Genomic DNA, 57,671 nt, shown 5'->3' on the forward strand with positions numbered 1-57,671 from the left:
AAAGATTTATTTTTTATAAGTTTTCTAACATTAATCATCCCTTATAAATCCTTCCTTTATTGACCATGCTACAATTCAGCTCTTTTTAAAGCATCAGCCATACTAATTTTTAAAATATGCTATCTTTCTCTACCAATATCCTCCCCATGAAAAAAAGCTACTTCTCCTTAATTCTATTTCTCCTATTAATTCAACACACTTTTGCTCAGTTGACTAGGGATGAAATCATTAAAGAGTCCAACAAAGAGTTGAGATCATCGCTATTGAAATTTAAGGAGTATCTGAGTATCCCAAACAACGGATCCCTTCCTTCAGATATTCAGGCGAATCTAGCTTGGTGCAAAGAAGCTTTGGAAAGTAGAGGGTTTAAAACTCAAGAATTGAAATCCGGTAGGGTGCCACATCTATTTGCAGCAGGCGAAATGGATCCAAAAAAGAAAACCATTTTGGTGTACATGCAGATCGATGGCCAGCCTGTTGATTCAAGCTCTTGGGATCAGGAAAGCCCATATATCCCAGCTTTAAAGATGGAAGAAGGAGATTCTTGGGAAGAAATCAATTGGAATTTTTTAGAAGGTCCCATTGATCCAGAATGGAAAATATTTGCCAGATCAGCCTCAGACTCCAAAGGTCCGACAATGACATTTTTAACAGCCTTAGATATACTGAGACGAACTGGAAATACTCCTTCTGTGAATCTAAAGTTTATCTTGGATTTTCAAGAGGAGTTGAGCTCTCCCGAATTAGCTGATGTAGTTTCCCAAAACAAACAATTATTCAAAGCCGATGGTATTCTCATCATGGATGGCACTCGCCACATCTCCAATTTGCCCAATTTGACATTTGGGGCTAGAGGAATCGCTACAGCTACGATCAAAGTCTTTGGAGCTAAAAACGACCTTCATTCAGGGCAATATGGAAATTTTGCACCCAACCCAGTTTTCTCTCTTTCAAAACTATTGGCAGCAATGAAAGATGATCAAGGAAAAGTCCTTATACCAGGATTCTATGATGGTATAGAACTTACAGAAGCAGATATCCAAGCAATGAAAGAAGTTCCTGAAGATTTGGAAACCATCAAAAATGAATTGGGTTTTGCAGAATCGGAAAAAGTAGGAAACACGCTTCAGGAAGCCTTACAATATCCATCATTGAATGTTCGCGGACTCCAGGCAGCTTGGGTTGGAGAAGAAGTGAGAACTTTAATTCCTTCGGAAGCCATTGCAGAAATCGATATGAGGTTAGTAAAAGAAACTCCTGCAGAAAGGCAAATAGCTCTACTCAGAAAGTTTATTGTCGATCAAGGCTATCATCTGGTTGACGGGAAACCGACAGCAACAGATAGACAAAATTATCCTAAACTGGCATCTTTTGATTTTAGGATAGGATCAGCACCCTTTAGGTCAGAGATAGATTCCCCATTTGGAGATTGGCTCAAAGAGGGAATGAATTATATCTTTGATGAGAACTTCATTAATACCAGAACCACAGGAGGCTCACAGCCAATGGCTCCTTTTATCAATAGTTTAGGTGTACCGGCTGTATCAGTTAGAATTCCCAATCCTGACAACAGCATTCACGCACCCAATGAAAACATACGAATCGGAAATTACCTTGAAGGTATTCAAACCTGTTTGGCCCTAATGAGTATTCCTTTTAAATAAATAAAGTAGAATAAAAATCAACCTATGCAGATTCCAAGTTTGGCGGAGATCAAAAAAGAATTGAGCCATTTAAACGAACAAGAGCTGAAAGACCTGATTGTAGATTTAAGTAAATTCAGTAGGGATAATAAAGCCTATTTGTTCTTTAAATTATATGGCAGGGATTCACCAGGCTTATACCTACAAATGGTTCAGGAAGAATTGGAAACTGAATTTGACTTAGCAAGAGCCGACCATTCTTATTATGCGAAGAAGTCCATCCAGAAAATTCGTAGGAAAATGAACAAACTCCTTAAACTCAGTAAGCATAAACCTGATCAAGTTGAAGGATTGTTGTTTTTCTGCGAGCAAATGAAAGAGCATGGGTTTTTGGAACATGACAATCGGGTTATTGATAATTTATACCAAGTGCAATTAAATAAAGTGCAAAAATTGATTAGCACTTTGCATGAAGATTTGCAATTTGATTACGAAGGCAGGGTTGAGGAGTTAGCCTAAGCTTGAAGTATACCTTAGGCAAATATTTACTACTTAAGATCAAATAAACTCATGATTCAGCACAAAAACATACTCCTTTTGTTCCTTTTAGGATTGGTTTATTTCAATTCATATTCCCAGGTTAAAAATTTGGGGAAAGCGGATTTTGAGGATTGGAAAAATGATCGAATTGAAGAAGTCACATCTGAAAATGGATGGCTTAATCTTTCTGGTTTATTTTGGCTTAATAATGAATTAAAATTCTTAAACACCCTCAATCAAGAGCTCATTTTAGAGACTCAATCTAGGAATGAAAACCTTGGTTATTTTGAGTGGAATGCTGATTCTGTATGGTTTATTCCCAATTCAAGGACGAGGGAAAAATTCAATTTACCTTCGAAAATTCTCCAATTTCCAGAGGAAAGCTATGGTAGTAATGCATTGAAAATTCCTCCTTGGAAATGGTCCATAATTGAAAGAGATGAATCTTTTGGAGTTAGAACCCGAAATTTGAACCACCCTTCGATTTCAAAGTTTAATGGAATCCCTGCCTATGGATACCAAGAAAATTGGTCGATAGAAGCCCAATTCATTCCAAAATTCAATGAATCGATCTTGATAAAAAATGTAGTGGGGCAAGAATATGAGGTGAATGTAATGGGGCATATTTTATTCCAATATGAAGGTCAAGATCATGAGCTTTTGGCTTTTGAGGAAGAGGGTAAACTTTGGGTGATTTTTTCAGATCTAACAAATGAAAAGGAAACCTATCCTTCAGGTAGATATATGTATGTCGGTTTTCCTGATAGAACCGGCAAACTTAATCTGGATTTTAACTATGCCTACAATCCACCCTGTGCATTTACAAAATTTGCAACTTGTCCTATTCCCCCAAAAGAAAACAGATTGGATTTTGCAATACCAGCAGGAGAGAAGTGGCCCAAGGATTTGGGGTATTAATCAAAACTTGTTTTAATTAATTTTTAACAGAAAACTCTATCGTTGAAATTGCTTCTTCGGATTCCTTTGATTGATTGTTTTCTAAATCAATCTCAAAAAGTCGATTCAAGTTATTGCCAGCCAAATCCTCTAAGCGAGTTTCGATTTCCACTTTATAACTTCCAGCCTTCCATCTTTCAGTAGGTAAAAATCTAATCCTGTTTTCGTGGCTAGCAAGTTCCCATGTTCCGGGAATCTCTAAATTCTCTTCACTTTTTATAATAAAAACCTCTTGTAATAATGCATAATCCAAAGGCTCTAAAAAATTCATTTGAAACGCATCCTTGGTCTCAGCTTTAGGTACCTCTAATTCCCAATTTGATGGAGTGGGAGATACGCTATCCCGATCAGTGACTGTATAAGCTTTTATGAAGTCTGAAGACATAGCTAAACCATTTTTGCTTTTCCAACCCTCTGTAACAATCAGTTTATAATTTTGATTTTTTTCCAAAGGAGCTCCCATTTCTAAATTGGGAATTAAATCTCTTTTAATCCTCCCCGGATCCAACCATACCGTCAATTGTGTTCCTGTTTGATCCCATAATTCAGGTTGAAGGTTTAAAAAGACAGCAGGTACTGTATCTTGATCGGCGTCCAGAAGTTTTATATAATTTAATGCCACTCCCTCTTTCATGGGTTGAGAAAATTTCAAATAGACTTTAAGTAGGTTTTCTGGAACAGTATCCTGGCTTGGGAAAACTGATTCCACCACAGGGATCATTTCCACATCGTCCAGAGTTGGAATAGAAATCTCTTTGACAACTTTACCTTTTACCAGTATTTCATAGGTTAAGCCCCTAGTAAATGGAATAATAGGCTTAAATACTTTGACTTCATTTTGTGTTTTTAATTCACCAAAAATTGAAACCCTCTCAGTATCCTGAACTAACCGAATTTCTAAATCCTTTGCTTCAAGTAGATCTGGAATTTTGATTCCTATCGCTTTTTGATCATCCCATAAAACAGCATAATCTATCTCGTTATTTTCCGAGCAGGAAACCAAGAGTATTGAAACAAAAAAAATCAGATTATGAATGAAACATAACCTGATTTTAAAAAAATAAACAATCATTATCTCAGTAAATATTCAGCTTTATCTGTACTCCATAAATCTAGTGATCCATTGGATTTCCTTTGAAGAATTATCATGGTTCCATCATCCATTTTATCTAATTGCTGCACATTTGTTAAGGGCATAGAAACAAAGTCAACTCCCTCAGTTGCAAAGTTATCTGGAACTGGCTCAGTAAGTGAACCTTCAAAGCTTTCTATATCTTCAAAATTAACTCTGAAAACTGGTCTATTGGAATTTGCCATCACCAGGTAGGACTTACCATCTTTTTCAACATTCAATATATCCAAAGGCTGATTTCCACTACCCATTTCTGCAATCGTTCTTCCTTTGATATGCTTCCCAGCAGTCAAATCGTCCATCGGGAATAAAACTAAAGGTGTACATGTATAACTAGCCACCAAGTATTCCTTACCATTGATTTCAGCAGTAGTAAACGTCTTGATTGGGGAAGTAGTCTCGTACCTTCCATGAGCAGCATGAAAGATCTCTAAAGATGCAAAATCCTGATCATCTGTGAATGGAAAAGGGATACTTCGGAACGTGGAACTGAATTCTTGATTGGATAGACCACTAACCAATAATTTTCCATTGGAATAACCCAAGTCAGAAATTGAAGAAACTCTCAATGAGCGACCTCTTCCATCTTTGGCATCTTCCGCAGGTGAATTATTGAGTTCAACAGAAGCAAATTCAACATCCTCTAAAGAAACAGGCATCATTTGATCTCCTTCTAACTTTAACAAAACTGGAGTTCCATCTGCAGCTTGGACAGCCATATAAACTTTCTTGGAAGTAGGGTTTACTGCAATATCCAAAATGGAGATGTTATCCACTGTGGTACCCATGCGATCCGCTAACTTTTTATCGATCCCTTTTAAATCAATGCTTTCTATGTCTTTGGTATATTCATTATCCTTGGTGTTGATTGCAAAAACTGAGGCACTTTTGGAATCTCCAAGAAAAAGAACTCCCTCTGGGCCAAAAGCCAAAGAGGTAATGGACTTGATTTCGGGTGTGCCTTTGGCCATACCATAAGGCAGCTCAACCGAACGAAAAGTAAATGCCAAAATGGATGTCATCAGTAGACAAATACCTATAAGCAGACTTTTATTTTTCATGATTAATTTGGTTTAAATATCTGAGGATTATTAAGTTAATCAATTATTGTCAAACTAGGTAAGAACTCGTAATGTTTCCAAGGCAATCATCTACATCTTAGAATAAGAAATAATTATTTTTCTCAGTGATTCTTCCACCAAGCTTTATTCTCCCTAGGTCTATCAAGTGTGATCAATTCACCTATCATGGGAGTGATATAGTCTATTTCCCTTCTTTCTGCCGATTCTATAAATTTTTCCACAGGTTCGGTCCAAGAATGTTGCGCCAAAGAAAATCCAGCCCAATGAACAGGCATAATTTGCTTGGCTTGGCCATCCATGGCTGCTTGAACACTTTCATCTGGAAATAAGTGAATTAACCTCCAGTTTTCATTGTATTGTCCACATTCCATCCAGGCAAAATCAAAAGGACCTAAACGCTTTCCTACTTCTTCAAAATGCTCCCCATATCCACCATCTCCGCTAAACCAGATATTTTCATTATTTGTTTTAAATGCCCAGCCACCCCACATGGATTTTGCTCTGTCTGTCAGCCCTCTACCAGAAAAATGTCTCGTAGGTGTATAGGTTATTTGAATATTATTCAAATCTTCACTTTTCCACCAATTAAACTCAGTTATCAGATCAGAATCAATACCCCATTTGACAAGATGACGAGCTACGCCCATTCCTACATAATATTGTTTCACTTTTCCTTTTAGCTTGAGAATACTATCCAAGTCTAAGTGGTCATAATGATCATGGGTCATCAAAAGCAAATCAATTTCAGGGAACTCATCGATAAGAGATAAAGTATCTTGGCTAAATCGTTTTGTGGAAAAAGGAGCTATAGGAGAGGCATTAGGTCCAAGCATGGGATCAATAAGAATGGTCTTATTATTCAATCGCAGGAGAATTGCGGAATGTCCATACCAAATGAATTTCGCCTTCTCAGAGGGTTTCAAAAACTCCTTTTTATCAAATCCAATGACTGGAATAGGCTTTTTAGACTCCCTGCCTTCCTTCTCACAAAACTGCTTGTATAAAAATTTAGGAAGGGCTTGAAAGCTAAAATCCATACTTGTAGGCTCTAGGTTGAGAAACTTTTCACCATCCCAGTTTTCAATTTCTTTATATTTTTCAATATCACTTTTGGTGATCTTACCACCGAACTGCTTTCTCATTCCATTGATATATTAAAAACTTCACCTCCTCATCAGAAAAAAGAGGACTAAATACCTAACTCAAACTGAATAAACATGCCATGAGTTTCAAACTTCTTTTTTCTAAGAATAAGGTAAAAGGTACTGCATTTGGAACCAATCTTTAGATAATTGAATGACAGATGGTTATATGATGTTTTGAAAAATTCAATTAAATTAAGCTTAAATTTTTTAATCAAATAGTTCTTTCATAAACCTTAATGCTCTTTTAAATATGACTGGCCTGACTGTTTTAGATGTATTCATAAGTTTGGTTTTCATTTACTTGCTATACAGCCTTTTTGCCATGACAGTGATAGAATTTATCACTTCCTCTTTTGGCTCCAGGTCAAAAAATTTACAAACAGGAATTGACCGGCTATTGGCAGATGATAACCAATCCAGTAAGTGGAATCACACATTTCTTAACCTATTTTATTCATTCTCCACCAATGCATTCACACAGTTTTTCTATAAACACCCTTCCATCAAATATTTAGGTCATAAAGGGATCAATACCAAGCCTTCCTACATTTCGGCAAATAGGTTTAGTAGCACGCTTGTAGATATTTTGAAGAAAGGATATCATGAGGAATCGACAGATAATATCTCAGCTTCTTTGGGGCAAATATTACCTTTTGATTTATCAGAGTTGGAGGCTAGAATCGATCAGTTAAAAGCTGATTTGAAGGATCTCAAATCAAAACCAAGTAGCAGTTCTTTTGAAATAGAAGCCACTCAGGAAGAACTTGATTTTTTAAAAAATGACCTTCAAAAGAGATTGCAAAGATTTGGAGAGTCTTTTCATGAAGACTTGAACATAGGTCCAGATACAAAATATCAATTAAGTTCTCTGTGGAATAAATCAGAAAATGACATTGAAAAATTTCAAAGCCTTATCAACCATTGGTTTGAAGAGCAAATGGATAGAATTTCGGGTTGGTATAAAAGAAAAGTCACTTTCCTGACCTTCTTAGTAGGTTTTATAATTGCGGCATTGTTTAATGTAGACACCATTCACCTGGTAAAGGATTTGTCTCAGAATGAAACCATGAGAACACTTTTAGTGGATAGTGCGCAGGAATTTATTGCTAATAATCCGGATGGAATCACCGAAAACATGACTTCCGAACAGAGAGATTATATCAGTTCAGTAAAGAAGGAAATGGATCAATATACTTCTGTATTAAGCAATAATAAAGAAGACAATTTTCCAGCAATTTTAGGTTGGCTTATTTCTGCATTTGCATTTTCATTAGGCGCACCATTTTGGTTTGACTTGTTGAATAAACTGATGAAAGTTCGCCCTTCCATTCAGATACCTGCAAATAATCCAGAAAAGAAGGGTTCTGAAGATGTAATCACTAAAGCAATTGGGTGATGGAAACGTATCGAGGTATTGCCACAACACTGATGAATTCGAGAATTGATTATCCTTCTGTAAATGCAAGGAAAGGAGTCCTTTTGAACGCAGGTTCTGAAATCGAAATATCACATGCTATTAAAGGGGAAATGTACCGATCTACCGATATTTGGTATGTTTTGACGAACCACACATTTGTTTGGAGTGGAACCATTCATACACCTCAATCGGTCCCTTTTATTGAAAAAAAGCTTTTGATTACGGCCGATGATATTGGGATCGTTCAGGAGATTGATGAAGGAGCAAAAATGGCTTTATATAACAAGTGGATTAACTCAGTAGCCATTTTGGTCAATGGAAAAACTGAATCCAATTTAACTGAGCTTTATGAATTCCTGAAAAACAACTGCAGCAAAAGCTCTGATATTCCACTAATTGATACAACCCATTTAGGTTTACATTTTACCATGACTTCGGGAGAACCAGTAGCAAACCCCGCGGATGTAGGATTACTTTTGGATGATAAGGGCTGTTTCAAAAAATTCACAAAATTCAATAAAGACTATGAAGCAGATCAATATGTCCACCAAATCATCCTAGAGTTTCAAGCTCAGTATGATAAATTTAAAAGTGTTTTTAAGAGAGAACCCGATCATTTGACCTCTCATCATGATGTTCTCACTTTCAACCGACCTCTTTTTCATTTTATGAACGAATGGTCCGATAAAAGAAATATTCCTATCAGGAATCATAAATTTTTACCATCCGGAAAGAGATTTTGGTATGACACTTTGGTTTTGAGAAATGTAGACCTCCCAAGCATATCAAGAATGAATGACTGGAAAAATGATTTTGGAACAAAAGCTTATGGACCTGAACATACGTTCGTTGCACATTACGGACCTCTTCCACCTTTGGCAGTAGTTGATTATAACAAACAGGTCAGGAAGAAAAAGAAAATACTCAAGGAAGGAATATTGGATTTTTTACTGAGCAAAGATCAAGTCAGAGAAATAGTAATTCACCTGATTAAGTCTGAAAATAGAAGACAAAGAGACTTGATCAAAGAGCATCAATCATTGCTTGATTTATATTCTGGCATAGACATAAAATATTTTGATGGGAGAGTGGCAGAATACTTATCACTCAAAAACAATAACCCTATTAAATTAAGTCCTTGGATTGCCTTTTTACCTTGTTCTCAACAAGCTGTTACTTAGAACTACTCAATTAACTACAGTCATTTAGACTTTCAAAGACAAAGGCAATCATTCCCGATTGCCTTTATTTTTTGTCAATTCATAAATGGCTCCGGACCTAAGTTCGTAATCCAGAGAGTTAATAAACGAGTCAATTTCTCCTAAGTGAAACTCAATCTCATACCTGATTTTGGCCAAGCCACGGTAATAGTCCAACCAAAAAGGATCAAAATCATCTATACCATACAAATTGGACCAAGCAAGAAAATCCGGTTCCTCCACATAATCTTCCAATGACCTCAAGCAAAGGTATATACATATCAGTTGATTAGATTCTTCAAAATCATTGTATTCATCCTCAATGAATATTTCCCAACTACCTGAACTTGAGTGAAACATCACTTGCAATAGTGACTCCTTTGACCCCAAAAGCTCCACACGAATCGAATGATCTTTTTGGTATTTTTTTAATTTCGCTATTTCAGAAAAACTCTGTTTCATCTGTCAAAAAAAAGAGGCTGTCTCAAAAGTCTCAAATTTGTCTGCCTAAGCACTGGAGCGACAAAAGTCGCGCAAATCGAAGGCCTTTTTGAACGAAATGACCGACATTTCGATTTCGAGACTCTCGTCTCTCAAGTGCTCAATGTGACAAAAACCAATTATGAGACAGCCTCTTCATTCCTTATTATTTACTTCTTATCAATGGATATTTTCTGTGGCAGTGTTTCATTTAATTTCTTCAATTCTGAATTTAGAATTTCATCAAGTTTGGATAGATGGCCTTCCAACTCAGCCGAAAGCTCCTCAAAAACCACATAAGCTGCATCAGTGGGTTTTGCCTGCCCACTTTCTACGCTTCTTTGAAGAGATGCCAGTCTGTTGTTTAATTTAATCGGAAAGTTTAATGGATCTTGTCCAGATTGATTTTTAACCTGATAGAGATCCTCTTCAATGACTTTCATTTTACCCAAAATCTCATCAATTTGAGATTTTACTTTTGAATTGGCTTCAATTTCTCCAGCCTGCTCTCGAATATCCCGAATTAAAATCACTGCCTCATTTGCTGCAGAAACTTTGTCTCTGATCTGGATTGCCAAATCAAATTGTTCTTGCAGATCTTCTGCTGTCACACCTTCTAAATTGGGGTCCATCTCTAATGTAAAAGAAGTACTTTCCTCTACACCTGCAGTTTTCAAAGTCACTTGATAATCTCCAATTGGTGCCATGGGACCTCTTTGGGGTCTACCTGACCAGATAATCATTCCATCAAAAACTGTAGCTCCAGGGTATCTCATATCCCATGTGAAGGTGTTTAAGCCTTTCTCTACACCCGGCACATTTCTTCCTTTCTTATCTTTCTTGCCTGTATAGGTATTGATTAGGTTCCCTGCATCATCTTTAATTTCTATTACGACAGAATCAGCCTCCGTAGGCAAATAATACTGAATAGCCGCATTGTATACACCTCTAATTGGATCTGCTGGTTCGAATAATTTCACTTCATTATTGGAGTTTACTTCCACAGCTTCACGGAGCGGCCCGATATCATCCAATATCCAAAATCCTCTTCCATGTGATCCTAAGACCACATCATCATTTTTCAAAACCAAATCCCTGATGGGAGTATCAGGCAAATTCAATTGAAGAGATTGCCAATAGTCTCCATCATTGAAAGAGACATAGACCCCATGTTCGGTTGCCAAATACAAAAGTCCTGGCTTTTCTAAATCTTCACGAATGGCTCTTGCAAAATGTCCATCTTCAATTCCATCAATGATTTTAGTCCAAGTTTTTCCAAAATCCTTGGTTTTAAAAACATAAGGCTGCCTATCATCTACTTGGTACCGATTGGCTGCCAAATACAAAGTACCAGGAGCAAATTTACCCTCATCAATAATACTCACTCTAGAGAATTTTGGAAGTTCTGGAGGTGTAATATCTTCCCAATTTTGACCTCCGTCCCGGGTGATATGTACCATTCCATCATCAGAACCCGCCCAAATGGTATTCACATCATGCATGGAAGGAGCAAGGGCAAATACCGTTGCATAGATTTCAGGACCGTTCATATCCATTGTGATTACGCCACCGGTTTTACCCAGTGTCTCTGGATCGGCATAGGTCAAGTCTGGACTTATCTTTTCCCAAGTCTGTCCATCATTGGTGGTCTTCCAGACATGCTGGGAGGTCGTGTACATAATCGATGGGTCTAATGGAGAGAACATGATAGGAAATGTCCATTGCCATCTTTCTGGAAGGGCAGAAGCAGGCTCACCAGAAAAGAACCTAGGATATACTTGAATATCTCTGTATTGCCCAGTTTTACGGTTATATCTAGTTAAAAGAGCACCTTGTGAACCTGCATAAAATACGTCTGGGTCTGTTGGGCTTTGTGTAATCCAACCACTTTCTCCACCACCCACGGCATAATGGTATCCATGTCCAGGACCTCTGCCCAATTTATGATTCCAACCTTCAGAAGGCATCGCCAAAGTAGAGTTATCCTGCTGCGCACCTGCCACATGGTAGGGTACATCCGAAGTAGTCATGACATGGTAAAATTGGGAGGTTGGATAATCTTCTTCCGTCCAGGTTTTTCCTCCATTGATACTGACTACGCCACCACCATCATTAGAGGAAATCATTCGCATAGGGTCATTAGGATCAATCCATAAATCATGATTATCCCCATGAGGAACCCTGATTTCTACATCAAATGTCTCTCCACCATCAGTGGATTTCCAAAAGTCAACATTCAATCCATAAACAGTATTTTCGTCGATCGGATCAGCATAAATTCTAGAATAGTAAAAAGCTCTCTGTCGGAGCTTCCTTTCATCATTTACTTTCTTCCAGGTTTTTCCAGCATCATCTGACCGGAAAACACCACCTTCATTGGCTTCCACAATTGCCCAAACTCGGTTAGGGTTGGCAGGGGAGACCGTCACCCCAATTTTACCTATAGGGCCTTCAGGCATTCCTGGGTTAGATGTTAAATCAGTCCAGGTATCTCCACCATCAGTGGATTTCCATAACTTAGAATCAGGTCCACCTCCCCACATTTTCCAAGCTTTTCGGTACACTTGCCAAGTAGAAGCATATAGCACCTCTGGATTAGTCCTATCAATGATCAAATCAGCAGCTCCAGCTTTGTCACTTACATAAAGTACCTTTTCCCAATTGTTTCCGCCATCGGTAGAACGAAAGACGCCTCTTTCTTCATTTTCACCATAGGGATGTCCCAAAGCAGCAACATACACGACATCTGGATTTGTTGGGTGAATTCTAATTCTCGAAATAGCTTGTGTTTCCTTTAACCCTAGATCTCTCCATGTTTCACCTCCATCCGTAGACTTATAAACTCCGTCTCCTTGGGTGATACTACCTCTTAATTGAGTTTCTCCACCTCCTATGTAAACCACATCTGGATTGGTTTCAGCTACTGCAACCGCACCAATACTGGAGGAGGTGATTTTCCCATCAGTTACAGGAAACCATTCATTTCCTCCATCGGTAGTCTTCCACAGACCTCCACCAGTTGCTCCAAAATAATATTCATTCTTCCTTCCGGGACTTCCGGCCGAACCCAAAGATCTCCCACCACGATCAGGACCTATATTTCTCCATTCGTAGCTACTATAAAAAGTTGGGTCAACAGGTGATTTTTGTTCTTGAGCATAGGTTTCATGCCCAGTAAATGCAATTCCCAGGCATATAATCAATGCCCGAATCGATCGGTAATTATAATTCATAAGTTTAGTTGATGGTTTTATTGATTATAATTTACAAAAAGAAAAGACAGTGTTTAGAAGTCTTTTTTAGACGGTCAGTGAAATCAAGCTTTCACTTTGGTGAAATCTCTCCTCACAATCAGATTTTTTAATTTGAAATAAGGTTAAAAGTATTTGGGAGTAAAAAATGACTAAATAATTAATTTCACTTTTATAAATTACCTACTGAAAATCAGTTAATTATCTCACAAAAAATTTCTAAACATCTAAATTTTAAGGATTTAAACCATTATATTAAGCTAACTTTTAAATCAATTTTTTATCCCTAAATCTATTTCAAGATGTTTTCAAACTATTTTCAAAAGAGGGGGATGGCAGTTATTTGCTTTTTCTCTTCAGCAATTATTTTCAATTCTTGCACATCTTCAACCAATGAAAGTTCCGATACCGGAAACGAATTAAAAGAGACGGTCAATAACAATTTTCCTGATTTTGGGAAAATGATCAGCCCCGAAGAATTTCAAAGTAAATATCCCGGAAAAAAAGTGTTTAAACTAAGTCAAGATTATCCATTGACTTTGCCAGATGATTCTGAATTACCCGAATTTCTGAACATTCCATTTGATGAGGATGAACACTGGATGGAATACATCAATGCTGTTCGAGACTATTCTTTCGAAGGGATGATTGAGGTTGACTTTGTAGCTCAAAAAAGTAAAGTGAGAAACTGGTACCATATGCCTTGGATGCACTGGGGACCGCAAGGTTCAGAAGGCTTTCATGGACTCGCAAAAGAAGCAGAAATTGGACCTTATCAATTAGGGCCTAATCAAACGGAAGAACACCAAACCTATGCACTTGGTTTTTACAATGAATTTGCTGGGTATACACTAGCGCAAATGTGGAAAGATGGAGATAATCCAGATCCCTATGCAACCCAAGAACCTAATGGTTTTCCTGTAGGCACCGTAATCTTCAAATTACTCTTTACTGACGCTGATGAAAGTGAAGTAGATTATTTAGTCAATCCCATGACTTGGGACGCTTATATCACTCCCAGTTGGAATAATGGATTGGATACAGGAAGAATTATTAAACCTATGCATCTGATACAGATGGATATCATGGTTAGGGATCCTAGAGCAGATAAATATGGTACTGGTTGGGTTTTTGGAACCTTCTGTTATAACGGAAAACTCAATGATGGAAAAGAAGGCTCCATGCGAGCAGAAAATTTGGTTCCCGTAGGAATACAATTTGGAAATGATCCTCAGGATACCACCAATTTCATCAATCCTTATCCAGTGACACGGACAATTATTAATCCGAATCTAAAGCAGACTAAAATCAACCCAGACTCTACAAAATTACCTCCACAGCATCTTGGTTGGGGAGGAAGATTAGATGGGCCTGTGGATTTAAATACATCTTCTTGTATGTCTTGTCATGCAACTGCAGAATTCCCTCAGGTGGCTCCATTAGTTCCAAAAGAGGCATTTATTGGAGATACAAATGCTCTGGGTCAATTAACAAAACTTACTGACACCCAAGCTGAGGAGTTCAAAAGATATTTTGAAAACCTTAGGTGTGCGACTTCTTATGATGAGACTGCTACCTCCTGTGACTTTTCACTACAAGTGTCTTTGGCTTTAGGCTATTTCACAGAATGGAAAGATGAGAACGTCGCTGGATATTGGGAAAGTGAATATGATCGAATTCCAATAGAAATGCATCGAGATGGAACCTTAAAAGTAGATTCAAATGAACTCCCAAAGCCATGAGCCAATACTTATCAGATCAAACGGAAAGACTTCAAAAAAACATCAAGCATATTGTCGTTTTAATGCTGGAAAATCGCTCTTTTGACAACCTATTGGGTTGGCTTTACTACGATCAAAAGCCTAACAATAATCAAGAATTTGAAGGTTTGAATTATGGGCTTTGGAATCCACTTAACAATATTGACTCGGATGGGATTCCCTTCATCGAAAAAGTTGGGATTGAGCAAAATGGTGAAAAGAAATACAGTTATGGAAAGGAAGTTCCCAATCCAGAAAACTTTTGTCTACCATGTCCAGACCCGGGAGAAGGGTTTAAAGATACCAACCACCAGCTTTTCAGCCATTATAATGTAGCTCAGGAATATCCGCCTGACCCTGTCAACATGGGCTTTGTTCAAAATTATCAGAATGCCATGCTTTATGGGACTTATAGTTTTGGAAGTCAGCCTTCCAACCCTAGAGATATAATGAAGTGCTATACTCCAGCTCAGACCCCAATTCTTTCTGGTTTGGCCAAAGGATTTGCAGTTTGTGATCATTACCACTGCTCTATACCTAGTCAGACTTTACCGAATAGAAGTTTTGTTCATGCAGCTACTTCTGGAGGAAATGTAAATAATACTCCCAATGCCGATTGTAGTAGCAAAACGATTTATCAGCAAATTCAGGAAGCTATTGATACACAAAATAGGACAGATTTAAGTTGGGGGATTTTTGGAAATAACCTGATGTCAACTTCCGAAAAGAAAAAAGAGGAAGATAAATTAGGAGAGTTTGGAAAGGATTATTTTTCTCTTACCCGTCTTTGTATGACAGGCTTACATGACCCTAAGTTCGATTCGAATTTTGATTCCTTGGATAGCTTTTTCCAAAAATGTCAAAAGGGCACAATCCCCAGTTATTCATTTTTAGAACCAACTTATGGAGGAGAAGGTCAAAATGATCAGCATCCACCTACAGATATACGCACTGGAGAGAAACTGATAGCTGATGTTTATAATGCTGTCAAAAATTCTAAAGTCTTTGAAAATACCCTACTTATTGTCACTTATGATGAGCATGGAGGCTGTTACGACCATGTTCCACCACCAGGAGAAGCTGTAAATCCAGATCCTAATAATACGCCTGGTCAAGATGGGTTTCTATTCAATCGCTTTGGGGTAAGAGTTCCCTGCGTATTGATCAACCCCTACATATCAGAAGGATTGATCGCCAGACCCAGCGGATATGTTCCCTACGATCATACCTCAATCATTAAAACGGTTCAGGAATGCTTCCAGCTTGATGGAAATCTCACAGAGCGGGATAAAGCAGCACCAAGTCTTTCCGGGGTTTTAACTGAATCAGTTCCAAGAACAACTTTTCCTGATCTCACGCCTTTGTCCTGTGACACCAAAGTGGACGTGGATCATGTGAATGACCTTCACCGAGTCATGGCGAAGACCGTGGAGAAACTTACGGGTACCAAAAAGCCTGATCAAGAAAAAACTTTAACCTACCTACAAAAGAACTTTAATAAACTTTTTATCAAAAAACCCGCAAAGTCATCCTAAGAGATGAGTTGCTTTTTAAAAAACATACCATGAACAATTCTGTTTCATTTTTCTTAAATGGAGAAGAGGTAACTATTCAAAACCCTTCTCCAAACCTTCTATTGCTTGATTATTTGCGTTCTGATCAAGTAGGCCTTACCGGAGCCAAAAAAGGCTGTGGTCAAGGCGGCTGCGGAGCTTGCACAGTAATTTTATCCACATGGAATGAAAAATCTCAAAAAGCTGAACACAAGTCAATAAATTCTTGTCTTCGTCCAGTTTGTGCCCTAGGAGGGATGACCATTACCACAGTAGAAGGTACAGGAGGCATCAAGAAACCGGAAAATAAACACTTAACTTTTACACCTTCCGCATCTAGAGGAGCAGCTCCTATTAGTTCAATCGTCAAAGCTCCTCCAGCTTGGAATGAGGCAAAAGCTGCTTTATCCGAATCAATTGAAAAGAGGCATAAGAAGCAAAAGTCCCTTTTAAAATCCAGTTTGAATAGCTCGATGAAGGTCATGCACCTTACGGAAGAAGAAAATCATGAAATCCAGGAAGGAATTAATCCAGTAGCTCATCGATTAGCAATCAATAATGGAACCCAATGTGGCTATTGTACGGTAGGTTTTGTCATGAATATGTCTGCTTTTCTAAGCGAAAATCCTTGTCCTACCAAACAACAAATCGAGGATATTTTTGATGGAAATATCTGTCGATGTACAGGTTACCGATCTATTTTGACTGGTATGAAAACTTTTGCCTCAGACTGGAGCAAGGAGGATGAAATACATCGAATGAAATGTATAACTGAGGATAAATGTGATCAGGTAATGGTCCATAATGCCATCAATATTCCATTTCCAAAGGCTGCAAAAATGGCTTTGCCTCCTGTTTCTATCCTAAATACGGAACAAAAATGGCTAAGTCCAGAAACCTTGGATGAACTGAAAAGTATTTTAAGGAAAAACCCTCCTGAAACTACCCGAATTGTCTTTGGAAACACTTCATTTGGTATTTACGCAGAGGAATTTCCCTCCTTCAAATTATTTGTTGACATTAAATTAATTCCTGATTTATATGGAATCAGGAAAACTGAAAATGGTCTTGAAGTAGGAGCATCTACCACCTATTCAGAATTATTAAATTTCTTGGACAAAGAAATTTCGGAAGAACATCTTTCCCCTACATCCAACTTAGGGATTCTTCAATTTATGTGTCATCGTACTGCGGGAATGATCGTAAGAAATGCAGCTTCTCTCGCAGGGAACACCATGTTGGTGTTAAAGCACTTAATGACTGGAGCTCCATTCCCTTCAGATTTATTTACAGCTTTAGATGGTATTGATGCAGAGATTAAGTTGCTCAGGATTAAATCAGGGAAAATTACTCAAATCAAAATTTCTGATTTGGTCAATCAGTTGCTGAAGTCGCCGGAAATGGCTTTTGACCTGGTTATTTTAAGTTATTATCTACCTTATGGAGATAAGCACGCTGTAGCTCTTGCACAAAAAGTTGCCATAAGAGAAGTCAATTCACACTCCATAGTGAACAGTTCCACTAAAATCGAGCTTTGTAATCATCTGGAAATTTCCAATGCTTCTATTGTCTTTGGTGGAATAGCACCGGTTGCATGGCATGCCACGAAAACAGAGCAATGGTTAAAAGGAAAAATGATCAGTTTAGAACTTTTGCCCAAATTGACTGAGATCCTCCGTAAGGAAGTAAAAAAAGAATTGAACTTCTGGGAAAAGCAGGGGAGAATGATTGGTTTACCTTCAGAGGGATTTACTGATGACTACAAAGTCAATCTTGCTATTTCATTTATTTATAAAGCCATTATTCGCACACTTGTTGAAAAAGAGAAAAAATCAGTACCAAAAGAAATCCAATCGGCAGGCCAAATCAATTGGGGAAACTGGGGTTTAAGTAACGGTATACAAAAATATGTAAATCAAAGCTTTAAAGACCCTGTATCTCAACCTTACATCAAGTTAATGGCATTCCATCAAGCGATGGGACAAGTACATTATACGCATGAAATAGAATTACCACCTATCGGGAAAAATGCTGCGTTTATTCAATCCAGCAAATCCCTAGCAAGCTATTATTTCATACATCCTGAAAGTAAAAAGCGGATTCAAATTGAAGAGCTTGAGGAGATTTTGACATCAAAATTTAAAGCTTTCTTCAAGCTCATTACCTACAAAGACATTCCAAAAGGTGGTTTGAATTTTCAGGGAATGGGGGCGGATCAACCCATTTTCGCAGTTGATAATATCCTTTATCCGGGACAGGTCATTGCTATGGTCATTGCCAATACGGAGCAGGATGCTATTGAAATAGGAGAATATGGATCGAAATACTGTGTAGGATATGATAAAGTTCAATGGGATCCTAAGCAAAAACCTTCTAAAGACCAGAAGTGGGAGGAACCCATTATTTCAATAGATGACGCAATCAAAATGGGAAGTATTTTTCCTGATTGTCCCAAAACAGCTCCTTTTGTTTCTCATATATGGAAAATTACTCGTCCAGGAACGGAGCTTTATTGGGCAAATCTAAAAAAAGACCCATTAGACAAAAAACCGAAATATCGGGAAGAAATTATTGATGGGGCCAAATGTAATGTCATAGAAAACACTCAAATCTGTGGTGAGCAGGTTCATTTTTACATGGAAACACAATCCTGTGTGGCTTTCCCAGAGGATGACGATATGATTTTAGTGCATCCTTCCTCCCAAAGTCCCATGGAAATGCACCAAACTGTAGCAAGTTCTTTGGCTTTCGAACAGAACAAGGTCAATGTGTCCATCCGGCAATTAGGAGGTGGATACGGGGGCAAAACGGAACAAACAAAATTCGTTGTCGGTCCTGTGGTAGTAGCTGCAAATTCCCTTAAGCGTCCTATCAGGTTAGCGATGAAACGGGAACATGATACTGCGATGATAGGAAAGAGGCATGGCTACTATGGCCAATATCAAATCGCAGTAGATCAGGGCAAATTAAGACCTGAAGACCGAGGTATCATTAGAGGCTTATATTTCAAAATTTGGGCAGATGGAGGAGCATTTTATGATTGCTCATACATTGTCAGCAATTGTGTACAACTAAGAATAGACAATGCCTACAAAGTCAAGAATTTTGAAAGCCAATTAGATGTCTGCAGAACGAATAAAGCTCCCAATACAGCCATGCGAGCTTTTGGAGATATTCAGGGAAAACTTATTTCAGAGAATGCCATAGATGACGCAGCATTTTCTATCGGAATGGATCCTGTAGAACTGAGAAGGAAAAACATGTACGTTAGAGGAGATGTCACTCCATTTGGTCAAGCACTTTCCTATTGCTACATGCGGGATGTATGGAATTATGTAGAGGAGAAAAGTAATTATAAAGCAAAGCTAAAAGAGGTCAATGCTTTCAATAAAGCCAATAAATGGAAAAAGAGAGGCATTTACATGGTTCCTGTCAAATATGGATCAGGATATAATCTGGTGATGATTGAACAAGCAGCAGCTATCGTTTCAGTTTATTCAGGAGACGGCAGTGTCTCTATTAATCAAGGTGGAGTTGATATGGGGCAAGGGATGGTGACCAAAATTGAGCAGATAGCTTCTTATGTTTTGAACATCCCGATGGAAATTATCCAAATTCATAGTCCCGATACCAAAGTCATCCCTAACCCAACAAGCACAGGAGGCTCCACAGGTACAGCCTATAATGGGGAAGCCGTGAAGCAAGCCTGCGAAAAAATGCGCACCAGAATGACAGAGTTTGGATATAAACTACTAAAAGATCAAGGTGAAGAATGGTGTAAAATGCAGGGGATTGACTTCTGGAACTATGGGAAGGAAGGTTGGGCTGCTAAAATCCAGAGGGGGCAAGATGAACATCCAAAATTGATATGGCAAAACTTAGTCGCTTTAGCTTATCAATATCGAGTAGATTTAATTTCCTCCTTCACCGCCCCAATTCCTGGAGGAACTACTCCAATACCAGCTATGACTTTCAAAAGCACCAAGGAAAACAAGGCGATTCCAGGGATTGAATTAGCTGATGTACAATCTACAGCTGGAGCGGTAGACTCCTTTGTTGGATTTACATTTTCTGCAGCATGCTCTGAAGTAGAGGTGGATATACTTACTGGAGAGGTGAAAATCCTCAAATCCGACATTGTTTTTGATATGGGTTGGAGTTTAAATCCTGCTATCGATATTGGACAAGTAGAAGGAGCGTTTGTCCAAGGCGTGGGTTATGTCTTAACAGAAAAGCTTGTTTTTGAACCTGAAGGAGAAGAAAAAGGAAGGTTAAATACGCTCAATACCTGGACCTATAAGCCACCGGCAATAACCACTATTCCTTTGGAGATGAATACACATTTGTACCCAAGAAATTTATCTAGTGAAGTTCCTGAGAATCCTAATGGTCTTTTCTCTTCCAAGGAAGTTGGAGAACCACCTTTGGTGTTGGCTACAAGTGTTTTCTTTGCTATTAAATCAGCCATTCGAGCTTCTCGATTAGAAAGAGGACTTTCGGGTTACTTTAAACTAGATGCCCCTGCCACAGTTCAGGAAGTCAGCAGGGTATTGGAAGTAAGTGAAAAAGATTATTCCTCTTAAATAACCTGTATTCAAAAATTAAAGATGCCGTCTCACTGCTCTTTTTTGTCAAATTGAGTTTCTATGCAAGTGTTTTGAATCTAAGTGCTCGATTTGATAAATACAGGCTTTTTAGATAGGCTTTTTTAGTATGTAGGCCAAAAATCTACTTCAATTTCGAATAACTCATAAGATATAGCGCTTGATAGGCTTTTTTTGGGCTTTGTGTAAAAGATAATTGAATAGCCATTCTTTTAGCTTAAATTTCAAAAAACCATCAACATCACCTTATGAGAAAATCAATCATTGCTTCATTAGCAGTTCTTATTGCTTGCAGCCCAAACCCAGAGGCAGAGAAGGAGGTTCCAAGAAGACAATTTATCAAAGTAGATGAGATCGACTCATCCATTAAGCCAGGAGATGACTTCTTTATGCATGTCAATGGGACCTGGTATGATACAGTAAAAATTGCCGATGATCAAGCAGGTGTAGGATCCTATTCCTTTCTGAATATTCCCCAAAAACAATTGCTTGAAAATATTCTTACTGAGGTTTCATCAACAGAACATCCTAAAGGAAGCATTGAGCAAAAAGTAGGAGATTTTTATGCTTCAGGTATGGATACCACAGCAATCAATTCCCGTGGTTTTACTCCTGTACAGCCCATTTTAGATCAAATTGAGGCTATTTCGGACTTGAATAGTATGAAGGAATTTATTGCTTCTGAATTGAAGTCAAACAACCAAACATTGATCGGTTTAGGTATTTCTCCTGATGATGAAAACAGCAGTATCAATATCGTTCACCTAAGACAAACCGGCCTCGGATTACCCGATAGAGATTACTATTTCAAATCTGATTCTTCCACTTTAGGAATTCAAAATGCTTACAAAACATATATCGCAACTTTATTTGAACTGACAGGAAGTAGTTCAGGAGAAGCTGCACAGGCTTCTGAGGATGTATATGCCATTGAAAAAGCATTGGCGGAATCACATAAAACCCGAATCGAAAGACGGGTAGTAAAAGAGAATTACCATAAGTTGGCCGTTTCCGATTTAGAGAAAAAGCAACCAAATCTTGGGATTGAATCAATTTTGGGAGATTTAGGATTAGATGCTGATTCACTGGACGTTCGGCAACCAGCATATTATGAAAAGTTAAATAACCTACTGGCTTCAGTTTCATTAGCAGACTGGAAAACTTACCTGAAAGCACATACACTTTCCACCTATGCAAGCTACCTAAGCACACCATTCGAAAATGCTTCCTTTGAGTATAGTAAAGTAGTTTCTGGGCAGTCCAAGCAATTAACACGTGCCCAACAAATAGTACAGCAAGTTGATAGGCAATTAGGCTTTGATTTAGGCCAATTGTATGTCAAAAGGTATTTCAATGAAGATGCTAAGCAAAGAGTACATGACTTAGTCAACAACCTTCAAAAAGCGTTTGAGCAACGAATAGATAAATTGGACTGGATGAGTGACAGTACCAAGGCACAAGCGAAAGAGAAGCTTTACGCGATCAATAAGAAGATTGGTTATCCTGATGAATGGAGGGAATACCCTGTCAGTATTGATAGGGGAAAATTCTTTGAAAATGTCTTGGCTTTGAGAAAAGATGCAAGTCGATACCAGCTAGAAAAATTTGGTAAAGAGCCAAATAGAGAGGAGTGGGGGACCACCCCAAGTACGGTAACAGCCTATTACAATCCTTCTTTAAATGAAATTGTATTCCCGGCAGGGATTCTTCAATACCCCTATTTTGACCTCTATGCAGATGATGCAGTCAACTATGGTGGAATAGGAATGGTGATTGGACATGAGTTAACCCATGCCTTTGATGATCAAGGTGCACAATATGACAAGGATGGAAATGTTAAAAATTGGTGGACCGATGAAGATTATGATAAGTTCAAGGCTAAAACTCAGCAATTGATCGAACGATATGACAGCTTCACTGTTTTAGATTCTGTTCATATCAAAGGTGCTATGACGATTGGAGAAAATACCGCAGACAATGGAGGAATATACATTGCTTATGATGCTTTTAAACTCACCGAACAAGGTCAAGATAGTACCCTAATAGATGGCTACACACCAGATCAACGCTTCTGCCTTTCTATAGCCAATATTTGGAGAGTAAAGGTCAGAGATGAGTTTTTGAGAACTTATGTTAATACCAACTCTCATTCACCGGCAATGTGGAGAGTGAATGGTCCATTGATGAATTTTGAACCATTTTATGCGGCATTCCCGATTGAAGCGGGTGATAAAAACTTTAAGCCAAAAGAAGAAAGAATAAAAATCTGGTAATCTTATCTAAGGTTTAAACCAGAGAATTTAAAAGCCGAATCCAATTCATTTTGGGTTCGGTTTTTTTGATTTGTATAGTTAAATCTTCTTCAATTTTTTTTGATTACTCCTGTATTATTCAATAAAATTCTTTTGTGATAGAACTGACTTTTCTTTTCTTGTCAAACATAAATTTTTCCTCTTATGAAACCCATTTATTACCTGTCCTTAGCCATTCTCCTGCTATTTGGTACTTTGTTACCCCAACTAACAAATGCTCAAACAGACTGGCTTTTGGATAATTCATCCTATAAGTCAACCATCAATAAAAATGGGGATCAGATAGAACTCTCAAATGGTTTAATCAAGCGAGTAATTAAGGTTTCTCCAAATGCTGCTACTATACGTTTAGATAATCTTTATAGCGGAGAATCCTTTTTAAGAGGGGTGAAACCTGAAGCAGAGGTGACCATCAATGGAGTAAATTATGAAGTAGGGGGATTGAAAGGTCAACCCAACTATGCATTCCTAAAAGAGGAATGGGTCGATAAGCTAGAAAATTCTCCTTCAGCCATGCAATACATAGGCTATGAAATCATGGAAATTCAAACTCCATTTGAGTGGGCTAAAGTTAGATATGGCGATAAAAATGCCCCTTGGCCTCCAAAGGGGGTTCACTTACGATTGGATTTTAAATTACCAGAACCTAGCCAAATGCTAGCCTCCGATACACCCCTACCAAGTTTCCTTGGAAGAAATAAAATATACTCGACTGATTTCAATGAATTGGATCCAACTTGGACTATCCAAGCTTCCAAATCTCATCCAAGATCATCTTTTCAAAATGAGGGTAAAATTGGAGAAATCTATACACCTGAAAACAGTTCTGTTTTCATCGAAAGAGACTTTGATCCTAATTCTAAAATTATTGAAGCTTCGATTTATACCGGAACTGATAAAGCAAAAGAATTTGGACCGGGAATCACTTTGGTTTGGCCTGAAAAAACCATCAAATTTTTCCTAAGACCTGGTGGAAATGAGTATGACGATGGAGTTCCGATGTTTGGACTTTGGGATGGAGAAAAGCAAATTAAAGCAGCGGGAGGAAGGCAGGAGCTGGATTTATCCACCCCATGGACTCTTAGATTTAGAATCACAGAATCTGCTGTTTATTGTGAAGCAAAACCATGGAATGGAGGAGAATGGCAAACCATCGAGGAGTTACCAGCATTTTCCAGTATGCCCGAAAAAATACGAGTTGGGAAAAGCAATGAAGAAGGAAATTTCCAAGATCATGAGAAAGTAGGTGATTTGGTACGATTACAAATTCGTGACTTTTCCATATATGGAGAGATCGACCCCGAAGTTAAATTGGACTTGGAACCTGAAGATGTTACAGTTTCCGTACACTATGAGTTGTACGATGGAATTCCGGTCATGGGCAAATGGCTGACTGTTCAGAACAACAGTGATAAAACGATAACCATTGGTGATTTTACTTCCGAAATAATAGCTGCTGTAGAATATGAATCCAAAGTAGAGAAGCGTGAAAAAACTGTGTTTCAAAAGCCTAACATCCATGTGGAGACTGATTTTGCTTTTTCGAGTATGTCAGCCGATGATGCCAATGCCCATGTGGTGAATTGGGAAGGGGATCCAGAATACTTTACACAAGTAAACTACCTTAGAGAGACACCTACACTACTCAAAGTGAGTCCTGAGTATGGCCCAGACCAATCCATTGAACCCGGAGAAGAATTTAAAACCTTCCGGACATTTGTTTTACCCCATGACAGTTATGAACGGGAGCGAAAAGGTTTGGCAGTTCGAAAAATGTACAAAACTCTGGCTCCTTGGACTACGGAAAACCCATTGATGATGCATGCTCGATTTGCTGATTGGGAACGTGTCAAAATAGCCATTGATCAAGCAGCTGAAGTTGGCTTTGAGATGGTAATCTTAACATTTGGTTCTGGCTTTAATATAGAAGATGATAGCGAGGAATATATAGCCGAAATGAAGCGGTATGCCGATTATGCGAAAAGCAAAGGAATAGAGATTGGCGGATATTCTTTGTTAGCTTCAAGAAGTATTGATGCAGAAAATAATGTAGTCATGCCTGAAGGAAAAAAGCCAACCTTTGGGAATTCACCCTGCCTAGCCAGTGAATGGGGACAAGACTATTTTAAAAAGCTGTATAATTTTTACGAAGAAACAGGCTTTACTCTATTAGAGCATGATGGATCTTACCCAGGAGATATTTGTATTTCCGAAAATCACCCAGGACACAAAGGTCTAGCAGATAGCCGTTGGAATCAATACCAGATGATTTCAGGATTTTACCAATGGTCTAGAGGAAAGGGAATCTACCTCAATATTCCTGACTATTACTTCATGACAGGAGGCAGTAAAATAGCCATGGGATATCGAGAGGTAAACTGGAGTCTACCAAGAAACGAGCAGTTGGTACACGCGAGACAAAATATCTATGATGGAACTTGGGAAAAGACTTCCACCATGGGCTGGATGTTTGTTCCACTGACCGAATACCATGGAGGGGGAGAAGCAGCCACCATTGAGCCTCTAAATGAGCATTTGGCGCATTATGAAATGATGATGGCTAGCAATTTAGGAGCAGGCGTTCAAGCTTGTTACCGTGGTCCAAGACTTTTTGATACCGAAGAAACCAAAATCATGGTAAAAGGAATGGTAGATTGGTACAAAACACATCGAGAAGTACTGGAAGGGGATATTATTCACTTAAAAAGAGCTACCGGAAATGATCTGGATTATTGGTTGAATGTAAACCCAGGTGGAAAGGAAAAAGGAATGTTGGTGGTATATAATCCAACAGATCACGCCATCACCAAAACCATTAAAGTTCCACTTTATTATACAGGACTAACAGATCAAACGAAAGCAATATTGAGTAATGGGGCAGCTTTGGATTTACAACTTGCCAGAGATTATTCAGTGGAGATTGAGGTTTCTGTTCCAGCCAATGGAGATGCTTGGGTCTTGTTTAAGTAAAGAATACATCAATCCAGGATCGATATTATTAGCACAAGTCTCTAGCTTGTGCTTTTTTATTGATTTTGTTATTGCTTTCATCCAAAAAGTTGGGCAATATAGAAAAGGGTCCAAGTCTTGAGACTTGAACCAAAAAAGGTGACAGTTGCTGGAAAGAGCGATAGCTGGGTGCTATTTCAATAAATTAATGAGGAAGAAATCGCAGCTTAGTCTAACCTTCCTAGGCAGAATTGCATGGATTTCAAAGAGAATTTGATACTTTCATTTAAGCAGCCTAGCCATGAGTTCCTTTTTGAAAGAATCATTTTTTCAATTGAGCAAAAGAGAAAAGCTTTATGCCATATTGGCCATCAGCCTTTTCTTTTGCTTTTTTATGCTCTTTTTTCAGCCATTTGGCGTTAATAATTACGATCCAAAAGAATCTATTACTCCTGGATTTGCTTTGGCAATTTTTTCCATGGGGCTCTACCTTGGGTTACTTTTAGTTATTAATGAGTTTTTAATTTTTCCTTTGATTTTCAAAGGAGGTATTCTTCGTTGGCAGATTTTGATGTGGTTGATCTGGTCTATCATTTACATAGCTTCAGCCTTATTTTTATTTTATAATATTCTTGGAGAATGGCACGATTTCAGGCTTTCCAGTTGGCTGGACTTTATCCTCAATTTTGGAGCGTTGGCTATTATACCTTTGACAGCAATATTTCTATATGGTAGAATGAGGCATGTGGAGCAGCTTACAGAAACAGCTGAGGATTATCATTCAGATATGAATACCATTATTCATTTTCCTTCTGATAATCAAAGTAACCTTCACTCTTATTCGCTTGAAAATATTCTGTACCTAGAATCAGAAGATAATTACGTGGCAATACATTTTATCCATCAGGGCACCTTTTCCAAAACGTTGATCCGAAGTACATTAAAAAAGATTGACGACCTAAACTTGCATCCGGAATTAGTAAGATGTCATCGGTCTTTTATAGTGAATTTGGGTCATTTAGCAAAATATGATGGAAATAAACAACAAGGAGTGATAATCCTTCAGCATGGTTTAACCCCCATTCCTGTTTCAAAATCTTATGCTTCAAATCTAGTTTCTCGGCTTCGATAATTCATTTATCCCAAATACTTGATTTTTACCCCAAATGCTTAAAAACTAGTAACGAGTGAAAGGTTTTCATGCTCATAGTGTTAAACAAAATCACAACACTATGAAAAATCTTATTGCTTACCGTACACCAAACGTCTGGACCAATGTCCTTTCGTTTTTCATTTCTCTCACCTTTATGATTGTTTGGCTTCCTTTTATCCGATCTCTATTTGATGGAAGTTCTTACATATGGGGAACAGAATATTTTGGACTTAGAATTAGTGGGGCTGGAGTAACTCCTTCATTTATATTTCTTATTCTCCAAATGAGTTTGTACGCTGCCCTCATCGTAGGACTGTATAGAATGAGGAATCGAAAACTTTATTTTGGTCTTCTTGGAATTTGGTGGGCCAATGTTTTCGGGAATTTGTTGTTTGATATTCTCAAAAATGGAGACACTATGTTCCATGGAGATACTTTAAACGTCCATTTTTCCTTAACCTACATCATTTTACCCATCGCTGCATTTGCCTTATTTCTTATAATCAGAGTAATGAAATCTGAAAAGGTTGGTGCCGAAATACCTTGGGGTAAAGAGAACAAGATTTTAATGTACCTTTTTTTAGGAATGTTACCTGTTCTTTTCCTTTTACTTTCTTCAGGTGAAACCAGTGGAACAAGCGATCAGATCGGAGTAATTTTGGCGATAGCTCAATGTTTTTATATCCCCTTAATTTTTAAACCATTTAATTTTAATAAAGAATTAAAAACAAGTAATGCTTATTGATTCTTGAATTTCGGATGTAGTTTCTTTGATCGAAAGGAAACTACATCCTATTAAAAAATATAATTTCATATACCCCTATATATCAATACTTTAATAATAACTTTTTAAAGGATTATTTAGAATTTAATTCCAAAAAGTCAAACTCTTTTTTAGCTTTCTTAATCTTTTTAAAGGATGGTTTCGAATGAAGCGACGTAGTAACCAAGGCGAAAACCGATTTAGCCAAAGGGTGACTCCTTCCATACCTCCTACATAAAATTCCTCTTTACGTTTTGAAATGGCTAATATCATTTCATTTACGGCCTTTTCAGTAGGGTAGGCCTTTTTAAATGCCGTTTCCACTTTCCCATAATTTTCTCCTTGCCCCATGACTGCATGTGCGGTAATTTCTGTCTGAATTATCCCTGGAATAAGTATAGAAATGAAAATTCCTGAATCCACCAATTCACTTCGTAAAGATTCGAAGAATCCATGCAGTGCATGTTTGGGAGCAGAATAGGCCGCTAATTTTGGGACACCATATTTTCCGGATAAACTACTAATCACTACCAATTGACCAGAGCCTTGTTCTTGAAAATGGGGTAGAAGAGATTTGGTTAAAGTAACAGCTCCAAAATAATTGATATTCATTAGCTTTTGATCTGTCTCGATTGAGGTGTTGATAGCAAAATCTCTAACAGCCATTCCTGCATTATTGATGAGAATATCAATCCTTCCAAAAAAACTCATTGCTTCTTTGGCTTTGCCCGGAAGTTCAGAAAGGTTCTCCAAGTCAATTGGCAATACTTTGGCTGAACCGGGATTCCTTGGAAGTTGAGAGTTTACCCGCTTTAGTTTCCCTTCATTTCTAGCCGAAATAATGAGCTTTGCTCCAAAATCTGAGAATTGATAACACATTTCCTCCCCGATACCTGAGGAGGCTCCAGTAATCCAGATAACTTTTCCTTGAAAATGTGATTTTAAGCTCATAAAAAGTTAATTGGGTAAAGTATTGTATATCAATTTACTAAAATCCTGACATTGTCAATTTCCCGGAAAACTCAACAAATAAAAAATGCTCGCAGAATGAATCTACGAGCATTTATTTCTATTTTTTGTACTAATCCCTGCTTCAATTCATTTCCATAATTGTCTCGTGAAGACACGAGGCAGAGATTATCAGACTTCAGATTCTTCAATCAATTTTGTTTTGAAATCCCCCTGGCCCCCTTTGATCTAAATCCTATTTCAATTGAATACGCTTCTCCAAGGGGGAGTTGATTCATATTCAAAACTGAAATTGAGAATTTTCCGCTTTCAGACTTTATAGTGGTCTTAAATATTACTTAGACAGACAAAATGCTTACAGAATACTGTTACTACTCATTTCCATAATTGTCTCTTGAAGACACGAGGCAGGGATTATCAGACTTCAGATTCTTCAATCAATTATGTTTTGAAATCCCCCTAGCCCCCTTTGATCTAAATCCTATTTCAATTGAAGACACTTCTCCAAGGGGGAGTTGATTCATATTCAAAATTGAGATTGAGAATTTTCCGCTTTTTCACTCCAGCTTTAAGACTTTTTGCTTACCGCTTCCGCTTCTTCTACTAACTGCTCATTCTTGTCGGCTAATCCCGCAGCAATGAAGGCATCTATTTCCGCATTTCTTTCTTGACCTTTATTCAAAAGGACTCCCAGTGAAATCATAACACCTATGCGGGTTCCCACTTTCTTTGCGGCTGTATTGAATAGGGGCTCCAATTCTTCATAAGAAACATCCTCTGCAAGCTTCGCAATATTTTCTCTGGCAGCAGCCAGTTTATCTCCAGAAAGATTGGTGTATTTCTTCGCTATCTTTTGAATCTCATTGATGGAAGATCTTTGACCTTGTGCTTGTCCACCTCCTTGATTTGCTGGCTTAGCGGATGGGTTGTTCTGTGTCGGAGCAGGTTTTTGCTTGGCCCATGAATCCCTCAGTCCAACCGTCTTATTAAAGACCAATTGTTCAGCTGAAGAATCCTTATCCAAAGTGAAGTAACCCAATCGCTGAAACTGGAATTTATCATCCATTGATGCTTCCTTCAAATAAGGTTCTAAATATGCTTCTTTGATAATTTTTAAGGACTCAGGATTGACAAATTCCATAAAGTTTTTGTCCTCATGGCTATCGGGTGCTTCATCTAAAAACAGTCGATCATATTCACGAACTTCCGCTTTGATCGCATGTTGAATGGAAACCCAGTGAAGCGTTCCTTTTACTTTTCTAGTACTCGCTTCTGTTCCGCTTCCAGATCTTGAATCTAAGTCAGCTGTACAGTGAATTTCAGTGATATTGCCTGCAGCATCCTTCACCACAGATTCCCCTTTGATGATATAGGCACTTTTCAATCGAACTTCATTTCCAAGAGTCAAACGGAAAAATTTATTCCCAGCTTGCTCTTTAAAGTCCTCTCTTTCAATATATAATTCTCCACTGAACGGCAAATCATGAGTCCCTGAGTTAGGATCTTCAGGATTATTTTCAGCGCTTAAAATTTCTGTTTTACCTGCTGGATAATTCGTAATTACCAATTTCACAGGGTCCAAAACACCCATCACTCGAGTAGCAGTTTTATTCAAATCCTCCCGGATACAATATTCCAGCAGGGATACATCTGTAACTGAATCCCTTTTGGATATTCCTGACAGATCAGAAAACTTACGAATAGAATCTGGTGTATAACCTCTTCTCCTCAAACCTGAAATAGTTGGCATACGTGGATCATCCCATCCAGAAACCGTCTTGCTTTGTACTAGCTCCAGTAATTTACGCTTACTCATTACCGTATAGCTGAGATTTCTTCGAGCAAACTCTCTTTGTTTAGGTCTCAGCAGGGAAGGGTCATAGATTTGATCTAAAAACCAGTCATAAAGCTCGCGGTGCATTTTAAATTCCAGGGTACAAAGGGAATGGGATACCTGTTCGATGTAATCCGACTCACCATGCGCCCAATCGTACATAGGATATATACACCAATCATTTCCTGTTCGATGGTGTGCCTTTCTAACGATTCTATAGATCAGTGGATCACGCATCAGCATATTGGGAGAGGCCATATCAATTTTCGCTCGGAGCACATAAGAACCCTGCTCAAATTCCCCTTCCTTCATACGTTCAAACAAATCCAGATTCTCTGCTACTGATCGATCCCGAAATGGACTTGCAACCCCCGGTTTAGTTGGGGTTCCTTTTTGCTCTGCCATTTCAGCTGCAGACTGTCCATCCACATAGGCCTTTCCTTCTTTGATCAATTGGATGGCCCAATCATACATCTGTTGAAAATAGTCGGAGGAGTAACACTCCTTTGCCCATTGAAAACCCAACCATTCGATATCATGCTTTATAGCATCCACGTATTCCTGCTCTTCTTTGCTTGGATTGGTATCATCAAAACGAAGGTTTACCGGTGCATTATGTAGCTCTCCAAGTCCAAAATTCAGGCAAATAGATGCTGCGTGTCCAATATGCAAATAACCATTTGGCTCGGGAGGAAATCTGAAACGAAGTTTTTTCGGATCAAATCCTGCTGCCAAATCGTCTGCAATGATTTGTTCGATAAAATTAAGAGATGCGGATTCTTCAGTCATAGATCAAAATTGAATTTCAAAATTAAGGCAAATGGGTGTATTTGCAACGGGAAAATGAAATTGCTTGAAACAGAGAAGGGCAAATAATAGAAGAATGAGGAATTTCTTTCGAACAAAAAAAGGCGTAGGTAAACTACGCCTTTTTAACAATACCTTTTTCTACTGGCATTAAGAACCTACAAGACTAGGCAAAGCTGCATCAAAAAGATCAGCAAACTCTTGACTACTCAAGATTTCTCCTTGTTTTTTTGCACTATTCGCTAAGTCATAACCCCACTGAGCTGCTGCCATTCTTTGTAATGGAGTGCCATGGTGACCTGAATTTGAAAACCCACAATCTCCGATATTAAAAAATACTTCAAGGAATTGTTGAACTCTTTTCCACTGCATGGTTGCTCCACGAGCATGTGAAAGATAATAAGCTGAAAAAGCATCTGCCATCATTTCAGTTCTTCTTGTATTCTCGGCTCGATCAGATGAAATTGGATTGTCAAAAGTGCCCACAGCATATTGGATTTGATGACCATATTCGTGAGCTAGTATTGCTTGCGGAGCAACATCCTCAAAGCCTAGTCCGGTATATGCATCGAGAATGCCATCTCCCATTATAATCTTAGATGGAATTAAATTGCCACCAAATTCAAAACTAGTTTGGGCAAAAGCATTGAACGTGAAAATTGGATGTTCCCCATTTCTATATTGTGAGAAATTTTCAAAGAGAAAAATTATCAAATCCGCATATAATTCAGCATTAGCTTGATCATCATTGTACAAGATTTTATCAATTCTAATCACTTTTTCTCTATCCAGTAACATATTGCCATGCATTGCAGCTAATACAATGTCCTCAGAAGGTATGTCCCAAAAACGCTTTAAATCTTTAAACGTCTTAGTTAAGACTTGAGTGTGTTCCCCATCCAATCCAAAATACTGATCTTCAGAACTGTTTTCAAATAATAAAGCATCATAGGTGGGAAAGTCCAACATTCCAATAAAGGAGGCTAGTTGATAGACAGTAAATCCAAATAGTGCAGGTTCATCCCAACCTTCCAATTCATTGTTTATCCAGTAATTAAAATCAGTAGGGCCACAGGGAGATGGTTCTACAGCCTCCATTGCTTGTCTAACCATTTCCCTGAAATTTTTGTAATCCTCACTCTCAATTTGCGGAGTACTTTCAGGATCTAATCTCTGATTAGAGTTTGATCCATTAATTCTTCCAAAATTTTCATGTAATAGGAGGTAATCCGGCAAAATTATTTTCCCATTATCTTGTGAAGAAAGTTCCGAAGAGGTAGTTGGATCTATTTTATCACTTGGCTCTAATTCACAAGACGTAAGTAATAAAAATGAGAGGGCAAATATTCCTAGCCCGATTTTGTTGATTTTTTTGAGGAATGCCATAAAATTTATTTGTTTAGTTTAAAAGTATTTCAAAAATCTAGAATATATGATTTAGTTATATGATGTATTTTTATCGTTTGGGCGTATTAAAAATTTAAATAAAATTCCTGGTTAATAATTTAATAAATAAAAAGATAGATTCTATTTAAACCCTTGTTTTTCAGTTAAATAAAAATTATTAATTCTTAAAGTTGATTTTTCGGATCTATTCCAAATGGATTTCATTTTACTAATTATTTGTAAAAACTAAATACTCTAAAAAGTAAAATTACCTGCCATACCTTTCTTCCAGATTGTTGTTCTCTCTTTCGTCAGGGTTTGACCGGATATATCTTCCATCTACTTGGTGGAAACCTGGAACTTTAATCAAACCTCTTTGCATAAAGGAAGCAAGATGCTCTACTAAAAATCTTCTGCCTGTTTGTAAATGAAACATCACAAACCTATCTCTAAGTTTTGAATGATTTGCATCCACCAAATTCTCTTCCAAAGGCTTGTTTAACACCTGAATGTATACGGTAATAGCTCCATCTTCTAGAGTAATTAGGTCTGGATAAATCTCAAGATTTACTCCCTGAAAAGAAAGTTGATTGAGAGAAAGTGAATCACCTAAGTTAGATAGGGACTGATCCAAGAACTTTTGAGCATAGTTCTGTGCAAAATTGGGGAGCTTATTATGGATGGTATCATTGATACCAATAGTTCCTAGTGTTAAAATATCAGCCAGCCAAACTAGAAAATCTGCCCACCAAGGCAAATCGATATCAATATCAACATCTCTGATACTTGCTTGCATTCTTAGACTCCCGGGGCCATGCTGAAAATAAATAGGTCCTTTCATAGTGACTTCAGCATCGTATTCTTTTTCAGTAAATTTTGCATCCAGATATAGCTGTCGATCATCCACTGTCAGGTTCAATTTAGTCACTCTCAAATCCACACCTTTGATATCCTCAAACCAGGATCTGAGTTCCTCTTTGGCTTCATCTACTAATGCCTGAACCAAGCTATCGGTAAATTGCGTGATAATTTCAGCCCTCATAGGAACAAAACTACCCCCTAAAGGTGCAGAAACATCACCTCCAGGCACATCGACGATCAAACCAATAGCGTCTACATTGACTCCAGTACCACGCATCATATGTAATCCTACTGCCCAATCCGCATGGTTTGGTTTGTTTTCATTAAAAAAGAGAACTTCTTCTAATCCATCCAATGCTGGTTCGATGAGATCCAATTCGAAATTATTCAGAAGCTGCATAAATTCAGGAGCTTGAATCATCGCTTCAACTTGACTGGCAGGCAAAGGTCCTTCGATAAAATCAATCCCCCCATAAGAAAGCGCTAAAACAGGAGCCTGATTTGTTCTCGCTTTCAGCACAGGGGTAATTTTAAGATGAATCTGGAAAGGAATGTCAAATAGATCTGGGCTATCTGCAGTAGGGGAGGAAACGCTCATTTTCACCCTACCAGAAAGGTTTAAAGTGGTATACTTATTATTAGTCGAAACCACTTTCAACCTAAACTTGACCGGAGCTAATTGAACATCGATGTTGGCTGTAATCACCAAATCATCGTTTCCTGGAATAATCGGAAAATCTTGTGAATTAGACAATTGATCAAAAAGACCTTGATCTTGTAAACTTTGGAGGAGCTCTTCAAAAACTTTTAGTGAAACTCCAAGGACTAGTTTTCCTTTGTTAATAGAATTCATATGATCGAAAAAGTTTAATATCTAAGTAAAATACCTGATTTGTAGATTTATTCAAAATTAAATTTCATTGAGGATCAGAGAATTATGATAAAAAGAAAGATCTAATTATTGAATCTTATGATTTTGATAGGTTGTTGATTTCAAAATCGAGAAAAGACGAAAGTTTTATTCCTTATGGGACTAGATAATAATTGGCTGATCAAAAATCAGTTTTACCAAGGCATGGGCTTTGTACTTTTAAAAAGAAAAAATCATTTATGGCCATCCTAGGTAAGCTCGTCAAAGCCGGAATAGACATCACCGCAAAACTCCAATCAGAAGAAGAAAACCCGAAAATTTCTCAGGAAAATCAACTCAGGGATCTTTTAACTCAAGCCAAAGACACCGCTTTTGGCAAGTACTATGGCTTTTCTGAAATCCTACAATCCGACCAACTAGTGGAATCCTTTCAAAAAGAGGTTCCCATCTTTGATTACAAGCAAATGCATGAGCTTTGGTGGTCTAAACAGGAGCGTTTTGAGGATATTACCTGGCCAGGAAAACCTAATTTCTTTGCCCGAAGTAGCGGTACTACAGGGAAAAGCAGCAAACGAATTCCCATAACAGACGAGTTTTTGGCTTCCATGAAATCTGTAGGTAGCTCCATGATCAGCTCTCTTCATGACTTCGACTTTCCAGAGACGCTTTTCGAATCTGAAATCCTGATGTTGAGTAGTTCTGCCAACCTGGAAAAAAATGATAGAGGTTTTGAAGAAGGAGAAATTTCTGGAATCAATGTGAGTAATTTCCCCGATTGGTACGACATTTTCTACAGACCGGGAAAAGACATTGCCGCTATTCCCGACTGGGATGAGCGTGTAAATGCTATTGCTGAGCAAGCTCCTGAATGGAATATTGGAGCCATTGCCGGAATTCCTTCCTGGGTTTTATTGATGCTGCAACGGATTATTAAAAAGCATAATTTGAAGCATATCCATGAGATTTGGCCCAACTTTCAAGTGTACGCCTCTGGAGGAGTAGCCTTCGAAACTTACCGGGAAGATTTCAATGCTATTTGTGGAAAACCCATTACTATAATGGATACCTATTTGGCCTCAGAGGGATTCATTTCTTATACTGGAACCCCGGGTTCAATGGACATGAAAATGGCACTTGAACATGGGTATTTCTTTGAGTTTATTCCTTTTGATGAAAGAGGTATCAATGAAACTGGAGAGCTGCTGGACGAACCATTGGTTTTGGGAATTGATGAAGTAGAAGTGGGGCAGGAGTATGTACTTATTCTCAGCTCATGTGCAGGGGCTTGGCGGTATATGATAGGAGATGTGATTCGCTTCCAAAGCTTGAATCCTCCTCAAATAAAGATTACAGGTAGAACCAAGTTTTTCCTCAATGTGGTAGGCTCGCAACTTTCGGAAGAAAAGATGGATAAAGCCATTTTGGAATTAGCAGAAGCCCACCAATCGAGTATTAATGAATACATGGTGGCTGCCATCAAAAATGAAGCTGGAGAATATATCCATCAATGGGTAATTGTCTCTGATTTAAAGACTGATGGCCTAGCAAAGGAACTGGATAAGCTCCTTCAAGCGGCTAATAAAAACTATGCGGTTGCTCGATCTAAAGCACTGAAAGACATTGATGTAAAAGTAATTTCCAAAAATCAATACACGGATTTTCTTGGCCAAAGCAATAAAAAAGGAGGGCAGACCAAAACCCCAAAAGTCATGAAAGAAGAAAAAATGAAATCCTTACTGAAGTTTATATCTCAACTTTAGGCAAAACTGGAATTCGTTCATCGGGGCAAAGTTCTGCACCACGAATCGACATGTAATATTTTTTGATCTGATTTTGGTATTCTGGGGAAATAAAATCATTCTCAAGAATGTATTTTTTTGCGGCAATAATATCTTCTCGGAAACCATGACGAATGGCAATACTATCTGCTTCATGCTCTCGCTCACGTTTAAATTTATCCGAAAGAACGTAGCGAATTCCATAGGTTACCATTCCCATATTGGAGTGGTTTTCATAATCCACAATATGCCCAAGTTCATGAGCAAACCATCCCCTCAAAACATTATCTGGCAAGTCAGCAATAAAGAGGTCATCTGAATCCAAAACTTTTTCTGCAACATCTAATTTATACCTTCTGTTTTTGCCAAAAATATCACTGAAATCAATGACCGGCTGAGCCTGCATAGTAGAGGAACTCAGGTTACTTTGAATCACATCAAAACCATAGCTATGGAGTTCCTTGTATTCCTGCCATACGTCAATAAAAGCAGTTTGAATATTGGAATGAATACCTGGAGAAAAGATAGGAGAGCCCGTTGGTAGGGAAGGTGTCTGAATAGATTTATAGGTAATTCCACCGATCAAAATGAGAGCTACAGCCCCTATCAATACTTTATTTTTATGTTGCATCAAGTATAAATACGCAAAGAGCGTTCCAGAGGTATTTAACCATAACCTTTGCCGTTTTCAAAACCTCGAAGGTTTTTATATTCTAAGTTGGGTAGAAGTCAATAAATCAATTATAACTTAGATTTAATGATGTTATTTAAACAAAATAATGATTGCTCCCAAAGCGGTCAATACCAATATCATTTTTCTAAAAAAGGCCTCATCGATCATTTTGACGATTTTAATTCCCAGTAAAAATCCTAAGATAATTCCCGGGATCAGTTTCAAGTCGAGTAGGAGGGTTTCTGCAGAAATAGTGTTCCAGATAAAGAAATGAAAGGGTAATTTGAACACATTGATGATCAAAAAGAGCCAGGCAGCGGTACCAATGAAGTGGTTTTTGGGCAATCGCATGGCAAGAAAGTAAATATTAGATATAGGTCCTGCCAAATTACCAACCATGGTGGTAAAGCCTGCCAGCGTACCAACACCGCTTGAAAATGCCCAGTGAGTAGGTACCGTTTTTTCCTTTTTTTGATCCCAATAAACAATAAAAGCGACGGTTAGGAAGATAATGGTCGCCATACAGATTTTAAAGGCTTTTTCTGGAAGATCCATCCCAAACCAACTTCCCAATAAAATCCCCAAAATCATCCAGGGAAGAAATTTTGCTACATATTTCCATTGCGTATGCCGATTGTAATAAATCACAGCAAACACATCTGCCACCACCAAAAGAGGTAATACAATGCCTGTGGATTGCTTCGCTTCGAAGGCAATAGCCATAAAAGTTACATTGATGATGGCAATGCCTTTGATTCCAGATTTAGACAATCCGATAACAAAAGCGGCCAAAAAACTAAGAATCCATGAAGTAGTACTAATCTCGGAGGTAAAGGATAAAAGCATAGGTTGGGGGCAAGAGCGAAGAACAAAAATATCCCTAATAATTCCCAAACATATTAAAATCGATAAGTAATCAGAAAAACTGTAGTTTTCCAAGCAGAAAAAAGGTGTTTTAAATTGTACCTCATGCTAAGCAATTCCTTCTAGTGATGATTAACGAAACTACTTTTGATACTCTATTTTTAGAATTTTCCATACAAAATCACCCAATTTGGTACTAACAATCACCTCATCTCCAACAGCTTTACCAAGAAGCGATTTAGCCATGGGAGAGTCCATAGAGATATAATTTTTGTTACCAATTAACTCTTCGTAACCAACAATACGAAAACGATTTTTAAGCCCTTTCTTTTCGTTTTTAATTTCTACCCAAGCACCAAAATTCACTTTTCCTTCTTGATTGGGGTGGTATTCGATCACTTTAAAGTCATCAATACATTTACGCAAATAGCGAAGGCGATTATCAATTTCTCTAAGACGTTTTTTGTTGTAATGGTAATCGGCATTTTCTGAACGATCTCCCAAACTTGCGGCCCATGCCACCTTTGCGGTAACGTCTGGACGTTCAACTCGCCACAAATGATCATGTTCTTCCTTTAACTTTTGTAAGCCTTCGGAAGTAATCAATTGTGAACGATTGAGTTTTGGTAGAGTTGATTCTGGAATTTTTCGCCTCATGATAAAAGATCTTGTTTTGAAAATTTTCGCAAGATAATATAATGAAAGAACTCAAGCTGACTAATGAACAAATAGAATTCTAAGCGCAAAGAAATGCAATGCATTCTTTAGGCTCCATTGAAATAATTCTAAGCCATGAGAATCGCTTATATGAAAACGACCTGGACCTTTGCCCGAATAAGGAAAATAGAGCGTTAAGCTTTGCTCAAGATTCTCTTGCATTCTGGCTGAGCAGGTATTTATTAATAGAGAATTATAAAAGCAGAATTAGTGTTAGAGCCGAGATTTGCTTTTGATAATCTTCAATATGTATTTGCTTTAACATAAAATCGAGCCGTTATCGTACTCTGTACCGATAACTGATTTTATGTTAACCATCCGCTTGGCGACTGGACGCAATTCATAATAATTGTTACATAATTTATATTATGTTAAATACAAATAAATAATACCTCTATACCTAGCTGTAAACCCTATATTCTATCTCCAGCTCTTTTCCTTCTACCACTACCCCCAAACCAAAACCTGGAATCCAATTGGAGTAAATACAAGTATGCTCTTTTACTTTCTCTGCACTTGATTTTAAGGGAATCTCTAATTTGGGAACTGTCATGGAATCCTTAACCAAAACTTGATCAAGCGGAAATGTCAGTCCTTTTCCTACCAATTTGATATAAGCTTCCTTAATACACCAGAGTCTGAAAAATGCTTCGGTCTTTTCCCTGCCTTGAGAGTTCCGAATCAAATTGATCTCCTCTACAGAGAAAAAATGAGTTGAGATCAAATCTGCCTCAATCTCTGAATTCAAAAACTCTAAATCCACTCCTAACTCGGATTCTCTAGAGAAACCATAAAGAACGAATTCCTTGGAATGTGAGGTATTGAAAAATATTCCTTCTCCATTATTGCTTACATACGGCTTCCCTAATTTACGCTCCTTGATAACTATCTCCTTAGGATCAATTTCTAAATACCTGGAAAGCATTTTCCGAAGAATGCTTCTTCGTTTGGTATAATGTTCCTTTAAATGGGGATACAAAAATCGATTGGCACGTGTTCTCTCTTCTTCAGAAAGAATTTCTTCATCTTCTATCAGACAGTCATCCAGTTTGGCAATCCATAAATCAACTTTCATAATATAAGCCTTTAATCCATCTCAAGATCCCATCGTTTTAGATTTCTGGCAATGGCAGCGTTCATCTGACCTGTATAAGGCTCACGTATCAGTTTAAGATGAGGTCCCAAAATCTCCTCTCGATCTACAATGTTCACCAAAGGTTCCCATCCGAAAGCATGTTTATACTCCCTGGGCGTAGTAATAAGCAGGGTTTCACAGTCAATTTTCTCAGGCTTATAAGCCAGTAAGTATTTTTTCAATAAACCTGTGTCCTTAATCAATACAGGCTGATTTTTATCTTTCTTCACTTTTTTGATCAACTTATTGACCAGTACCGAAGGCTTATTCCAATAGTCTAAGTATTTGAATAATTTTCTATAACCTCCCTTGCCAAATACTCTTGATTTATCGAAAAATAAAGGTGGATCAATCATCACCAAATTGACCTTCTCCCCTTGCTGCTTTAGCTTTTTGGCCAACTCAAACGCGACCACATTGCCTATGGAATAGGATAAAATCCGATAAGGTCCTTTCCCTTGAATCAATCGTATTTCCTCTAGACATAAATCCGCGATTTCGCCTATATTTTCAGGAACGGAATCCTTCACTAATTCAGGGCTCACCGATAATACACCATAAACTGGGTATTCTGCGGGTAAATGCCTGGTTAACTGGCTATAAACCGTTTCGTAGTAAAACTCGCTGTGTATGCAAAAAACCGGTAATTTGTCCCCTGTGGTCTTAACAGGAATGATTCTTTTTATGGGTTTTGAACCTAATTCAACTAAGCCTTTTTTATTAACTACTTTTTCAGAAATTTCCTGAATGGAGTCCGATAGTTGGATAGGTTTTTGAAATTCATAAGAATCATTCAACTCCTTTTCTACCAGCTTCCATTCATATTCTGCCCCCCCATTCTTTTGGAAGCTATCTTTAACTCCAATCAACTTCTGCCCTAAATACTTCTCCCATATTTTTAACACTTCCAGCTCCAGCAAATTTTCTGGTCTGGCATATTCCTCATGATGAAGGGATTTCACCAAGGATTCCACCGTAGAATAGCGAAGAAATTGCGCAGGCGTTACCTTAATTCCTATATTTCTACACCTGGAAATAATGCGAATGCTTTGCAAAGAATTGCCTCCCAGTTCATTGAAATCTCTGTTGACAGGTACTTCCTCTACTCCCATCACATCTGCCCAGATGCCAGCAACTTGGCGTTCCAGGTAGGTAGACGGCCCTTTAAAGGCTGTTTCTGCAGCTTTTGGTTGGGATCGAGCAAGCTCTTGAATGGAGGCTAAATCCACTTTTCCATTGGGCAGTAAAGGAAATTCTTCCAATTGCAGCAAAAGGTCTGGGACCATAAATCGAGGAAGCTTTTCACGTAAAAAGCTGATCAATTCCCCTTCTTCCAACTTTTGGCCCGAAGTATACGCCAACATAAGTTGAGGATCCTTTTCATTGCTGACTAAAGCCACTGCCATTTGAACCTGTGGGAATTGCAGCGCCAATTCCTGTATTTCAGCCAACTCGATTCGATGACCCCGAATTTTTACCTGATTATCCTTTCTTCCCAGGTATTCTATCAAGCCGTCTTTCTGAATGCGAACAAGGTCTCCGGTTTTATAAATCCTATCCCAAACCTCTGAATAAGGGTTTTTTAGGAATTTTTCATCGGTTTCACTTTTTGACAAATAGCCTTTTGTCAACCCTGCCCCAGCAATGCAAAGTTCACCCGAAATCCCTACAGGACTTAACTCCTGTTGCTCATCTAGCACATATGCCAAGGCATTGGAAGTTGCCAGACCAATGGGCACTTTATGAAATGACTCACCGGCTTTTAGCTCTTGAACAGTACACCAAACCGTTCCTTCAGTAGGCCCATATTCATTAAAAAGCCTTGTTTTTGGCTGTTTTTCAAAATGTGATGGAATCAATTCATTGGGGAACTCCTCTCCTGCCAAAATCACCGTTTTAAGGGAATCCCATGAATTTTCACTCCCTTGAATCAATGCCTGATACAGAGAAGGCAGCATCAGGGTATGACTGATTTTCTCTCTACTTATAATAGAGTCAAGAGCTGAGGTATCCAAGGATTCATTTGCCTGAGAAATGACCAATTTTCCTCCAGTACACAGTGCCCAAAAAATCCCCGCAACAGAGCTATCAAATGAAAAGGAGGACAACAATAAAAAGGCCTCTGGAGACTCTTGATAATATGCTTTTCTAGCCGCAACAGAGGAATATAAATTTTGATGATTTACATAAACTCCTTTGGGTTTTTTCGTACTTCCAGAAGTGAAAATGAGATATGCTTTATGATCGAATGAATATTCCTTAAAAATTTGATTTTCAATTATTTGATTATAATCAAATGAATCTATTTCTAATGTTTTTACAAATTCTTTAATGGAAGTTTTGGAAGTCAGTAAGCCTCTATGGGAAAGCACATATTCCGCTCCTGATTCCTGTAAATATTGAAGAATTCTTTGATCTGGATATTCAGGATCCAAAGGCAAATAAGCGCCTCCAATTCTCATAATTGCTAGTAGAGAAACAAGGAAATCAACGGACCTTTCCATATAGATACCGATTGGTAACTCAGGGTCCACATGAAGCTTTTCTAGTTCCTTAGAAATGATCGTACTTCGATGGTCCAATTCCCCATAACTCAAGCGCTCTGCACCACAAACCACCGCAATTTGGTCTCTTTTACTCTGCAGGTTTTCAAGAATCTCTGTTAAAACCGTTCCCTCATTTTCGGGATGAAAATCCGGGCTTAACCCTGAAGTCAAAAAGCTTCTCTCCTCTTCTGAGATCAGAGAATACGAATTGATAGGCAAATCAGGATGATCACAAATCTCTTTGAGGAGGCTTGCAAAATGTTTATTCATGCGCTCCGCAAAGATGGAGGAGAACAAATCTTGGCTAAATTCTATCCCGATCTGATAAACTCCCTCTTTTAGCCCAAAATGATGTAATGTCAAGTCAAACTTGGATACATCTAAATCCAGAACTTCAAAATCAACAGGAATACCAAGATCCCGGAATGGGTTTTCCCCGCTTGAATGCCCTACAAACATCGCTTGAAAGATCGGATTATAGCTTTGATCTTTCATCTCTTTAGAAGCCATCACAAGTTCTTCATAGCTTGGCTTCTCTGAGGAAATAGCTTTTAAAACATCGTTTTTTATCTCCTTTAGCAGTTCGGGAAATGACTTTTGTTCATCCAAACTAGCCCCTATAACCTGAGTATCCACAAAATAGCCAACCATGGACTTAAACTCCTCCTTTTCTCGATAAAGAACAGGAATGCCCACGTTCACATCCTTACTTTTCCCATATCGGCCAAGTAAAACCTGGAAAGCGGCAAGAAATATATTGAAATCAGTGGTTTGGAATTTTTTCAGTAGACCTCCAATTTTTGGCGTAAGATCTTTTGGGAGCGAAAATCGAAGCAACTTACCCTGGTAACTGGGCGTAGCGGGCCTCGAATAATCCAATGGAAGGTCCAAAAAAGAGTCCATTAAATCCTGAGAAGGATGGATTGGAGCACTATCCTTTGGCTGTTCCTTTTGCCAATGAGTATAATCCGAATATTGTAAATCAGCCTTGTTTAACTCTAATTTTTGACTTTCCTCTTTGCCATTTAATTCCTTATAAAAAGCAGCAAAATCAGACCTCAAAATCCCTATAGACCAGGCATCTATAATAATATGATGAAAAGTTATGCCAATGGAATATCCCCCATTTTCCAATAGAAAAACTCCTATCCGAATTAAAGGGTCGGACTCCAGTCTAAAGGCTTTGCTGGCTAATTCCTTTTGTTTTTGTCTAGCTTCCTCTTCACTAACCTTTTGATCGTAGACCTGAAGGCTGAAACTATCCTTATCCCGGAAAACCATTACGGCTTCTTCCTCAAGGATAATGTAATTGCTGGCTAAAACACGGTGTTTATCAACTAAGTGGTCTAAGGCTTGGGTAAAAGTCTCCAAATGGAAAGCCCCTTCCTGAAATTTCCAGATTTCAAAGTAATTATATACTGGGCTTTCAGGATTTTTTTGGTAAACAAACCAAAGACGTTGCTGGGCAATCGATAAAGGATAATAGGAAGCCTGAGGAGCTTTTGGAATTTGCTCCTTGACTTGTTCATCAGCATCTTGATCGGCTTCATTAAAATTAAGCCACTGATCCAGAAGATCATCTGAATTTTCTTCCATAGTCTAAGCTACTAAAGGATTCCTTTTTCAAGCAACCAAGTATGAAGTTTCAAATCATATCCAAAAGCCCTTTCAATAATCCAATAAGTAGAAATTAACATCAACAAAATGGAGAATCCGACCAAGATGATGTTATATATTTTTAATCGACTTAAAAGGAAAAGGATTGGAAATGCAACAATGATGATTGCCAATTGACCGATTTCAACTCCAAAATTAAAGCCTACCAAAGAATACACGAGGTACTCCCCTCCTCTTGATTGCTCCGCTAAAACTGAGGCAAAACCAAAACCATGGAATAGTCCGAACACCAAAATAATTAGCCATTCGCGTTTATTGAGAAAAGGGACAATGTTATGGAAAGCTGCCATTGCAATAGATATAGCGATAATGGACTCAACTAGTCTAGAAGGCAAATTAATCACTTCTAATGCTGCCAAACTTAAGGTGACCGAGTGTGCCAATGTAAATATCGTAATGATCTTAACTACAGATAGAAAGGCGGCTTTAAAGCTAGATTCCGGAACGAAGTCCGTGTATTTTATTCCTAACCATCTCTTTTTTGGGTCATTCTTTGATCGGTAAATAATCACAGAAGGGATCAATAAGGCGATTAAAAACAAGATATGATCCAGACCAATCCAAATATGATAGATACCCGATTTGACCATGGCCATAAAACCTGTAAAGACAGATCCTTCTTCGATATTCAGGGTCTGAATAGGGTTAGATGTTCCATAAATCAAAGATGGAAGCGATTCATTAGCCAATACACCGGTTTTCCAATTCCGCTCTATATGCAGTAGAGACTCATGGTTATTACCTAGTTCGTTGACGAAAATCTGATCATAGATCTCTAATTCAGATGGAACTGGTTGCATATTGCTCATGGTAAAATTGAACAATAGAAAATCATCATCCTTTAAAGTAAGAAGATCTATGGTCTCGAAACTCAAAGCATGTTCGCCCAGATTTGAGCTAAATTTCAGATTTTTAACAATGTAGGAGACAATCGCTTGAACTTCCCGACTATTGGGTTCAGGGATTTCTCCCTGCGAAAAGGAATACCCCAGGACTTTTTCAATGTCACTCTTTTTCAACTCCACCCTACAATCCATTTCTCCCTCATAGATACTTAGGTATACATAGTTTTGATTGGGTTTGTGAGCGGATGCTTGGAATATTGAGAAGATGAAAAAAGCTAAGAATAAAAAACTAGCACGGTATATTTTGGTTCCATTCATAAGGTTGGGGTGAGTTTTTTTAACAAATTACATAACAATAACATGCTATCTATGTTTGAAGTATTGACTAAAAAAGTGAATCGGCAAGTCAATTCATAATTTTAACCCACTATTTACCTAAAGCATAAATGAATAAAAGTAAAGAAACGATCCTCATTGACAGTGACGCTATAATTCAGATTATCAGGAAAGTAGGGTTGAATAAAGTGATGGATGACTTAATTTTTAATCTGGAAGATTCATTAAAAAATTATTCAGAAAAAGAAACAGAAGTTCCTGTTCGATCTGGATTTAATTATAAAAAACCTTTTTTGGGATTGGTAGAATGGATGCCTGTGATGAAAAAAGGAGAAGAAATTATTATTAAAGTGGTGGGGTATCATCCTGAAAATCCCAAAAGATTCAAGCTTCCCACCATTCTTTCTACCATTTCATCATACGATGCTCACACTGGACATTTAAATTACCTCGTGGATGGAGTTTTGCTTACCGCGATTAGGACGGGAGCTTCCAGTGCTGTTGCCAGTAAAATGATGGCTAATAAGAATTCTAAAACCTTGGGGATCATTGGATGTGGAGCACAATCCATTACACAGATACATGCGATATCCCGATTATTTCCATTAGAAGAGATTTTGATTTATGATACCGATGAAGCCTCCATGAATAGTTTGGCAGAGCGGATCTCCCCTATCGATTTGGGAATTTCACCTAAGATCTCAAGTATTTCAGAAATCATGGAGAAAGCTGACATTTTGAGCACAGCTACTTCTATAGAACCAGAAAAAGGCCCTCTCTTCGATAGATTAAATTCAAAAACTCATTTACATATTAATGCTGTGGGAGCTGATTTCCCTGGAAAATTTGAACTCCCAAAGTCTCTACTCCAAAAAGCCCATGTTTGTCCTGATTTTCTGGAGCAAGCGGTAGTAGAAGGTGAATGTCAGCAATTAGAACCCACAGACATCGGTCCTTCCTGGATTGATTTGATTCATGATGAGCAACTGATGAGCAAGTACCAATCAAGTTTGAGTGTATTTGATTCTACAGGTTGGGCTCTGGAAGATCAAGTGGTTGCAAGCTTATTTGCAAAATATGCTGAGGAATTAAACCTAGGGACTAAAATGAACATAGAGTCCTATTCCACTGATGAAAAAAATCCATACGGGATGATCCATCAATTAATAGCTGATTCTCAATAAGAAAATATTTTAAGATTTTTTCAAACAAAAAAGCCTTCTGAGAAGTAAGGTTTCATGATAAAATTAAAATTTAAGTAATCTAGTTTTCTAGACCCCAACTAAATAACCATGGTCAAAAAATTACTCTCTACTTTTTTTATAACACTCCTTTTTTCCAGCTATATACAGGCTCAAGCTTTAAAAGGTAGAATTTTGGATACTTCAGGTTCCCCTATCATTGGTGCCTATATTATTCATACGACTTCAGAGCATCATGCTCATACGAATGAATCTGGGTACTTTGTTTTACCAGAAGTAACCAAAGGAGACTCGCTTCAAATCAGCCATGTCGGTTATGAAACTCAAGCTTATATAGTAGATAATCTTTCAAAAGAAGTTACCATTCGATTAAAAGAATCTGCCATTGAACTTGGAGAGGTCATCTTTAGCCAAGATGTGAACCCAGTGAGTACACTTTCAAGAATTGACCTTAAAACCAATCCAGTAAATACTTCTCAGGATATTTTAAGAAAAGTACCTGGGCTTTTTATAGGCCAACATGCAGGAGGTGGTAAAGCTGAACAGATTTTCTTAAGAGGTTTTGATATTGATCACGGTACAGATATCAATATTTCCGTAGATGGGATGCCTGTCAATATGGTATCGCACGCTCATGGTCAGGGTTACTCTGATTTACACTTTATTATCCCTGAGACAGTTGAGAGAATAGATTTTGACAAAGGTCCTTACAATGCTGACAAGGGTAATTTTGCCACAGCAGGATATGTGAATTTCCAGACTAAAAGAGGTTTGGATAAAAGTTCGGTTTCTGTGCAGGGAGGTAGCTTTAACAGTATAAGAACGGTAGGTCTTTTTAACCTAGTAAACAAAGTAAATAACAATGCTTATATCGCTGCCGAATATTTATCCAGCGATGGCCCATTTGAATCCAGTCAGAATTTCAACAGATTAAATTTGATGGGTCGATATGGTGTCACCTTTGATGACGGAAGTGATTTTAGCTTAATCGCTTCACATTTTACAAGTAAATGGGATGCCTCAGGGCAAATCCCCGTTCGAGCGGTAGAAAGTGGTCAAATCACGAATTTTGGTGCCTTAGATGATACCGAAGGTGGTTATACAAGTAGAAGTAATATTGCTTTGAATCATTCCAAAATGATCAATGATAGACTCTTCATTAAGAACAATGCCTATTTCTCCAAGTATGATTTTGAACTGTTTTCAAACTTCACCTTTTTCTTAGAAGACTCCGTCAATGGGGATCAAATCAGACAAAGGGAAGATCGTGCCTTATTTGGCCTGGAGAGTCAATTAACCTACAGCAATACCTTTAGTGGTGGAGATTATGCTTTGCAGTTTGGCGTTGGATTAAGATCAGATGACAGCAGAGGAAATGAACTCGCCGGGACTAAAAACAGAGATAGCGTTCGCTTTGTAACCCAAAGAGGAGATATTACCGAGGCGAATTATTACAGTTATGTAAATTTTGACTTATTTATAAATAAATGGAGAATTAATCCAGGCTTGAGAGTGGATTACTTTAACTTCCTTTATCAAGATGATTTGACTCCAGAATATGATCCAAAATCTCTAAATGCAGCTGTATTAAGTCCAAAGTTGAACTTTATTTACACTGCAAATGAGAAGGTTCAGCTCTTCTTGAAATCAGGAATTGGATTTCACTCCAATGATACTAGAGTGGTCTTAGAGAGACCAAATAATGAATCCATCCTTCCAAGAGGTTTTGGAGTTGATGTGGGTGGTAATTTTAAACTGATGCCGAGATTGATTGTAAACACTGCGCTTTGGTATCTAAGACTAGAGCAAGAGTTTGTTTATGTGGGAGATGCTGGTATTGTGGAGCCAAGTGGAAAAACCGGCAGAAGAGGTGTAGATTTAGGTTTGCGTTGGCAGGCAAGCAACTGGTTGTATTTTGATGGTGACTTCACTTATTCTTATGCCAGAAGCTTAGAAGATCCAGAAGGAAATAACTTTATTCCTTTGGCACCTAGAATCACTACTACTGGAGGATTAAGTTTAGAAAAAGACGGTTTTGCCGGTGCACTTAGAGCAAGGTATTTACAAGATCGACCAGCCAATGAAGACAATAGCGTAATTGCTGAAGGGTACACAGTTGTGGATTTAAATGCCAGTTATACATTTAATGCCATCACTGTTGGATTCTTTATTGAAAACTTATTGGATACGGATTGGAAAGAAACCCAATTTGATACAGAGTCAAGAATCCGATTGGCAGATGGAAGTCTTGAACCAAGTCCTGTAAGTGAAATTCATTTCACTCCTGGAACACCCTTCAACTTCAGAGGTTTTGTGAAGTTCACGTTTTAATAAAATGAATTTTAGCTGGAGCAAGGAACAATTAGAATTAAAGAAGAAAGCCATTGAGTTTTCTGAAACTCATCTAAATCAGGATGTTTCCGAGAAAGATCGTGGTAATATTTTCCCTTTAGAAGAATGGAAAAAATGTGCTGAATTTGGGGTTTTAGGTTGGCCTTTTAGCAAGTCTTATGGAGGAAGTGGTTTTGATCCGCTGACTACCGTGCTCATGCTAGAAGGTTTAGGCTATGGATGTAAAGACAATGGCCTCCCCTTTTCGCTCAACTCTCAATTGTGGAGCACACAAATGGCTATCAATGCTTTTGGAACTGAAGATCAGAAGAATAAGTATCTCAAAAAACTAATATCAGGTACCATTGGAGCCTTTGGAATAACTGAAGAAGGCTCAGGTTCCGACACTTATGCTTTGGAGATGACAGCTGATAAAGTGGAAGGCGGCTATATTTTAACTGGGGAAAAGCATTACATCACCCTCGCTCCCATTTGCGAAATAGCAGTTGTCTTTGCCACTACTAATGCCAAATTGGGCAAATGGGGTATTACAGCATTTATTGTTGATAATACCATGGAGGGCTTTACAGTAAGCGAGGTCCGCGACAAAGTTGGAATGCGAACCACTCCCATGGGCAACCTCTATTTCAAAAACTGCTTTGTTCCCGATGAAAATAGATTGGGCAGAGAGGGTTCAGGTTTGAGTTTGTTTAGCTCTGCCATGGAATCCGAACGAGGATACATCTTTGCCAGTCAAATTGGGAGAATGGAAAAGCAATTGGAACTGTCCATTGATTATGCAAATAATCGGCAGTCATTTGGTCAAAGTATTGGCAAAAACCAATCTATATCCAACCGTATAGCCAACATGAGGCTTCGACTGGAAACTTCAAAAATGCATTTGTATAAGGTGGCTTATCTTGACCATAGTGATTTACCCTTAATGAAGGAAGCAGCGATGGCTAAATTATATATTAGTGAAGCTTTTGTGGAATCCAGCTTGGATTTTATCCGGATTTTTGGAGCCAAAGGGGTGGTTACAGAATATGAAGTAGAGCGAGATTTACGTGATGGCTTGGGTGGATTAATCTATTCTGGCACATCCGATATCCAAAGAAATATCATCGCCAAACTGGATGGGTTATTATGAATTCAAAAACTCAAATACTGAGCGAACTCCTATCTGCCGGTGCAAAAGCAAGTCCGGAGAAGATTGCTTTTAAGTGTGCTGAAGGGCAAATTACTTATCAGGAGTTAGATCAGAAGAGTAATCAACTTGCCAATTGGCTTGTTTCCCAAAATGTTAAACAGGGGGAACGAATAGGCATTTTGATAGAGAAAAACATAGTTACTTCCTTTGCCATTTATGGTGTGTTAAAAGCAGGTGCCGTATTGGTGGCTTTAGATCCCAGTCAACCTGCGGAGAAACTCGACGCCATTATTCAAGATTGTGGCATAAAGGTGTTACTCACCATTCCAACACATCAGAGAAAAGTTGATCAAATGGCAACTGATGAGTTAATCATTTTAGGTTCTCAATCAGGGATCAATTGGAATACTGTTTTTCAAGAGGCAGATGACTCCCCATTAGATTTAGATATCAAACCTTCGGATCTGGCTTATATTTTATATACTTCAGGCTCTACAGGTGAACCCAAAGGGATCGTTCATACCCACGCAAGCGGGATGGCTTATGCAAGACAATCAGCCTTGCTCTATGAAGTTACTCCTGATGATGTGATTGGAAATGTGGCCTCCTTGCATTTTGATCAAAGCACATTTGGCTATTTCTCCGCGATTTATGCAGGTTGTACCACTTATGTTTTTGGCACCAGTGAACTGATCATGCTGGGAAGTTTTTGCGAAGCAATAAAAGCAAATGAAATCAGCATTTTATACTCAGTCCCTTCTCTTTTCATCTCATTGATTCAAGGAAATTTCGATCTTGATTTCCCTAAGCTCAGATGGATCAAATATGGAGGCGAAGTCTTTCCTTCTGGAAAGTTAAATGAGTTAATCAAGAAAATACCAAGCGCTAAAATTTCCAATGTATATGGTCCTGCAGAAGTAAATCAGTGTACTTATTACACGATTACTGAGCCAGTCAACCCAGAAAAAGAAATACCCATCGGTCAGGTTTGGAGCAATACAAACTATTTGATTCTAGACTCTGAAAACCAGCATGTAAACCCAGGAGAACAGGGCGAGTTATTAGTACACTCTTCCACTATGATGTCAGGCTATTGGAATAATGATTTTCTTAACGAAAAAGCATTTTTCTATGATATTCAAGAAGGAAAGGAAACCAAGTATTATAGGACTGGAGATTATGTCTATTTAAATGAGGACGATGAATTGGTTTTTGTAGGTAGAATGGATCGACAAGTGAAGATTAGTGGACATAGAGTAGAAATGGGGGCAATCGAGCAAGTGATACTTAGGCTTCCAGAGGTAAAAAACGTAGCTGTTTTTACCTGCCAGCCTAATGGAACAAGAGAGCTTTGCGCAGCAATAGTCCCTAAAAATAGTACCTTGGATATGGATGAAATAAGAAAGAAGCTTTTGAATTTATTACCCAAAACGAGCATTCCGAGAAATTTCTTCGAAGTTCAATCTCTGCCACATTCAGTGAATGGAAAAGTACACTATCTTAAGCTCGAGAAGCAGTTTTCTAATTAATTATAAGGAAAATCTATTATGCTAAATAAGGATCAAATCGATGCGTATCAAGAGCAAGGCTATTTACATCTAACTAGTTGGTTACAAGGTGATGCATTGGTTCAGATCAAGGAAGCGATTGAAAAAATAGAAAAACTGGATGGTCCAGAGTTTTTTCGGGAAAAGAATTCACAGAAAATCAGGACAGTTTTTGCTCCTGAAAAATTTGATGCCTCAATTCTTGAGTTGCTTGAAAAATCCTCTTTGCCTATCCTAATTAGTCAATTGCTAAATACTGAATTTTACCTTTTCCAATCCAAACTAAATACAAAGAGTAGCTTGGAGTCTGGGGTTTGGAGCTGGCATCAGGATTTTAAGTTCTGGAAAGAAGATGGGATGATTGCTCCCAATGCCTTAACTGTTGCAATTTTATTGTCGGATGTGGAGGTAGCAAATGGTCCTGTTTTGGCGATCCCCTCTTCCCACAAGGAAGGTGAAGTTGAATCTTACCTGAATAATCCGGATGGAGTGCATGATGAGAACTTGAAATACATGATCACCCAAAGTACCTTGGCCAAAATGGTAAAAAAACATAGTCCAATTATACCTTTTACTGGAAAAGCGGGCGATGTTCACATCTTCCATTGTAATCTATTGCATAGCTCTTACCAAAATATGGGTGTGGAAGACAGAAAACTCCTGATGTTTACTTTCAACCCAACAGATAATATTAAAGAAGTCACTGAGCCGCGACCTGATTATATGGTCAAAAGAAACCGAACCGCATTAAATCCAAATTAATGGTTGAAGAAATTACCAATTATATCAATAAGGAAATAAATATCCTTGTCACCCAAGAGGAGGAATTACTTAGCAGTGGATTGATAGATAGTATCACTATTATGAAGCTTATTGCTCACCTAGAGGAAGCATATGAAATAAAAGTACCGCCTCAAGATATGGTCATTGAAAATTTCAATTCAGTATCCTCCATATCAGAATATATTGCTCAACAGCAGAATAAATAATTCAAGTTTGCAAGCATCAAAAAGCACCATTTCCAGCCTTACTGGGAGTCAACAGAGTATTTGGGCAAGTCATAAAATCGATCCCCACTCCACTTCCAATTACTTACCACATACTTTCAAATTGAGAGGTGAAATTGATATCTATGCTTTTGAGCAAGCTTTCAATAAGCTTATCTCCAATAACGATTCCCTAAGAACAATTTTTCAGGAAAATGAAGAGCTGGAAGTGGAGCAAATTGTGTTGCAGGAAATGGATTTCACCCTGGAATCAATACACGTTTCAGAAACTGAGGTAAATTCTTTTATTGATCATAGAATACTTCAGCCCATAGATCTTCATCAAAGATGTTTTGATTCCACCCTGATAAAGCTCGGTGAAGAGCATTTCATCTGGTACTTAAGCGTACATCATATTTTAGCGGATGCTGCCTCTATAAAAATTCTCTTTGAAGAAATGGCCAAACTCTATCAGGCTGAGTTAAGCCATCAAAAGATTGAATTTGAAAAAAAATCAAGTTTTGAAAAATACAGAGAGTTTGAGTTAGAGAAGCGAAATTCTAAAAACACGCCTTCAGCTGAATACTGGAAGTCCAAAGGTCAAATACCTGATAAAAAATTAGCTCTTTACGGGAATGAAAAATCTTCAAAGTCTAAAGCAAGAAGGGTCAAAATTCCTATTGATAGAGCATTAAAGGATTCATTAGACGAAAAGCTGAATACTGGAGGGTATCGCTCCTTTAACCCAGATCTTACCAAGTTTACGATTTGGTCCACGCTCTTCGCTGCCTTTATTTCCAGAATTTCCGGTGAATCAAATATTCGATTGGGAAGCCCCTTCCCTAACCGAAATCTGAGTGACTTTAAAAATACAACCGGCCTTTTGATAGAAGTGCTACCCTTTGATATTCAGGTAACTAGTGAAGATACTTTTCAGAGTCTATTTGGAAAGGTTAGGCTTGAACTTTTCGATTTTTTTAAAAACGGATACCCAGGCGCTCAAACAATGGAAAATGCCAGAGGAATTCACTTGGTGGTAAATTACATTCCCATTTGTTTTGGAGATTTTGGAACCATACCCTGTAAAACCAAATGGTTATTTCCCGGGGAATTGGACCCTGGTCATCAACTCCGATTACAAGCTTTTGATTTTAATAATCAAACGAACTTGGACTACTATTTTGATGTAAATGAAGCTTATTTTACGGATTCTCAGATAGAGCTTCTCCCCGATCATTTTACGAAGCTAGTTCAGGCATTTATTTCAGATGATGGATCAAAAATATCCGATGTTAAACTGGTAACAGATCAGGAAAAAGCTGAGCTTATTAATACGTATGAAAGCTCTGAAAACACCATCCTATCTCTTGACAATCAACTTAAAAACATTTTTGAACAAAATTCAAATAATAGAGCCTTAGCTTTAGGAGAGGAAAGCATTTCCTTTAGAGAACTCGACATTCTTATTAATAAGACTTGTTTAAAGCTCTTAGAGCAAGGAGTCAAGCCTCAAAACGTAGTAGTTGTTCATAAGGAAAGATCTGCTGAATACATCATATCTATTCTGGCTATTTTAAGATTGGGTGCCACATTTGTTCCCTTACCAGTAGGTTTACCTCAAAAGCGAATACAGGTCATATTGGAAGACTTAAAACCTAAATTGCTTATTAGTGCTTCCTCAGATTTTGGTTCTAATTATGCTACATCAGACATCAATCTTCAGGAACTTCGGTCTTCTGAAAACCAAAAAGCTGAATTAGAATTAGGTATAGATCAAAATCGTAGCACTTATATCCTTTTCACTTCAGGCTCTACAGGAAAACCTAAAGGAGTAGAAGTTTCTCTCCTCTCTTTAGCTAACTATATCCAAGAAGCGAAGAACTTGTATAGCAAGGGTCAGGAAGTAAGCATGCCCTTTTTTACATCGATTGGCTTTGATTTAACCATCACTTCGATATTTCTTCCACTATTAACAGGTGGATCCATCCATATTTATCCTGAAAGCAAAGGAACATCAGATTTATCTATTCTAGAAGTTGTCAAAAACAAGCAGATAAACGCGATTAAACTTACTCCCTCCCATGCAAGAGTTATTCAAGGAAGTGAATTAAAAGACTCACAGCTACATACGGTCATTTTTGGAGGGGAAAACCTGGAAACAAATCTTGCATTGGACTTTCAATCCCAGCTGCCAGAAGCTGCAGAAATCTTCAATGAATATGGCCCCACCGAAGCAACCGTCGGATGTATCGTTCATAAATTTGACCCTAATGAAAAAGCTTTTTCTGTGCCCATAGGTAAGCCCATTTCAGATTGTTATTTCTATGTGTTAGATGAACGCTTAAATCCGGTACCGCAGGGGGTTCCAGGAAACTTATATTTAGGAGGTAAAGTCCTTGCTCTTGGGTATTATCAAAACCAAAACCTTACCGATGAATCATTTATAAACAACCCTTATCAGGATGGTCAAAAGATTTATAAATCAGGAGATCTAGCCAGATTGAATGCCCACGGAAATCTCGAATATTTGGGAAGGGCTGATGAGCAAATAAAGCTAAATGGAGTACGAATTGAATCTACTGAATTAGAACTACTTATCTCCAAATTCCCCAGCGTTGAGGAGACACATATAGTATTAGCGGACTCTCAAGAGGATTTATTTGAAGTTCCTGATTTTTACTGTAAAAATTGTGGTATTCCTTCTACTTACCCTGATGCCAGCTTTAACGAAGAAGGCGTATGTAATCTTTGCGAATCATTTGAGGAGTACCAATCTAATGTCTCCACATACTTTAAGTCATTTGATAACCTGAAATCAGAAATATTGGGTTTAGGTGAGGAAAAAGAGAAAGAATACGACTGCTTGATGCTTTTAAGTGGAGGTAAAGACAGTAGTTACGCTTTGGCCAAATTGGTTGAACTTGGGTTAAACGTTCTTGCTTGGACTCTGGATAACGATTTTATTTCGGATAATGCCAAGGAGAACATCAATAATACCACCAGTAAGCTAGGTGTTGACCATATTTATGGTAGAACAGATGCGATGAATGCGATTTTCAGAGATAGCCTAGAGCGACATCAAAACGTCTGTAATGGCTGCTTTAAAACCGTTTATACCTTAAGTACCAAACTGGCATTGGAAAAACATATACCAGTGATCGTTACTGGACTTTCCAGAGGACAATTTTTTGAAACCAGACTCACAGAAGAGCTTTTCTTAAAGGATCATTTTGACCCAGCTGATATAGATAATATCATTTTGGAGACCCGTAAATCTTACCATAGAAGTAAAGATGCAGTAAGCGAATACCTGGATGTTTCCATGTTTGAGACTGATGAAGTTTTCTCCAAAGTTTCCTTTGTTGATTTTTATCGCTTCAGCGATGTAAGTCTTTCGGAGATGATTGATTACTTAGAAAATAAAATTGGATGGAAGAGGCCAAAGGATACGGGCCGAAGCACCAATTGTATCATCAATGATCTAGGCATCTATGTTCATAAAAGGAAAAAAGGGTATCACAACTATGCATTCCCTTATAGCTGGGATGTAAGAGTAGGACATAAAAAGCGAGAGGAAACAATAGATGAGCTGAATGATGAATTAAGTGAGAATGCAATAAAGGAGCTCATGCAAGAGATTGGAATGGAATCCCAAGGTCCTTCAAAAGAGATAAGGGCCTATTTCAAAGCTTCTTCTCAAGTAAATAAGAATGAACTCATTGCCTATTTGAGAGAATTTCTTCCTTCAAATATGATTCCTAGCATCTACATTCAAATTGATTCTTTTCCTCTTACTGCCAATGGAAAAGTAGACAAACAGGCACTCCTGAGAAGCCAAACCAAAAGTGCTCCACAAAAAAATAAGGCAATAGTTAAGCCCAAGAATAAAATTGAAGAATTGGTGCACAGCACATGGTGCTCTGTTCTCAAAATGGATAGTATAGATGTAACGGATTCATTTATTCCGCTTGGTGGAAATTCACTTTCAGCGATTAGAATTGTATCTCTTTTAAGTAAAAGGCTCAACCTTGAAATAAGTATTCAAGAATTCTTTGAGCAAGATTCAATCCGAAAGCTCTCAGCGAGTATTGAAGCAGAAATCAAAAAGCGGATGGGTATACATTGATATAAAATTTTTGGTTTTTTAAGTGTTTAATTTTTTCTCTGACTAAGGATATGTTTTGAAAAGTTTTAGCTTTAAAGCTTCATGAAAATCAATCTCAAATCATTAGGGCTATACTTTGGGCCTATTGCCTTCGTTTTAATAAACTTTTTTGTCGTTTTCAATGATCTAAATCCTGCAGCTCAAGCCATGTTGGCTTTAGCTGCATGGATGGCTATTTGGTGGATCTCGGAAGCTTTACCCATTGCTGCCACTGCATTCCTTCCTTTGATATTAATGCCCTTACTTGACATTCTTCCCATCGCAGATGTGTCTTCGAATTATATGCATCCTACGGTTCTATTGTATATGGGAGGATTTTTATTGGCAACAGGAATAGAAAAATGGAATCTCCACCGGAGGATCGCTCTTAATATCATCAATCTTTTAGGAACAGATCTTAGAAGAATTGTTCTTGGCTTTATTCTGGCAACAGGAATATTATCCATGTGGATTTCCAACTCTGCAACCTCTCTTATGATGCTACCCATTGGTTTGGCTGTTGTAAATCAATTTAAATCCCAATTAGGAGAATCTAATTCCTCTGTTGCTGATCGCTTAGGTAAAAATATCATGTTGGGAATAGCCTATAGTGCCTCAATTGGTGGTTTGGCAACTCTGATAGGAACTCCTACCAATGCGATTATGGCTGCAGTCATTAAGGATTTGTATGATTACAGCATAGGCTTTAATGAATGGTTGGCATTTGGACTACCATTGGTATCCGTCATGCTATTTATTTGCTGGTACTACTTGGTGAGTGCGGCTAATCCCCTACCCAAGAAATTCTCCCTTTCTGATGGTAAAAACATCATTTCAACGCAGCTAAAGGCTTTGGGAAAAATCAGTTTTGAGGAAAAACTGGTGATGATTGTTTTTGGATTGGTTTGTTTAGCCTGGATATTAAGAAGTTTTGTCTTGGTAAAAATTTTACCAGGAATTGATGATACCATCATCGTTTTGGTGGGTGTACTCATCTTGTTTATCCTTCCATCTTCCTCTGGTGAAGATCGAATATTGGACTGGAAAACTGCAGAGCGAATCCCTTGGGGCG

The 57,671-nt window shown here is 38.1% G+C and carries 36 protein-coding genes (1 of these 36 cut by a window edge); 21 read left to right on the top strand and 15 right to left on the bottom strand.

What is annotated here, in order from left to right:
* Window positions 1-146 precede the first annotated feature (146 nt).
* Genes ALPR1_RS11450 through ALPR1_RS11460 form a run of 3 tightly spaced genes read left to right on the top strand, consistent with a single transcriptional unit; the run spans window position 147 to window position 3,101 of the window.
* Window positions 147-1,664, top strand: a complete 1,518-nt coding sequence (locus ALPR1_RS11450) for a M20/M25/M40 family metallo-hydrolase (protein ID WP_040303555.1) — start codon at window positions 147-149, stop codon at window positions 1,662-1,664.
* Between the two features lie 24 nt (window positions 1,665-1,688).
* Window positions 1,689-2,162 carry a hypothetical protein gene (locus ALPR1_RS11455; RefSeq protein WP_008200841.1) on the top strand — a complete coding sequence of 158 codons (474 nt, stop codon included), beginning with the start codon at window positions 1,689-1,691 and terminating at the stop codon, window positions 2,160-2,162.
* A 51-nt stretch (window positions 2,163-2,213) separates the two neighbouring features.
* On the top strand, window positions 2,214-3,101 hold the full coding sequence (locus ALPR1_RS11460) for a DUF1684 domain-containing protein (protein ID WP_008200842.1): 888 nt from the start codon (window positions 2,214-2,216) through the stop codon (window positions 3,099-3,101).
* A 16-nt stretch (window positions 3,102-3,117) separates the two neighbouring features.
* Here ALPR1_RS11460 and ALPR1_RS11465 read toward each other — a convergent pair whose 3' ends face one another.
* The 3 genes from ALPR1_RS11465 to ALPR1_RS11475 form a co-directional block, all read right to left on the bottom strand.
* Window positions 3,118-4,143 carry an Ig-like domain-containing protein gene (locus tag ALPR1_RS11465; RefSeq protein WP_008200844.1) on the bottom strand — a complete coding sequence of 342 codons (1,026 nt, stop codon included), beginning with the start codon at window positions 4,141-4,143 and terminating at the stop codon, window positions 3,118-3,120.
* A 68-nt stretch (window positions 4,144-4,211) separates the two neighbouring features.
* Complete coding sequence (locus ALPR1_RS11470) at window positions 4,212-5,333, bottom strand: hypothetical protein (protein WP_008200846.1); 1,122 nt, start codon at window positions 5,331-5,333, stop codon at window positions 4,212-4,214.
* Window positions 5,334-5,455: 122 nt separating this feature from the next.
* Window positions 5,456-6,496 (bottom strand): MBL fold metallo-hydrolase, encoded by a 1,041-nt coding sequence (locus ALPR1_RS11475; RefSeq protein ID WP_008200847.1) that lies wholly within the window; start codon window positions 6,494-6,496, stop codon window positions 5,456-5,458.
* Window positions 6,497-6,749: 253 nt separating this feature from the next.
* Between ALPR1_RS11475 and ALPR1_RS11480 the strand changes: the two genes are divergently transcribed.
* Together ALPR1_RS11480 and ALPR1_RS11485 are read left to right on the top strand one after the other, a co-directional pair.
* On the top strand, window positions 6,750-7,895 hold the full coding sequence (locus tag ALPR1_RS11480) for a hypothetical protein (protein WP_008200849.1): 1,146 nt from the start codon (window positions 6,750-6,752) through the stop codon (window positions 7,893-7,895).
* On the top strand, window positions 7,895-9,097 hold the full coding sequence (locus tag ALPR1_RS11485; RefSeq protein WP_008200851.1) for a ChbG/HpnK family deacetylase: 1,203 nt from the start codon (window positions 7,895-7,897) through the stop codon (window positions 9,095-9,097). Before ALPR1_RS11480 ends, ALPR1_RS11485 begins: the two co-directional genes overlap by 1 nt.
* A 48-nt stretch (window positions 9,098-9,145) precedes the next feature.
* On the opposite strand, the gene ALPR1_RS11490 is transcribed toward ALPR1_RS11485, so the two are convergent.
* Window positions 9,146-9,577: a hypothetical protein gene (locus ALPR1_RS11490; RefSeq protein ID WP_008200853.1), complete on the bottom strand. Its 432-nt coding sequence runs from the start codon at window positions 9,575-9,577 to the stop codon at window positions 9,146-9,148.
* A 188-nt stretch (window positions 9,578-9,765) separates the two neighbouring features.
* Complete coding sequence (locus ALPR1_RS11495; RefSeq protein ID WP_008200856.1) at window positions 9,766-12,828, bottom strand: VPS10 domain-containing protein; 3,063 nt, start codon at window positions 12,826-12,828, stop codon at window positions 9,766-9,768.
* Window positions 12,829-13,148: 320 nt separating this feature from the next.
* On the opposite strand from ALPR1_RS11495, the gene ALPR1_RS20320 reads away from it, so the two are divergent.
* The 7 genes from ALPR1_RS20320 (at window position 13,149) to ALPR1_RS11530 (ending at window position 27,922) form a co-directional block, all read left to right on the top strand.
* On the top strand, window positions 13,149-14,588 hold the full coding sequence (locus ALPR1_RS20320; RefSeq protein WP_050776393.1) for a hypothetical protein: 1,440 nt from the start codon (window positions 13,149-13,151) through the stop codon (window positions 14,586-14,588).
* Window positions 14,585-16,141, top strand: a complete 1,557-nt coding sequence (locus ALPR1_RS11505; protein ID WP_008200860.1) for an alkaline phosphatase family protein — start codon at window positions 14,585-14,587, stop codon at window positions 16,139-16,141. The genes ALPR1_RS20320 and ALPR1_RS11505 overlap by 4 nt, the downstream gene beginning before the upstream one ends.
* A gap of 29 nt (window positions 16,142-16,170) precedes the next feature.
* Window positions 16,171-20,742 (top strand): molybdopterin cofactor-binding domain-containing protein, encoded by a 4,572-nt coding sequence (locus tag ALPR1_RS11510; protein ID WP_008200862.1) that lies wholly within the window; start codon window positions 16,171-16,173, stop codon window positions 20,740-20,742.
* A gap of 269 nt (window positions 20,743-21,011) precedes the next feature.
* The gene (locus ALPR1_RS11515) at window positions 21,012-23,036 is read left to right on the top strand and encodes a M13 family metallopeptidase (protein ID WP_008200864.1); all 2,025 of its coding nucleotides are present in this window, start codon (window positions 21,012-21,014) and stop codon (window positions 23,034-23,036) included.
* Between the two features lie 183 nt (window positions 23,037-23,219).
* Window positions 23,220-26,045, top strand: coding sequence for a hypothetical protein (locus ALPR1_RS20325; RefSeq protein ID WP_008200867.1), 2,826 nt, complete (start codon window positions 23,220-23,222; stop codon window positions 26,043-26,045).
* Between the two features lie 280 nt (window positions 26,046-26,325).
* Window positions 26,326-27,156 carry a LytR/AlgR family response regulator transcription factor gene (locus ALPR1_RS11525; RefSeq protein ID WP_008200869.1) on the top strand — a complete coding sequence of 277 codons (831 nt, stop codon included), beginning with the start codon at window positions 26,326-26,328 and terminating at the stop codon, window positions 27,154-27,156.
* A gap of 100 nt (window positions 27,157-27,256) precedes the next feature.
* The gene (locus ALPR1_RS11530; protein ID WP_008200872.1) at window positions 27,257-27,922 is read left to right on the top strand and encodes a hypothetical protein; all 666 of its coding nucleotides are present in this window, start codon (window positions 27,257-27,259) and stop codon (window positions 27,920-27,922) included.
* Window positions 27,923-28,045: 123 nt separating this feature from the next.
* Here ALPR1_RS11530 and ALPR1_RS11535 read toward each other — a convergent pair whose 3' ends face one another.
* The 4 genes from ALPR1_RS11535 to ALPR1_RS11550 all read right to left on the bottom strand — a co-directional run bounded on the left by ALPR1_RS11535 (window position 28,046) and on the right by ALPR1_RS11550 (window position 34,650).
* Window positions 28,046-28,891 (bottom strand): SDR family oxidoreductase, encoded by an 846-nt coding sequence (locus ALPR1_RS11535; RefSeq protein ID WP_008200873.1) that lies wholly within the window; start codon window positions 28,889-28,891, stop codon window positions 28,046-28,048.
* A gap of 586 nt (window positions 28,892-29,477) precedes the next feature.
* Window positions 29,478-31,532, bottom strand: a complete 2,055-nt coding sequence (locus tag ALPR1_RS11540) for a glutamine--tRNA ligase/YqeY domain fusion protein (protein ID WP_008200875.1) — start codon at window positions 31,530-31,532, stop codon at window positions 29,478-29,480.
* A gap of 168 nt (window positions 31,533-31,700) precedes the next feature.
* Entirely contained in the window at window positions 31,701-32,936 is a 1,236-nt protein-coding gene (locus ALPR1_RS20330; protein ID WP_008200877.1) for a hypothetical protein, read from the bottom strand.
* A gap of 268 nt (window positions 32,937-33,204) precedes the next feature.
* Window positions 33,205-34,650 (bottom strand): hypothetical protein, encoded by a 1,446-nt coding sequence (locus ALPR1_RS11550; protein ID WP_008200878.1) that lies wholly within the window; start codon window positions 34,648-34,650, stop codon window positions 33,205-33,207.
* Window positions 34,651-34,907: 257 nt separating this feature from the next.
* Here ALPR1_RS11550 and ALPR1_RS11555 point away from each other — a divergent pair, with 257 nt between their 5' ends.
* A complete protein-coding gene (locus tag ALPR1_RS11555) occupies window positions 34,908-36,428 on the top strand; it encodes a GH3 family domain-containing protein (protein ID WP_008200880.1) in 1,521 nt (506 codons plus the stop codon).
* Here the strand turns inward: ALPR1_RS11555 and ALPR1_RS11560 are convergent.
* From ALPR1_RS11560 to ALPR1_RS20335, 6 genes are all read right to left on the bottom strand, one after another.
* Window positions 36,412-37,077 (bottom strand): M48 family metalloprotease, encoded by a 666-nt coding sequence (locus ALPR1_RS11560; RefSeq protein WP_153231803.1) that lies wholly within the window; start codon window positions 37,075-37,077, stop codon window positions 36,412-36,414. The genes ALPR1_RS11555 and ALPR1_RS11560 overlap by 17 nt on opposite strands.
* 132 nt (window positions 37,078-37,209) lie before the next feature.
* Window positions 37,210-37,965, bottom strand: a complete 756-nt coding sequence (locus tag ALPR1_RS11565) for a sulfite exporter TauE/SafE family protein (protein ID WP_008200883.1) — start codon at window positions 37,963-37,965, stop codon at window positions 37,210-37,212.
* 159 nt (window positions 37,966-38,124) lie between these two features.
* Window positions 38,125-38,640 (bottom strand): transcription elongation factor GreB, encoded by a 516-nt coding sequence (greB, locus tag ALPR1_RS11570; RefSeq protein WP_008200885.1) that lies wholly within the window; start codon window positions 38,638-38,640, stop codon window positions 38,125-38,127.
* Window positions 38,641-39,100: 460 nt separating this feature from the next.
* Window positions 39,101-39,775, bottom strand: coding sequence for a 4'-phosphopantetheinyl transferase family protein (locus ALPR1_RS11575; RefSeq protein ID WP_008200886.1), 675 nt, complete (start codon window positions 39,773-39,775; stop codon window positions 39,101-39,103).
* A gap of 11 nt (window positions 39,776-39,786) precedes the next feature.
* On the bottom strand, window positions 39,787-43,977 hold the full coding sequence (locus ALPR1_RS11580) for a non-ribosomal peptide synthetase (RefSeq protein WP_008200888.1): 4,191 nt from the start codon (window positions 43,975-43,977) through the stop codon (window positions 39,787-39,789).
* Window positions 43,978-43,988: 11 nt separating this feature from the next.
* Window positions 43,989-45,221, bottom strand: coding sequence for a HupE/UreJ family protein (locus tag ALPR1_RS20335; RefSeq protein WP_008200890.1), 1,233 nt, complete (start codon window positions 45,219-45,221; stop codon window positions 43,989-43,991).
* Between the two features lie 128 nt (window positions 45,222-45,349).
* Here ALPR1_RS20335 and ALPR1_RS11590 point away from each other — a divergent pair, with 128 nt between their 5' ends.
* From ALPR1_RS11590 to ALPR1_RS11625, 8 genes are all read left to right on the top strand, one after another.
* Window positions 45,350-46,423: an ornithine cyclodeaminase family protein gene (locus ALPR1_RS11590; protein WP_008200893.1), complete on the top strand. Its 1,074-nt coding sequence runs from the start codon at window positions 45,350-45,352 to the stop codon at window positions 46,421-46,423.
* Window positions 46,424-46,531: 108 nt separating this feature from the next.
* Window positions 46,532-48,772 (top strand): TonB-dependent receptor, encoded by a 2,241-nt coding sequence (locus tag ALPR1_RS11595; protein ID WP_008200894.1) that lies wholly within the window; start codon window positions 46,532-46,534, stop codon window positions 48,770-48,772.
* Between the two features lie 4 nt (window positions 48,773-48,776).
* A complete protein-coding gene (locus ALPR1_RS11600) occupies window positions 48,777-49,922 on the top strand; it encodes an acyl-CoA dehydrogenase family protein (protein WP_008200895.1) in 1,146 nt (381 codons plus the stop codon).
* Window positions 49,919-51,451, top strand: coding sequence for an amino acid adenylation domain-containing protein (locus ALPR1_RS11605; RefSeq protein ID WP_008200897.1), 1,533 nt, complete (start codon window positions 49,919-49,921; stop codon window positions 51,449-51,451). The genes ALPR1_RS11600 and ALPR1_RS11605 overlap by 4 nt, the downstream gene beginning before the upstream one ends.
* Window positions 51,452-51,469: 18 nt before the next feature.
* Complete coding sequence (locus ALPR1_RS11610) at window positions 51,470-52,231, top strand: phytanoyl-CoA dioxygenase family protein (RefSeq protein WP_008200899.1); 762 nt, start codon at window positions 51,470-51,472, stop codon at window positions 52,229-52,231.
* The gene (locus ALPR1_RS11615; protein WP_040302788.1) at window positions 52,231-52,458 is read left to right on the top strand and encodes a phosphopantetheine-binding protein; all 228 of its coding nucleotides are present in this window, start codon (window positions 52,231-52,233) and stop codon (window positions 52,456-52,458) included. The genes ALPR1_RS11610 and ALPR1_RS11615 overlap by 1 nt, the downstream gene beginning before the upstream one ends.
* Window positions 52,459-52,465: 7 nt before the next feature.
* On the top strand, window positions 52,466-56,581 hold the full coding sequence (locus tag ALPR1_RS11620; protein WP_153231804.1) for a non-ribosomal peptide synthetase: 4,116 nt from the start codon (window positions 52,466-52,468) through the stop codon (window positions 56,579-56,581).
* An 81-nt stretch (window positions 56,582-56,662) separates the two neighbouring features.
* Window positions 56,663-57,671: the 5' portion of an SLC13 family permease gene (locus tag ALPR1_RS11625; RefSeq protein ID WP_008200902.1), read on the top strand. It continues 458 nt past the right edge of the window; the window shows 1,009 of its 1,467 coding nt (coding positions 1-1,009); the start codon lies at window positions 56,663-56,665; its stop codon lies beyond the right edge, outside the window.

The organism is Algoriphagus machipongonensis (assembly GCF_000166275.1).
GTDB classification, from domain to species: domain Bacteria; phylum Bacteroidota; class Bacteroidia; order Cytophagales; family Cyclobacteriaceae; genus Algoriphagus; species Algoriphagus machipongonensis.

What these genes read in the sequence shown, in the direction of transcription:
- ALPR1_RS11565 (WP_008200883.1), bottom strand. Translation starts at nt 37,965, where the DNA reads ATGCTTTTATCCTTTACCTCCGAGATTAGTACTACTTCATGGATTCTT.
- ALPR1_RS11610 (WP_008200899.1), top strand. Translation starts at nt 51,470, where the DNA reads ATGCTAAATAAGGATCAAATCGATGCGTATCAAGAGCAAGGCTATTTA.
- ALPR1_RS11515 (WP_008200864.1), top strand. Translation starts at nt 21,012, where the DNA reads ATGAGAAAATCAATCATTGCTTCATTAGCAGTTCTTATTGCTTGCAGC.
- ALPR1_RS11470 (WP_008200846.1), bottom strand. Translation starts at nt 5,333, where the DNA reads ATGAAAAATAAAAGTCTGCTTATAGGTATTTGTCTACTGATGACATCC.
- ALPR1_RS11475 (WP_008200847.1), bottom strand. Translation starts at nt 6,496, where the DNA reads ATGAGAAAGCAGTTCGGTGGTAAGATCACCAAAAGTGATATTGAAAAA.
- ALPR1_RS11605 (WP_008200897.1), top strand. Translation starts at nt 49,919, where the DNA reads ATGAATTCAAAAACTCAAATACTGAGCGAACTCCTATCTGCCGGTGCA.
- ALPR1_RS20335 (WP_008200890.1), bottom strand. Translation starts at nt 45,221, where the DNA reads ATGAATGGAACCAAAATATACCGTGCTAGTTTTTTATTCTTAGCTTTT.
- ALPR1_RS11580 (WP_008200888.1), bottom strand. Translation starts at nt 43,977, where the DNA reads ATGGAAGAAAATTCAGATGATCTTCTGGATCAGTGGCTTAATTTTAAT.
- ALPR1_RS11535 (WP_008200873.1), bottom strand. Translation starts at nt 28,891, where the DNA reads ATGAGCTTAAAATCACATTTTCAAGGAAAAGTTATCTGGATTACTGGA.
- ALPR1_RS11490 (WP_008200853.1), bottom strand. Translation starts at nt 9,577, where the DNA reads ATGAAACAGAGTTTTTCTGAAATAGCGAAATTAAAAAAATACCAAAAA.
- ALPR1_RS20325 (WP_008200867.1), top strand. Translation starts at nt 23,220, where the DNA reads ATGAAACCCATTTATTACCTGTCCTTAGCCATTCTCCTGCTATTTGGT.
- ALPR1_RS11510 (WP_008200862.1), top strand. Translation starts at nt 16,171, where the DNA reads ATGAACAATTCTGTTTCATTTTTCTTAAATGGAGAAGAGGTAACTATT.
- ALPR1_RS11560 (WP_153231803.1), bottom strand. Translation starts at nt 37,077, where the DNA reads ATGCAACATAAAAATAAAGTATTGATAGGGGCTGTAGCTCTCATTTTG.
- ALPR1_RS11555 (WP_008200880.1), top strand. Translation starts at nt 34,908, where the DNA reads ATGGCCATCCTAGGTAAGCTCGTCAAAGCCGGAATAGACATCACCGCA.
- ALPR1_RS11530 (WP_008200872.1), top strand. Translation starts at nt 27,257, where the DNA reads ATGAAAAATCTTATTGCTTACCGTACACCAAACGTCTGGACCAATGTC.
- ALPR1_RS11615 (WP_040302788.1), top strand. Translation starts at nt 52,231, where the DNA reads ATGGTTGAAGAAATTACCAATTATATCAATAAGGAAATAAATATCCTT.
- ALPR1_RS20330 (WP_008200877.1), bottom strand. Translation starts at nt 32,936, where the DNA reads ATGGCATTCCTCAAAAAAATCAACAAAATCGGGCTAGGAATATTTGCC.
- ALPR1_RS11595 (WP_008200894.1), top strand. Translation starts at nt 46,532, where the DNA reads ATGGTCAAAAAATTACTCTCTACTTTTTTTATAACACTCCTTTTTTCC.
- ALPR1_RS11485 (WP_008200851.1), top strand. Translation starts at nt 7,895, where the DNA reads ATGGAAACGTATCGAGGTATTGCCACAACACTGATGAATTCGAGAATT.
- ALPR1_RS11480 (WP_008200849.1), top strand. Translation starts at nt 6,750, where the DNA reads ATGACTGGCCTGACTGTTTTAGATGTATTCATAAGTTTGGTTTTCATT.
- ALPR1_RS11550 (WP_008200878.1), bottom strand. Translation starts at nt 34,650, where the DNA reads ATGAATTCTATTAACAAAGGAAAACTAGTCCTTGGAGTTTCACTAAAA.
- ALPR1_RS11505 (WP_008200860.1), top strand. Translation starts at nt 14,585, where the DNA reads ATGAGCCAATACTTATCAGATCAAACGGAAAGACTTCAAAAAAACATC.
- greB (WP_008200885.1), bottom strand. Translation starts at nt 38,640, where the DNA reads ATGAGGCGAAAAATTCCAGAATCAACTCTACCAAAACTCAATCGTTCA.
- ALPR1_RS11450 (WP_040303555.1), top strand. Translation starts at nt 147, where the DNA reads ATGAAAAAAAGCTACTTCTCCTTAATTCTATTTCTCCTATTAATTCAA.
- ALPR1_RS11600 (WP_008200895.1), top strand. Translation starts at nt 48,777, where the DNA reads ATGAATTTTAGCTGGAGCAAGGAACAATTAGAATTAAAGAAGAAAGCC.
- ALPR1_RS11575 (WP_008200886.1), bottom strand. Translation starts at nt 39,775, where the DNA reads ATGAAAGTTGATTTATGGATTGCCAAACTGGATGACTGTCTGATAGAA.
- ALPR1_RS11525 (WP_008200869.1), top strand. Translation starts at nt 26,326, where the DNA reads ATGAGTTCCTTTTTGAAAGAATCATTTTTTCAATTGAGCAAAAGAGAA.
- ALPR1_RS11455 (WP_008200841.1), top strand. Translation starts at nt 1,689, where the DNA reads ATGCAGATTCCAAGTTTGGCGGAGATCAAAAAAGAATTGAGCCATTTA.
- ALPR1_RS11495 (WP_008200856.1), bottom strand. Translation starts at nt 12,828, where the DNA reads ATGAATTATAATTACCGATCGATTCGGGCATTGATTATATGCCTGGGA.
- ALPR1_RS11540 (WP_008200875.1), bottom strand. Translation starts at nt 31,532, where the DNA reads ATGACTGAAGAATCCGCATCTCTTAATTTTATCGAACAAATCATTGCA.
- ALPR1_RS11590 (WP_008200893.1), top strand. Translation starts at nt 45,350, where the DNA reads ATGAATAAAAGTAAAGAAACGATCCTCATTGACAGTGACGCTATAATT.
- ALPR1_RS11460 (WP_008200842.1), top strand. Translation starts at nt 2,214, where the DNA reads ATGATTCAGCACAAAAACATACTCCTTTTGTTCCTTTTAGGATTGGTT.
- ALPR1_RS20320 (WP_050776393.1), top strand. Translation starts at nt 13,149, where the DNA reads ATGTTTTCAAACTATTTTCAAAAGAGGGGGATGGCAGTTATTTGCTTT.